The organism is Mucilaginibacter gossypiicola, from assembly GCF_900110105.1.
Classification (GTDB): domain Bacteria; phylum Bacteroidota; class Bacteroidia; order Sphingobacteriales; family Sphingobacteriaceae; genus Mucilaginibacter; species Mucilaginibacter gossypiicola.
Genome location: NZ_FOCL01000002.1, coordinates 694,667 through 752,337 on the forward strand (window position 1 = coordinate 694,667; position 57,671 = coordinate 752,337).

Below are 57,671 nucleotides of genomic sequence, written 5' to 3' on the forward strand. Positions count from 1 at the left end.
ACATGTCATTGCGAGAAACAGCAGGGGAATGAGTAATGGGGTGACGCGGCAATCCCGTAGCCAATCCATAGCGGCTTTGCATATCCGATAGAATAGCTACGAAACTGTCAAGCTGCACTTACAATGGCGGTTTTATTTTAAAAGCGTTTCACCGCCTTCTAAACATCTACCAGGATATTCAACGTGGCGTATACATCAGGGTACTCTTCGAGTTTAAGTTAACCCACAAAATTCACCAACCTGAAAGTTCAATAGGAGGCACCTACGGAGCCAAAAAAAGCCTTCTTTTAATGCTATAAACACGTGGCCCCGCTGGGGCCGGCAAGGTTTTGTAAGATAATCAGTTATTAATTGGGATGTTTAAGGACAGATGCACCAGAGGTGCAAAAGGTTTGTAGCATAAAAATTATAGAAATACCCTTTGCCCCAGAGGGGCAAAACAGAATGCCTTGCTGATTAAACGGCAAAACAATTTTGTGGGTTAACTTAAACTCGCAGAGGACCCTGATGGGACGTTAAATAAATTCGGGGACGGTTACCCATTATTTTCCTTCTTCTTCACCTCCTTAGTCATCTTCAAAGTCAAAAATAAGAGCAACCCTAACGAAACGACGATCGCAACCCAAATCAATATGGTATAATCTTTTCCGGCCGGTTTGGCAGTTACGGCATAGTCAGTGTTTTTAATAACAGCTTCATGTTTTATAACCGGAGTGTTCTCCCTGATGCTATCGGCAAAAAATTTAAGATCATACTCGGGAGCTTGCGCCAGGGAATCTCCAACCATGAACCGGTAGCTTTGCTTAGCCTCCAAATAACTGATCAGATATTCATCAGATTGATATGCTTTGATCTCTCCGATGCTCAGCGGCTGGCTATCGCCATTGCTTATCTCTATCAGCAAGTGATTGGTTTTAGCGGCGATCAGCAGATCGGGTGATTTATCGGAGGATAATTCAGCTTCGCTCAGCAATTCTTTGCCCTTGTTCACAAACTGGTAAACCGCAACGCCACGTTTATAATACCTCGGCGCACTGATGCTGAGGTGCAGTTTGTTTACCTGGTAATTATCATTCAGCTTAATGTCAATAAAGGTTGTTTTATTACTATCGGCACGGATAATATTTACAGGTGTGATAGCTGTATAGCCTTGCGCTGCCGATGCATACTCGGTATAAATGCCGGCTTGTAAAAACTTAACCGGGCTCTTATTTTTATCGTTTACCTGGATTTTTAAATAACGATAGTTACTTGCCGGGAAGGATAAGGATTGCAGGTAAGTGCCCTCACTGTTTTGTACTGCTTCCTGTAGCGGGATATCTTCCTGAATGGCGAACCACTGATTGAGATCATCGCTACCCAGCAGGTTTACTTTGCGTTTTACGGCGGTATTTTGCAACCTGATCCAAAGGCGGTCGAGCACCAGTCCGGTTTTATTTTCGACAATGAAAACAGTACTGGTATCAGTTTTAGGGGTATTGCTTATCTCCGGGAAAACAACAAAGCTTTTCTGGCTTTTTTGTGGGAGACTGCCTGCCTGGATGTAAGGCACAAAATTACCTTTCGCATCTGCAATGCGAATATCCGACAGATCGGGTCTGGCTTTTGCCACCAAACCGGGTTGTAAGCCAATACGGTAAAAGCCGGTGCTGTCAATTTGTTGCAGCGCGGCTTTATATTTAAAGTTTTTTTGTGCCGATGCCGGTAATATCGCCCCGCAAAGCAGCAGTATAAAAAGTGTTAGCCTATTCATTTTTCTTAGCTTCATCATCGGCAATGGATTTTTTTGCTGTTCGCTGGTACATAAATGCCACAATGAGGAGCAATACCCCCAAACAAAAGAAAGCAGCTATTTTACCCCAAACCGGGATGTTTTTAATATCGAACAAAAATAGTTTTACTAAGGTAAGGGAGAACAGCGTCAACGAGGCCACCCGCATTACCCGCAGCTTGTACCTCATGCCCAGCCACATCAGCGCAAAGGAGAGCAGTCCCCATAATACCGGCAAACCTGTTTTTACATATACAGTTTCTATTTGATCGATAGAATTTGCTTTACTGTAGAATAGCAGGTTGCTCATCAAGCTTACCTCAAAGCTTAAAAATAAAACAACGCCGGCGCTCAATAACCAGGTGAACACTTTTTTTAGGCCTTCGTCCATTGTTTGCTGACACAGGCGGATCACCCTGTAAAACAGCAAGCCCGTAAATACAGCCCCGATCCAATGTGCCATGAAATGGCTTGTTGATGGCTTGCCGCCTTCAAGCATTAAATGCTGCAATGAATAATATTGCGGTGTAAGCACCAGGTAAACTGTTACGCAGATGAGCAGAATGGTAAGCTTCACGCCACCGGCAAAATTGATGACCTCTACTTTAGGTGATATCGTGTAATAGATAAATACAAACACCGGCGTATAAACCATCATATATAAAATATTAACGTTGGTATCCGGGTAATGGTTCAGGAATTGGTGGTTGATCTCCAGCAGGCCACTTAAAAACAAGAGTACAAGTGCTGCTACCCCAAAAAGCTGCTCGGTGAAAACTTCGGTATGCACTTGTTTAGTAGCGTCTCTTTTAACCAATACCGAAAGTAAAAATGAACTGATAGCAGCAAATGCCGTAGTAATGAATCCTTTATTAGCTATTATGGTAAGGCTTTGGCTATAATTACCATAAGTTTGATACAGGTCCATAACCAGGCTTAACAACATGGCTATCCATAAAAAAACGGATGTATATTTCATGAGCTGGATTCCCGAGCGCAGGTACAGCCAGTAAAGCAGCACCGTTTCCGAAGCCCAGAAAATGGTAATGTTATTGCCGTGCAACTGAATAGGCGCAGCCAATGAAATAAATGTCAGCGTAATGCCTATAAGCAGGTACAGGATATTGGTATCCACCTTACGGTTGCGGAACAGGATGTATGACAGCACCAGGTTCACTACCGCCAAACTCACGCAAAATAAACCACGGTACTGCTCATCATGCATCATGGTTAACAGGTACAGGCCGGCAGCAAAATACAGCCCGGTATTGATAAGCAGGATACTGAAATCGGATGCGATGAATTTTTTGTTCTCCCGCACATTGTTAGCAATGTTGATGGCAAAGTAAAGTGCGTAAAAAATGCTGGCGTAAATGAAACCGAAATGATAGGTAGCCGGGGTAAGCGTGTACAGCACCGTCGAAAAAACAATTACCGTAAACCCAAACGAAACGATATTAAGTATCCGCCATGCTTTGTAATAGGCGATAATGAGCAGCCCGGTATTTAATATCAACAGGTAAATGAACAGGCCGTTGTAATTAGCGCTCCCATTACTCACCATAAACGGACTGGCAAAGCCGCCAACCAGGGCAATTACCGCCAGCTCCTGCTTATCATATAATAAAGAAAGCAGCACCGCAAAAATGGTGATCACAATTAAAATGATGAACGCCGTTGTTTGGTTAAACAAATGAAACTGCTGAAATGCCAGCGTTATGGTAAAGTAAAATACAGCCAAACCGCCGCCTACCAGCACCGAACTGAATGCCTTATAACTGTTACGGAGCGCATGCGCAACACCAATTAAAATACCACCGCAAACAATGCCAATGCCTACGCGGCCAACTAAGCCTATCCAGTCGTTATCAATAGCGTATTTTACAAAGAAACCAATAGCCAGTACCAGTATGGCTATACCTATTTTATTGATCAGGTTTTCGCCAATGAATTTCTCCAGATCGGGATGGCGCTCAAAGAATGATAGTTTGGGCTCAACCTGCTTTGCCGGCTCAAAATCGCGTGTTTTTATAGGGCGATTGATAATTGACCGGCTATCTTCAATAACTTCGGGCTGCCTTTCAATTTTTGGCGGTGTGGTTGGTGCTGGTTTTATTTCGGCCTCAACCGGAGGTTGCGGTTCAACAACAGGTGGTTCAGCAATGACAGGTATAGCCGGCGTTACAGGCGGAATCGGGGTGATAACCGGTGTTGGGCTTTCGGTCTTTTTAATATCTTCGGTAGCAGGGGGCCGGGTTATTTTCAGTTGTTCAATAATACCTCTTAGTTCGAATATTCTAAATTCCAGTTCCTTGATCTTATTGTTTAAACTGCCCTTGTGGTTCAGCATCATAATAATGATAACCACTAATAAAAAGACGGCTAATACATCCATAGTTTTAGGTTTGTAAAAAATAAAGATAACGGAATTATAAGATAATCCACTATCGGGCCTGTTTTGGGTCGCTTTTAAACAGGAGGCACCTATGGAGCCATACATATACATCTTGCTTTCTACAAACATGCTACTCCTGCGGAGTTATAGTCGTATACTTTTTAAACTCCGCAGGAGTAGCATGTTTGTAGAAATTAAAATCAAAGAGAATTGGCTCCGTAGGTGCCTCCTATTACAACAGCTTTTAAAACCGATATCCTTGCTCTTAATCATTAAGCATATTGCATATAAATTAGTGTTGCTTTAATTGTAATTTAGCTGTGCAGCCAATTACCTACAAACCGCACTATTCATGAAAGCATTTTTCAAGCACAGCTTTATTGCCGTTTTTCTTTTTACCACATCATTCGTCTATGCGCAATCCATCAATCCCGCGCTTTTAAAACACCAATGGAAAGCCTTCTGGATCACAGCTCCTAACGAGTCGCTAAAAGATTACGGGGTTTATTATTTCAGAAAAAGTGTTGAGCTCGCCGCTAAACCGGCTTCCTTTGTTGTTCATGTATCTGCCGATAACCGCTATAAGCTTTATGTTAACCAAACGCTTGTTTCATTAGGCCCGGCACGTGGCGATACCTATTATTGGAACTATGAAACGGTTGATCTGTCCCCATACCTTCAGCCGGGCAAAAACCTCATTGCGGCTGTGGTTTGGAACGATGGCGATTACCGCCCGGAAGCGCAAATCTCCTTACAAACGGGATTTATTATGCAGGGAGATAGCCCGAACGAGGAGCTTATTAACACTAACAAAACCTGGAAGTGTATCCGCGATAAATCATTTCAACCCATTATAGGCATCGGCTGGTACACTTATTATGTTGCCGGGCCCGGCGAACGGGTAGATCTGAATCAATCCATTAAAGATTGGAATGCCACGGGGCTTGATGACAGCAGTTGGAGAAACGCTATCCATATTGATAATGGAAATCCCAAAGGTGTAACCAATGCCTTTGGATGGATGCTGGTACCATCGTCAATACCTGCCATGGAAATGACGAATCAGAGGATCCCGGTTTTACGAAAGGCCGATGGTGTAACAATCCCAGCTTCGTTCCCTGCAAACAAAACTGCGATCACTATTCCGGCCAATACATTGGCTACTTTACTGCTCGATCAAACCTATTTAACCAACGCTTTTTTAACGCTTAATTTCAGTAAGGGAAAAAATGCAGGGATCGGCATAAGTTATACCGAATCATTATTCAAAACTTTGACCAGCTCCGACGGCCCCGTAAAAGGTAACCGGAATGATGTGGATGGGAAGATTTTTGTTGGTCGTCGGGATAGCATCATCTCAGATGGTGCTTCCGGTAATTCATTCACTACTTTAACCTGGCGCACATTCAGGTATATCGAGGTAAAAATAACAACCAAAGACGAGCCATTAATTATTGATGATATTTACGGAACGTTTACCGGGTATCCGTTTAAAATGAATGCCAAACTGGAAACGCCAAACCCCGAATTACAGCAAATGCTGGATATAGGCTGGCGCACCGCCCGTCTTTGCGCTGGTGAAACCTATACCGATTGCCCGTACTATGAGCAATTACAATATGTAGGCGATACCCGCATACAGGCGCTGGTATCTTTTTATAACAGTGGCGATGACAGGTTGGTGCGCAATGCCATCAACCAAATGGATCATTCGCGTTTGGCCGAGGGGATTACACTGAGCCGTCACCCTTCATTCTCGCCTCAAATTATTTCGACCTTTTCTTTATGGTATATAGGTATGCTGCATGATTACTGGATGTACCGGCCCGACAGCTCGTTTATAAAAAATAAGCTGTCCGGCATGCGCGATGTGCTTAACTTTTTCAGCAAATACCAACAGGCTGATGGCTCATTGAAAGATACCCCTTACTGGACATTTGTTGACTGGGTGAGCGATAAAGGTTGGGATTTTGGCCAGGCACCCAAAAGCGCCAAAGGCACATCGGCTATATTGGATATGCAATTAATGTGGGCCTACCAGCAAGCTGCCGAAATGGAAGCAAAAATGGGCATGCCTGCATTTGCAGCAATGTATAAAGCCAAAGCAGCACAGTTAAAAATCGCCATCCAAAACAAATACTGGGATGCAGGCAAAAAGCTTTATGCCGATACCGAGGATAAGCAATTGTTCTCTCAGCATACCAATTCTATAGCGGTACTTGCTGGCATGGTAAACAACCTAACAGCTCATGATATCAGCTTAAAGCTATTAAATGATAGTACGCTCACCAAATGCACCATCTATTTTAAATATTACCTGCACCAGGCTATGGTAAAAGGAGGATTGGGCGATGAATATTTAAATTGGCTAAATATATGGCGTGATAATATCAAAATGGGCTTAACTACCTGGGCCGAGATCTCCGATCTTGACCATAACCGTTCTGACTGTCATGCCTGGGGCGCAAGTCCTAATATTGAGTTTTACCGTACTGTTTTAGGAGTTGATAGTTATGCACCCGGCTTCAGCAAAATAAAAATTGAACCGCATTTGGGGCAGATCAAAAACATTAGCGGCGAGGTACCACATCCAAACGGAAAAATTCTCGCTAAATATCTGTTCAACAAGGGAAAATGGAACATCAGCATAACCTTACCAGGCAACACATCGGGCATTTTTGTATGGAAAGGGAAAACTTTTACGCTAAAAACAGGTAATAACAGTTTAATCATCTGAAAAAACTAACGGGGTTATTAACATTTTACCTTAATTACATTGTTTTTGCCACGCATAAGTAAAATACTTTTAAAAATTAAATTGGTAAATAAAAGCAACGCTAACTTTACCTTTGTTGCTCATAGAGGGATAAATTGATTTTATCGCATTATTTAACAATTTGATATTATTAAAATGTGATATTTATGCGCTGGGGACTAAGGGTTTCACCAAATTGCTAACCAGCTAAATAAATTACGCTAAATGAAAAAAACACCATCCCAATTAAGGGTTCTCTCAATCGATATCGGTGGTTCACACATTAAAGCCACTATCCTGAATAAAAAAGGGGATTTAAAAATGGAGTATGACAAAATTGCGACTCCCGCTCCTGCAAATCCCGAAAACGTTATAAAAGCTATCAACACCCTTGTAAAGGATTTTCCGGCATATGATAAAATATCGGTTGGCTTTCCGGGTTATGTAAAAAACGGGGTTGTTAAAACTGCGCCTAACCTGGGTACCGATTATTGGGCAGATGTTGACCTGAGCAAAAAGCTGGAAAAAGCATTGGGTAAACCTACACAGGTAGTAAACGACGCCGATATGCAGGGCCTTGGCGTAGTTGCCGGTAAAGGCCTTGAAATGGTGATAACCCTGGGCACCGGTTTTGGTACTGCTTTGTTAATGGACGGTCATTTATTGCCACACTTTGAGCTGGCCCACCTGCCGATAAAGGAGGGCATTACCTATGATAACTATATAGGCGAGAAGGCTTTGGAGAAAGAAGGCAAAGAAAAATGGAATAAGCGTATGAAAAAGGTTTTCAAAATACTGAAAACTGTATTCAATTACGATACTTTATACATTGGCGGCGGCAATTCAGACGAGCTTACTTTTAAGCTTGATAAAAACATGAAAATAGTTACCAATGCCGATGGTATCAAAGGCGGCGCAAGGCTTTGGGTTAGCGAAGACGAAAGCAAAACCAAGCGCAAAATTGCAACGCCTACCGAATAAATTAAAAACTAACACTAACTACAATACCTGACAAATAAAATGGAAAGCAAACAAGACATAGAAAAATTGGCGATAGATACCGTAAGGGTATTAGCTGCCGATGCCGTGCAAAAAGCAAATTCGGGCCACCCTGGTACAGCCATGGCACTTGCGCCGATGGGCCACGTTTTATGGACAAAGTTTTTGAACTATAACCCTAAAAACCCTGATTGGGCAAACCGCGACAGGTTTATCCTTTCGGCTGGGCACGCTTGTATTTTACAGTACAACTTTTTGTATTTAACCGGCTATGATCTTTCTTTAGATGATATCAAACAATTCCGCCAGCTAAACAGTAAAACTGCCGGTCACCCGGAATATGGTTTGGCTCCGGGTGTTGAAGTAACTACCGGTCCGCTGGGACAGGGTTTTGCCAATGCTGTAGGTTTTGCCATCGCACAAAAACACTTGGCGGCACGTTACAACAAGCCAGGTTTTGAGCTGTTTAACTACAATATTTACACCATCTGCAGCGATGGCGATTTGATGGAAGGCGTAACTTCTGAAGCTGCATCGTTAGCCGGTCACCTGCAATTGGGCAACCTCATTTATTTATATGATGATAACCACATCTCCATTGAAGGCAGTACCGATATTGCATTTACTGAGGATGTAAGCGCCCGTTTCCGTTCATACGGATGGCATGTACAGGACATCGCCGATGTTAATGATACCCATGCGCTTGAGCTGGCTTTGATCAACGCCAAATCTGAAACCCAGAAACCATCATTTATCCGCGTTCGTTCGCTGATAGCTTATGGTAGCCCTAACAAATCGGGTACCGCAGGCTCGCATGGTTCACCGCTTGGTGCCGATGAAATTAAATTGGTAAAACAGTTCTTCGGTTTTGATCCTGATAAATCATTCAACGTGTCTGACGAAGTATTGGATTACTACCATACCAAAGGTGCAAGAGGTGCTGCTGTTGAAGAAAAATGGAACAAATTATTTGCCGATTATAAAGCAAAATTCCCTGAATTAGCTGCCGAATATGAAGCTGCCGCGAAAGGCGAACTACCAGCCGGATGGAAAGATAAACTACCGGTATTTAAAGGTTCAGATCCTAAAATGGCAACCCGCCAGGCATCGGGCAAAGTGTTGAACGCTATCGCTCCGGCATTGCCAAACCTGATTGGCGGTGCGGCCGATCTTGCCCCATCAACAGAAACCAACCTGAAAGAGTACGATTCATTTACATCAGAAAACCGTGCAGGCCGTAATTTCCACTTTGGTATCCGTGAGCATGCCATGGGTTCGGCTTTAAATGGTATGGCTTTAACTAAAGGCCTGCTTCCTTTTGGTGCTACCTTCCTGATGTTCTCAGAATATATGCGCCCGCCAATCCGTTTGGCAGCCATCATGAAAATCAACCCGATCTTCGTTTATACCCATGACAGTATTGGTTTAGGCGAGGACGGTACTACCCACCAGCCTGTTGAGCAATTAGCTTCTTTACGCTCGATACCAAACTTAACCGTGATCCGCCCGGCTGATGCCAACGAAAGTGCACATGCATGGCGTGTTGCTATCGAGAAAAAAGGCGGCCCAACCGTATTGATTTTTACCCGCCAGGGCTTACCTATCCTTGACCAGGATAAATATGGCAAAGCCGAAAACCTGGAGAAAGGCGCTTATGTACTTTCTGAAGGCAGCAAAGGACCAGATCTGATCCTGATCGCTACCGGTTCGGAGGTAGCACTAATCATGCAGGCTCAGGAAAAACTGGAAGCCGAGGGCATCTCAACCCGCGTGGTAAGTATGCCATCATGGGAGCTGTTTGAAAAACAGGATGCGGCTTACAAAGAGTCGGTATTCCCGAAAGCAAGCAGAAAACGTTTGGCTGTTGAAATGGCATCACCAATGGGCTGGCATAAATACATCACCGACGAAGGCGATATGCTTGGCATGACCACCTTTGGCGAATCAGCCCCTGCCGAAGACCTGTACAAACACTTCGGCTTTACTGTTGATAACGTTGTTAAAAAAGCAAAAGCCCTTTTATAGAGGCAAGAAATCAAGAGTCAGGAATCAAGAATTTTCCTGGCTCTTGATTTTAAAAAATATACAAGTAAGAGTCAAACAGTAAGGAGATAAGTTTTTCTTCTTATCTCTTGGTTCTTGACTTCCTGATTCTAAAGAAATGAACTGGAACAGCAACCTGATAAATAACCTGGAGTGGGCCGATAAGATCATCAACATCGAAGGCAAACAAAAGGTAGCTGCCGAAATTGCAGCAAAAGTTAAGGATGGCGATATTATAGGTGTTGGCTCAGGCTCAACATCATACCTGGCCCTGGTGGCTATTGCCCAAAGGGTAAAAGATGAAAAACTGAATGTAAAGGCTATCCCTACTTCGGTGGAGCTTTCTATGTTTTGCGCCAAATTAGGGTTACCTGTAACAACGCTGTATGAATATAAGCCCGACTGGCTGTTTGACGGTGCCGACGAGGTTGACCCTGACAAAAGCCTGATCAAAGGGCGGGGAGGGGCCATGTTCAAAGAAAAGTTGCTCATCAGCTCAAGCGCGGTTAGCTATATTATAGTCGATGAGTCGAAGATGGTTGATAAGTTAGGTTCCAAATTTCCGGTACCTATTGAGGTTTTCCCTCAAGCGCTGCCTTATGTGGAAAAAGAACTGAAAAGCCTGGGAGCTACCGAATTAACCATCCGCCCTGCAAAAGGTAAAGACGGCCCGATAATTTCAGAAAACGGCAACCTGGTACTGGATGCCAAGTTTGCTGAGATCGGTAAAAGTTTTGAAAGAGATATTAAATCGATAACAGGAGTAATTGAAAGCGGACTTTTTATCGGCTTTGATGTGAACATTATCATGGCATCGAATAATTAGCTTTAGCCTTAAGTTAAAGTCTTTAGCCCGAAATCATAAAGAAAATGGGACTTTTGACCTACTAATTATGATTTAAGACTAAAAACTGGCATTTACGGCTAAAAACCGGGGGACTTAACCAGGATATGTTAACAAAGTATGATATAAATCTTACAATTACCGGCATTCTTATTAAGAACTTTACATAACAGACCGATTTGGTAGCAATTTTTACTACCTTCATCGCGCTTTTAACAAAATAATTAACAAACACAAAAACAAACCCTATTATGGCAACTAATAACGTAGCGCAGATACATGGTTTTGGTCAGAGTATCTGGCTTGATTTTATTGACCGTGAGATCATTTCTTCAGGAAAACTTAAAGAATTAATTGACGTTGACGGCGTACGCGGCGTTACTTCAAACCCTGCAATTTTTGAAAAGGCTATCAGTAGCAGTTCTGATTATGATGCTGATATCGCTGCACTTAAATCTGAAAGCGACAACGAAAAGCTGTTTTTTGAAATAGCTGTTAAAGATATCCAGGCCGCTGCCGACCTGTTTAAAGGTGTTTACGAAGAATCAAACAAAGTTGATGGTTACGTAAGCCTTGAAGTTTCTCCGTTTTTGGCTTTAGATACCGAAGGTACTGCTAAACAAGCCGAAGAACTTTGGAAAAAAGTTGACCGTGAAAACGTAATGATCAAAATCCCTGGCACTAAACCAGGTTTGGCTGCTATTCAGCAATCAATTGCAAAAGGTATCAACATTAACGTTACCCTGCTGTTTGGTTTAGAGCGTTACGAAGAAGTAACCGAAGCTTACATCGCAGGTTTGGAAGAGCATTTAGCTGCAGGTCATAAAATTGCCCACATTTCATCAGTAGCCAGCTTCTTCCTGAGCCGTATTGATGTTGTTGTGGATCCTATTATCGAAGCAAAAGGCGAAAAAGAGCTGTATGGTGAGGTCGCAATCGCATCAGCTAAAAAAGCTTACGAAATTTACAAAAGGGTATTCAGTGGCGAAAGGTGGCAAAAACTTGCCGACCAGGGCGCACAACCACAGCGTTTGCTATGGGCAAGTACCGGCAGCAAAAACCCTGCATTTAAAGATACCAAATATGTTGAGGCATTAATTGGCCCGGATACTGTTGATACCGTTCCGTTGGAAACTGTTGATGCTTTCCGTGATCACGGTATTGCCGCCAATACATTAGAAGCCGGCTTGGATAAAGCTACCGAGATCTTAGCTAAACTGCCGTCTTTAGGTATCGACCTTGCTGCTGTAACCCAGCAATTAGAGGATGAAGGTATCGAGAAATTCAACAAGCCGTTTGAAAAGCTGTTGAACGCTATCGAAGCACAAAAAAACAAATAATTAAGTTCTGAGTCTTAAGTCAAAAGTCTTGAGTTCGAAGTCGAAATAACTATTTTAACTTTGAACTTAAGACTAAAGGCTTCCGGCTAAAAAAATACTACATCTATGGAAGTTGCTGATCTGAAGATCCTTTTTTTTGACGTGGGCGGCATTCTGCTGTCGAACGGTTGGGGACACGAAGCCCGCGAAGAAGCGGCTAAAAGGTTTAACCTTGACTATGATGAGGTTAACGCCCTGCACAATTTCATTTTCAACGTATATGAAATTGGCAGCATCACGCTTGATGAATACCTTGATACGGTGATATTTAACCACCCAAGGGATTTTGTACGCGAAGATTTTAAGGATTTTATCTATTCTACCTCTGTTGAATTGCCTATGCTGCAATTTTTGAAGGAGTGGAAAAAAGATTGCGGCTTCCGTATTATATCAGTGAACAACGAAGGCAAGGAACTGAACGATTACCGGGTACGCAAGTTTAAGCTGCATGAATGTTTTGATGCCTTTGTATCATCATGCGAAGTAAAAATGCGTAAACCCGATCCGGGTATCTGGCAGTTAGCCATGGGCATAGCCCAGGCGTCACCGCAGCAATGCGTTTATTTCGACGACAGGAAAATGTTTGTTGATACTGCACAAAAACTGGGTATCCGCTCGTTCCAGCATACCAGCCTCGAAAGCACTAAGAAAATTTTAGAAACTCTTAAAAAAGAAAACCTCAAAAAATGAGCGCAACAGAAAACAAATACGCTTTTGGCATGATAGGCCTGGGTGTTATGGGTCGCAGCCTGCTGCTGAACATGGCCGATCATGGCTTCGCGGTTGCCGGACACGATAAAGATACCGGTAAAGTAGATTCATTGAACCAGGAAGCTGGTGACAGGGAAGCCAAAGGCTTTTCAGACGTTAAGGAATTTATTCAAAGCTTAACCACGCCAAGGGCTATCATGATGTTAGTGCCGGCCGGTAAAATTGTTGACGCCGTAATTGAGGAATTAACCCCGTTATTGGAAAAAGGCGATATCCTGATTGATGGCGGTAACTCGCACTTTACTGATACCAACCGTCGTGTTGAAGAGCTGGAAGCTAAAGGCCTTCACTTCTTTGGTATGGGTGTATCAGGAGGTGAAGAGGGAGCCCGTCGTGGCCCAAGCATGATGCCGGGTGGCGATAAGGATGCTTACGCTGTAATGAAACCTATTTTTGAAGCTATTGCTGCTAAAGTTAACGGCGAGCCTTGTGTTACCTACATTGGCCCCGGCGCATCAGGTCACTTTGTTAAAATGGTACACAACGGCATCGAGTATGGCATTATGCAGGTAATTGCCGAAACTTATGAGATCCTGAAAAAAGGCTTAAAGTTAGGTAATGATGAAATAGGCGATTTGTTCACAAAATGGAACGAGGGCCGTTTACAGTCATTCCTGTTAGATATCACCAAAGATATTTTCAAATACAAAGCTCCGGGTACCGATCATTTATTGTTAGATGATATTAAAGACGAAGCTAAGGCCAAAGGTACCGGTAAATGGACATCGCAAGTGGCTATGGATTTGGTGACCCCAATCCCAACCATCGATACATCAGTATCTATGCGCGATCTGTCAAAATATAAATCACTTCGCGAAAAAGCGTCAACGCTATATAATGATCCTATCGACCTGAAAGGAGATAAAGAAGAGTTATTAGTTGCTTTAGAGCAGGCTTTCTATTTCACCAGCATCGTTACTTACGCTCAGGGTATGCACCTGCTTACCAAAGCATCTGAAGAGTATAAATATGACCTTCATTTAGGCGAAATTGCCAAAATCTGGAGAGGCGGCTGTATCATCCGTTCAGAGTTTTTGAATGATATTTACAACGCTTACAGCAAAGATCAGCAATTACCTCACCTGTTGCTTGACAGCGATATCCAGGCATTGGTTGCCGGCACTTTGCCGGGCATCAGGAAAGTATTATCGGCTACTATTGCTGCCGGTGTTGCTGCTCCGGGTTATGCTTCGGCATTAAGCTACTTCGATGCTTTCCGCAGCGAAAGGATGCCTTCAAACCTTACCCAGGCTCAACGCGACTATTTTGGTGCGCATACTTACGAGCTTATTGGCAAAGAAGGTACTTTCCATACACAATGGGCTCCTGCAAACGATTAATTAACGCTATTAATTAAAACACAACAATGAGCACAACAGTTAAATCAGAGCCTACCATATTTATCATTTTTGGTGGAACGGGAGATTTAAACTCCCGGAAAATTGCTCCGGCCCTATATAATCTATTTTTAGATGGATGGATGCCTAAACAATTTTCCATTATAGGTACCGGTCGTACCAAGCTTACTGATGAACAATTCAGAGAAAACCTGTATAAGGATATCAACCAGTTTTCGCGCAGCGGTAAAACGGATGATAAACAATGGGCCGAATTTGTAAAGAACGTTTATTACCAGGTATCTGACGCTACCGATTTTGAAACATACAAAGAGTTTGGCAAACGCATTGAAAAACACAACGCCGAGTGGAAAACCAAGGCTAACGTGTTGTTTTACCTTGCGGTAGCGCCTAATTTCTTCCCGATCATTGCATCAAACATATCAAAAGCTAAACTGGCCGATGATAAAAAACGAGTAAGGATCATCATCGAGAAACCATTTGGTCATGACCTGGAAACAGCAAAAGACTTGAATGCTTTGTTAAAAAGCATTTTCGACGAGTGCCAGATCTACCGCATTGACCACTACCTGGGTAAAGAAACTGTTCAAAACATCATGGCTTTCCGTTTCGCCAACTCCATTATGGAGCCGCTATGGAACCGTAACCATATTGAACACGTACAAATTTCAGTTACCGAGCAATTAGGTGTAGAAGAGCGCGGTGATTACTACGATGGCTCAGGCGCTATGCGTGATATGATCCAGAACCACCTGTTGCAATTGCTTTGCCACATTGCTATGGAACCGCCTATCAGCTTTAGTGCCGATGAAGTGCGCGACCGTAAGGTTGACGTGCTGAAAGCCATGCGCAAGTTTACTGCCGAGGATGTTCGTAATTCGACCGTTAGGGGCCAATACGGCAGCGGATGGATGAAAGGTAAAGAAGTACCGGGGTACCGCGAAGAACCAAAAGTTAATCCCGAATCAAATACTGAAACTTTTGCCGCCATTAAGTTCTTCATTGATAACTGGCGCTGGCAGGGTGTTCCTTTTTACCTGCGTACAGGCAAAAGGCTGCACCAGTCGTCATCGGTTATCACCATCCAGTTTAAGGATGTTCCGCACCAGATTTTCCCTGCCGAAGCAACCGAAAGCTGGCAGCAAAACAGGTTGATCATCAGTATTCAGCCCGAAATGAGCATTCGTTTGCAGGTTCAGGCTAAACGCCCGGGTATTGATATGGTATTAAACGCCGTTGATATGGTGTTTGACTATAAAGGTACTTATACCAACCAGGCTCCTGAGGCTTACGAAACACTGATATTGGATACCATGATGGGCGATCAGACCTTGTTTATGCGTGGCGACCAGGTGGAAGCTGCGTGGGAACTGGTAATGCCTATCCTGAACACATGGCAAAGCAAAAAGAGCCTCAATTTCCCTAATTATTCGGCCGATTCATGGGGACCTGAGGCTGCTGAAGCTTTAATTGCCCGTGATGGCTATAATTGGTTTACTTTACCTGTAAACGGTAAAAAATAAAAAACTGATGACACTGAATATCTATAACACAGAAGGCGAAGTACTAACCGGACTGGCAGATCATTTTGTTACCCTGGCTACCGAAGCTATTAACAAAAACGGCAAGTTCAGTGTTGCGCTTTCGGGCGGCAGTTCGCCTAAAAAGTTGTATGAGCTGCTGGCTTCAACAACTTATGCCGACCAGGTAAACTGGGAAAAGGTTTTCTTCTTTTTTGGCGATGAGCGCAACGTACCTCAAGACCATAAGGATAGCAACTACCTAATGGCTAAAAAAGCTTTGTTTGAGCCCCTGCTGATAAGCCCGGCACAGATTTTCCCGGTTGAAACATCATTTGGCCCGGCCGAAGCTGCCGCCAAATACTGGGAAGTGATCTCGGCGTTTTTTGATGATGGCGAAGCAAGCTTTGACCTGGTACTATTAGGCTTAGGTGATAACTCACATACAGCGTCACTATTCCCTTATACACCGGTGCTGCATGATCGTGTGCCCGGCGTAAAAGAAGTATGGCTGGAAGATCAGCAGGTATGGCGTATTACCCTCAATGCGCCGCTTATTAATGACGCTGCCCAAATTGCGTTCTTAGTTTACGGCGCAGGTAAAGCCGAGGCTGTAAAACACATACTGGAAGATGACGAGGATATTGAATTGTATCCCGCACAACTCATCGATTCCATCTCCGGCGAAGTAGAATGGTTCCTTGATGAACCGGCTGCTGCAGCATTGGAGACTAAAGAATAATATACTTTATTATTTGACAATAAAAGGGCCTGAGCGTTTGCTTAGGCCCTTTTTTGATTTTAAAGTGGATTAAACTTACACTCGTTTGCAACTTCAAGTGTAGGGAAGATGAGGGATCGTTGGGAATGTTAGTATAAAAAGCCATGTCATTGCGAGGAGGAACGACGAAGCAATCTCGTAGCTATGCAATTCGGCCATGCATTGGCTACGAGATTGCCACGCTGCGCTCGCAATGACATGATTTTTGTTTGTTTTTCCAGGAAACTTTCATCTTCCCAACACTTGAAGTTGCGACGAGTGCTTAATATGGTTTGGCGATTGTATAGCCAGTCGCGTTATAAACGCTAATCCACGTTAAGTGCTCGTTACAAACGAGCGCAAGAAGGTCAATAAAAGGGATTAAGCGCTTGCTTAGGCCCCTTTTGTTTGGCAGGAAGAAATCTATCACTCTTTAGCCTGAATGCGCTACAGCGGCTAAATTAGGCTCGATATATTTAAACTTGGGCTTGTTGAAACGAGCGCAAGAAATGAAAGAAACGAAGTTGCGTGGAAAAATAAACAACCACCGTTCAACCATCCATCTCAACTCCATTTTTAAAAGGTCTTTCGCCATTTTCTGCAATTTCACGCAGAATTCATCATTTTTCGGATCAAAAATCCATGTTAAGACAATGTTAATTTTGACAGAAAAACAGCAATTACTAACCCATTTTACACTCTCCTGACTAAATTACCCATAGGGTCAAAAAATAAATTACTATCAATCAATTGATTAAATACTCATGACTTTTGGATGAAAAATCGCATCTGATTTCTGTTGTTAATTTGCTGTGTGTTTAAAACAACATATATAAAAAACACAACAATAGTTATGAAAAATTTATTCAAAGTTTCAGCATTAGCCATTGCATTCGCAGGCTTAGCATTTGGTGCAAAAGCACAAACATCTACACCTACTACCCCTTCTACAACATCAACTACAACCAAAAGTGGCATCCGTTATAGCATAGGCGTTGAAGCAGGTTTACCTGTTGGCAATTTCAAAGACAATTACAAATGGAACTTAGGCGGTTCGGTACAGGCAGATATTCCGGTTATTTCAAACCAGTTATTTGTTACTGTTAACGCAGGTTACAACAACGTATTTGGTAAAAACAACATCGGTGGTGTACAAGGCCTTGACGCAACTGATTTTCACCTGATCCCGGTTAAAGCAGGTTTGAAATATTTCCCAATCAGCAACTTCTATGTACAAGGTGAAGCAGGTGCAGCATTTTTGTTAAACAAATCTGATGTTAACGCCAATAAATCAACTGCATTTGTTTATGCTCCGCAAATTGGTGTTCAGTTCCCTGTAAGTGCAAGCAGCTTTATTGATGCAGGTATCCGTTATGAAGCAACTACCAAATATGCAACTGGTGTTGATGCAAGCAAAGTGAACTTTATAGGTTTACGTGTAGCGTACGGCTTTTAATATATGGCCCTACAAATACCTTAACATAAAAAAGGGGAGCTCATTCGGGCTCCCCTTTTTTATTATGTTTTTTTAGTTGATATGAACCTTAATAATTAAATAAATCGTATAAATTAGCACATTGTTTGTATTTTGACACTTAATAAGACATTTACCGCACAATAATTGCTGAATATGAAGAGGATCCTCATCATTGATGATGAAGTTAATGTTGCGTTATTGCTATCAAAGTTTTTAACGCGAAATGGGTTTGACGTTAGTACCGCATCAAGTGGTATGGGGGGTATGGAGGCGTTGAAAAACGGTGAATATCAACTTGTACTTTGCGATTTCAGGCTCGAAGATACCGACGGCCGCGAAATGCTCCGTAACATTAAAATCCAGTATCCTAAAACAGGGGTTATCATCATCACCGGCTATTCAGACATTAAAATGGCTGTTGAGCTTATTAAAATGGGGGCCTATGATTATATCACCAAGCCGCTATATCCGGATGAGATATTAAATACTATTAATAAGGCCTTTGAAACCCACCATGCCCTGGTTGAGATAGACGAAGAGCCGCAGGCCGCTATTATACCCGAAAAAGCAAAGACTAATACCGTTAAAAAAACTGTTTTTGCAGCCGAGTTTGTTACCGGAACCAGTCGCGCGTCAAAGGAACTTGCGCGCCAGATTGAACTGGTAGCACCAACAAATTACAGCGTTATTATTTTAGGCGAAAGCGGAACCGGTAAAGAATCGGTTGCAAAAAGTATCCACCTTAATAGTCCGCGCCATAACCAGCCGTTCATAGCTATGGATTGTGGTTCGTTAACCAAGGAGCTTGCGGCAAGTGAGTTTTTCGGTCACGAAAAAGGTTCGTTCACCGGTGCTTTATATACCAAAATTGGCCATTTTGAAATGGCTAACGGCGGTACTTTGTTTTTAGATGAAGTAGGTAACCTTTCGTACGAGATCCAGGCAGCATTGCTTCGTACCGTACAGGAACGTAAGGTTAAAAGAATAGGCAGCACCAAGGAGATTGACCTTGACGTGCGCATTATCATAGCGACCAACGAAAACCTGCAGGAGGGCATCCAAAAAGGCCGTTTCCGCGAGGATCTTTATCACCGCTTTAATGAGTTCAGTATTTACATGCCGCCACTGCGCGAGCGCGGGCACGACATCATTTTACTGGCCGAGCACTTTTTAAAAATAGCCAACCAGGAACTGGGGCGCAGCGTTGAATCGTTTTCGCAGGAGGTTGTGGACTGCTTTATGAATTACCGCTGGCAGGGCAACATCCGCGAGCTTAAAAACGTGATCCGCCGTGCTGCACTTTTGGCCGAAGGAAATGAGATCACCCTTAAAGCATTGCCGCTTGAAATGTCGACCTATAAATTATCGTACGAGGCACCAAATCATTACGCACAGCATCAACATCAGCACCATCAACCCACGCCGCACGCGGCAGATATACCAGAGGTTAAAGAGCCCCGTCACGATCTTAAAAACGCCGCTCTGGAGGCCGAATATGAAACAATTATACGGGTACTAAGGGAAGTTAACTTCAATAAAACCAAGGCTGCCGAAATCCTGAATATCGACCGCAAAACCCTCTATAATAAAATGAAGGCCATTAACCTTAAGTAATATGGGGGCTGATGAAGAGAAAAACGATGCCGAAGCCCTGCGTAAATTAAGGCACGATATAAAAAACCAACTATCAAACATTCACCTGGCGCTTGAACAATTACGGTACGAAATACCCAACCCTTCGTCAGATTGTTTGTTTTATATGGATACCATAGAAATAAGTTCAACCCGGATCAATAAACTGCTTAACGATACCCAATAAAAGGCGTTGCAATTAATACTTGAAACGCCAAAACTTTTTGGCGTTTTTTTGTTTTAAGCAAGTATTAATCAACAGTCTACATGTCAGTTTTCAATTACAAGCAGCGCAATAACGTTATCCTGGTAAGCATCATTATACTGGGCTGCTTTTTGCTTTATGCACTCAGCGGTTTGTTCAGTTCTATCCTTGGCGCGGTGGTATTATTCACTATTTTCAGGCCGCTGTTTGTAAACCTGGTCGAAAAACGCAACTGGAACAAAACACTGGTAGCGCTGCTCATTATTTTCAGCTCGCTTATTGTTATTGTGATTCCTTTCCTTACGTTGAGTATCATGATTGTGGGTAAAATATCGAGCATCAATATAAAAGATCTGCCTATTGACCAATGGACATCAAAAATTGATGCTTTTGCCGCAGCCAACCTCAACCAGCCACACTTTGCCGAGGATACGCTGCAAAAGCTGGGTACTTTTGGTACAGGTTTGTTCCCGTCCATACTAAGCAGTGCTGCCAATATCATCATTACCTTGCTGGTATTGTATTTTCTTTTGTATTTTATGCTTACGCAAATGCGTGAGTTTGAGGCAGGCCTTTTAAAATATGCCCCTTTCCGCGAGCAGCATGCATTAAAATTCGCCAACGCCTTACGCGATTCTACCTATTCTAACGTTTTAGGACAAGGGATAATAGCAGCCACTCAGGGATTTTTACTTGCGCTGGGCTTTTATGCGCTAAGCATTCCGGATGCTGTATTTTGGGGAGTGATCGGTGCTTTTATATCTTTTTTACCTGTTGTGGGAGCGCCAACCTTGTGTATTCCGGCAAGTATTATATTATTTGCACAGGGGCATAACTGGCAGGGGGTGGTAATACTTGTTTACGGCCTGTTGGTTATCGGCAATATTGATAATGTGCTACGCATGATCATTAACAAGCGCATAGCCAATACGCACCCTATAATTTCTATAATTGGTGTATTTATAGGCTTACCTTTGTTTGGCATCCTGGGTTTGGTATTTGGCCCGGTGCTGTTATCATACTTCCTGCTGTTGCTGGAGATCTATGAAACAAACCGCATGGCAGCCGACAGGCTTGAGCGGATAAACAGTGTTTAATTATACCGTACAGCCCTGAACAGTTTTGTGAACACAGGGTAAAATTTATTTACCGAATAAAAGTTAATTTATACTTAAATAAAAATAAATACGCCAAATGCACATATTTGGCAGGATATTTACGAGTAACTAATCAAATGTTCAACTTAAAATTATATTACAATGAATGATAACTCAAAAGTAGTTGTTGCATTGCTTGCCGGTTTAGCAGCAGGGGCAGCGTTAGGCATTTTATTTGCACCTGATAAAGGAAATGAAACCCGCGATAAGCTTACCGAGTCGTTAAAAAATCTTGGCGAATCAATAAAAGATACTGCAGCAGCCGAAATTGACAACCTGGTTGGTTTAAAAGACAAAGTTGTTGAAAACATCAAGTCGAAGATCAAAGGCGCCGAAGAAGAGTACCAGGACGATCTTGAACACGCATAAGCATTTATAACATTCACCATCCCGGCAGCAGCTGCCGGGATATATAACCTTACCCTATGGAAGAGAAAAAAGAAACTCAACCGCCATTACCACCCATTATTGACCAATTAAAAGAGTACGCCGAAACGAGGTTTAAGCTTTTAAAATATGAAGCAATTGAAGGCGGAACATCCATATTAGCCAGTATCATTGCCGATGTGGTAGTTGTGATCAGTATGGTATTGGCCTTTCTTTTTGCAAGTGTTACCTTAGGTTTTTTCCTTGCTGATGTTTTCCATTCATACTGGGAAGGATTTGGATGTGTTGCCGTACTTTACTTTTTGATAGCCATGTTTATCAAGATATTTAAACGCCACCTTGAAAGGCCGCTTATCAACATCTTTATTCAAAAAATATTTAAACGATAAACCATGGATCTTCATATCACAAACGTCAGTGACCTGCAGGCCGAAATATTCAGGTTAAAAGCGCTCGAAAAACAGCAGGCAGTAGCGGTGAAAGCCCGATTCAATAGTCCGTCGGCCTTATTTTCAACCGTACTTACACTGTTCCCGCGTTCAAACGATACCGACGGCATAAAGAATACCAGTTTCTTTCATCCCGATATCCTTAACCTGATATCAAGATTTGTGATTCCGCTTACGCTGAACAAAACGCTTTTCAGACATTCAAACTTTTTGGTTAAAACATTGGTTGGCCTTGTTTCCCAAAAGGCATCAAACTATGTTAATGAAGATACCGTTGGTGGTATTTGGGATAAAGCCAAGGCGCTTTTCGCCAAATTCACTAAAAAGAAAGATGATGCCGCATACAAACCTGCGCCATATGTTAAGCCGGTGGGTGGGGCAGCGGTATAAACCCTTATTTTTCCTATCCAGAGAGGCCATTCATTGGCAGTTAGGTTTTAATTCGTGAAATTGGTGGCTATTAGATATTTTTGCGCTTTATTTTAAAAATTAAAGTGGGAAAAGATAAGTTAAGACGCTTTGCCGAGGTTGAAACCTTTAGTAACGTACTGCAATTAGATGCAGGCAAACCTTTTAAAGGCCAGTGGAGCCCTGAGTTTTTCAAAAATGATAATCCTGTAGTGCTTGAGCTGGCCTGCGGTAAAGGTGAATATACCGTGAACCTTGCGCGCATGTTCCCCAATAAAAACTTTATAGGTATCGACTATAAGGGCAACCGCATCTGGCGCGGTGCCAAAACCGCTATTGAAGATGGAGTGCCTAACGTAGCTTTCTTACGCATCCAGATTGAAAACCTGCTCGATTATTTTGCCCCCGGCGAGGTTGACGAAATCTGGATCACTTTTCCTGATCCGCAGCCTCAGTTAAGCCGCGAAAAAAAGCGATTGACATCACCCCGCTTTTTAGATAAATACATTATTACTTTAAAACCGGGCGGCTGTGTTAATCTCAAAACAGATAACGACGGTTTACACGCCTATACCGCCGAAAAAATTGATGAATTAAAGTTAAACCTTCACGCCAAAACCGAAGACCTTTATAATTCGGAACACGCAGATGAAGTACTTTCTATCAAAACTTACTACGAGAAAAAATATTTAAAGGATAACAAAAACATTAACTACCTTAAGTTTTCATTTCCGGAAAACGCCTAATGGAGGACATTAATTTTTTTGAAAAAGTATACCAGGTAGCCCGCCTCATTCCACCGGGACGGGTAACCTCTTATGGGGCTATTGCAGCTTATCTTGGCACAAAAGGCTCATCGCGCATGGTAGGCTGGGCCATGCAGGCAGCCGGAAATGTAAAGCCTCCTGTGCCGGCACACAGGGTAGTAAACCGACAGGGCTTGCTAACGGCAAAAGCCCATTTTGGCGGTAACCGCATGGCCGAGATGCTTGAAAGTGAAGGTGTAAAAGTAATTGACGATCAGATCCAGGATTTCAAATCTCATTTTTGGGACCCGATGACTGAGCTGGCGCTGTGATCAATCGACTACTTTGTCGCACTTAATTATGTTCCCACCATCCTGAATGGAAACTGAAGTTATTTTCCCATTCTGATCTCTCGTAAAAAACACTTTCGCGTCTAAATCTAATAGATAAAATTTATCTTCAGATTCAGGGACGAGATACAGATCCGGGATCCCAGACATTCTTAATATTAATTGGCTATCTTTCAAAGTAACCGTCACCATTGCCCCATCCGCTCTTTTAAAAGTCCCTATGCGGGAACTTAAGACTTCGTTAGGCAAACGAACACTTTTGGGCTGTTCACTAATTGGAGCGCTTTTATATGCTTTGTAAATTATTTGTGCCCCCTCCGGAAAAGCGGCTCTCACAATATTATTACACATAATAAGTCCATTATCTGCGTTGGTCATCACCACTACTCCCCGTTTTGATTTGGGCAATAACACCATAATTGAAGCAACTCCGGGATCATTGCCGGCATGCTGCAACGCGTACTCATTGTCAGGCAATCCATTAATGACACGCCAGCCCAAACCCTGGTTGATATTGGGGTTAATATATGCCTGTTTGCTAATCATCTCTTTATACAATTTGTTGGAGAGATGCCCACCGTTCAATACCTCGAAAGCAAATTTCGACATGTCATTTACGGCAGTTGTTAAACCCGCGGCCGCGCTGCTTTGAACAGAATAATCATTCTTTACAATTTCTTTACCCTCGGCATCGTACATACCACTATACAGCGCAAAATCTTTTTTCCCATCCCATTCATGGCTGGTGTTGTTCATGTGCAATGGCTTAAACAATAATGAATCGGAGAGTTTAGCCAATGATGTATGGAATTTATGTTCGATTGCCAATCTCAGATATTCGAAACCCTCACCGGAATAATTAAATTTCGTTCCGGGTTCAAAATTGTAAGTTAATTTTCCAGAAGCATTCATCCATCTCCAGTTATCAAATCCCGACTGATGGCTTAGCACATGCCGGGTTGTTAATTTTTTAGAATATGCGTTCGAGGCAACTTCAGGATCAATATAATAATGGCAAAGGGGTTCGTCTAAATTCCATTTACCGTCCTGAACGAGCCTAAGCACTAAGGTGGTAAATACTACCTTAGTAACAGATGCCACCTCAAATAACATCTCTTGCGGAGCGGGTTGTCCATTGCGGGCATTCCCATATACACGTGCTTTTACTAATTTATTTTTATCAATTATAACAACCCCAACATCAGGAATATGGAGGTCCTTTTGCCATTGCTGTATTTTAGAATCAAGGCTGTTATAGTCAACGGAAGCCGTTTCCTCGTTTGGTGAACTATTTTTAATAGCCTGTTGAGCTTCAGATAAAGTACAGGAAAAACTCAACAGAAAAATTGCGATAACAATTACAGGTAAAGGTTTTTTAGAATATATCATTAATAATTGGTTTTTAATTAACCAGGCAACAGAGCATAAGCACCATGCCATTACAACACTTATTTGGTAGTCAGGCAATTATTTACGTCTCTCCATTTAAGATTGTTTGATATCAGACATTCATTGTTCGGTTCTGATACATTTAACGGTTGGGATCAGGCAATGCACATAGCCAAGTAATTCCCCCGGAGAAAGAAATTCGTTCCATGTTCAATAATTCTCTCATCGTCCGCAGACCACAGCCGGATACCGGCAGCAGTTTTTAGCTTACTTCGTAAACTGCAGCAATTCCATTCTGTTCCCAAACGGATCAATAAACGAAAAACGGGTACGCCCCGGAATAACAGGCTCCTCCCAAAACTCGACGCCTAAACTTTCTAAATGACGGCGGGCTTCGGCAATATCGGCAACTTCAAAAGCAGTATGCCGCGATGTGCGTGGCAACGCATCCTCCGTGCTTAAATGCAGTTGAATATCAGCCACCTGAAACCAGTAACCTTTTGAATTAAAGGCTGGCCGTTCTATTCGTTGCAAGCCAACAACGTCAGTATAAAAAATCCTTGCTTCCTCCAGTCGTTCCAGCGGAACACAAACCTGGATGTGGTCGGCGCGTTTAAAGTTGATCATAAGCCCCTCTAAATCTCCCCTGAAGGGGAGACTTTTAATAACACCTTTAATTAAATTGTTAATTTTTATGAACCTTGGTTATTCATGCTCGGCAAAAGTAAGCACATAACCGTTATTATCTTTTACTGAAAATTCAGTAGCACCATAAAAGGTTACTTCAAGTCCCTTTAATACGGTTACCTTATTCTTTATCTCTTCAAAAAAGGCCCGGATGTTTTTAAGGTTGATGTACAACAGCAATGAACCGCCATCGGTACGATGTATCTCGGGCAAATCATCAGCTAAGCTGCTAAAGGTCTGAAACATCATGGTAACACTGCCATTGGTCATCATGGCCCAAACCAAATCGCGCCCGGTTTCGGGTACGCTCATAGTTACTTTAAAACCCAACAGTTCATAAAAGCCGATGGTTTCATTAATATCATTTACAAAAATATTGGGCGATAAACTTTCCATAATCAGCGCGTAAAAAATTTGGTTAACGGCTATAAAAATAACGATCCATTCTTTTAAATGCTAAATATTTTAGCTTAATTAGCTTAAATTTTTATTAACAAACTCAACATCCCGTGGGAAAACTTGTAGAAGAATTTGATGCTTATCGCTCTAAAATGAACGACAGGATCATGGAAACCGCCAATACCAACATCAAACGCTTTTTTGCGCTCGATACAACCAGCTATGCCGAAGGTGCACTTGATGTGAAAACCAAAGAAATGCTTGGCCTGGTAGCCAGCATGGTTTTACGCTGCGACGACTGCATCAAATACCACTTGGGCAAATGCCACGAAGCCGGCGTTAACCATGATGAAATGAACGAGATCTTTATGATAGCCAATTTGGTAGGCGGTTCGATTGTTATTCCGCATTACAGACGCGCCGTTGAATACTGGGACGAACTAAATGATGTGAAATAAGTACACAACAACGTCGTTATAAGGAGTGAAGCAAATTCCTGTTTAGCATTATAGGATTCGCTCCTTGTAATACCGTTGTTTAATCCTTTACTTAACCTTTTCACGCCATGTACAGACCTGAATTCCGCAGAAAGCATTTTGATGTAGACATGTTTCCGATGTTCAATTTATTATTGATCGTGTTATCATTTCTCATGCTGAATGGTCGTCCCGCAATACGTTATCCTATTTTGATCAATTTGCCAGCAGGGTCTTCTTTTAATACCGCCGATCCTGATAGCTACTTCACCCTCACCACCATACTTATCGGGCAAAAAAAGTTGATGCTAAAGCTTGATGCTCCCGATATACGCGAAGCAGCACTCAAACAAATAGGAGATAAATACAACGTTGGTTTTACACCAGATGAGATCAATAAATTTGGCAAAACGGATGTGATTGGAACACCACTGGCTCAAATCAAAAAATATATTTCGGGTTATTACAACGCTACAGACTATTACAATCAACCGGGATTAAGACTCGATGAATTAGCCGAATGGATAAAAGAATCGCGCAAAGCTACATTCGAAAAACATAACAGTTCAACACGTATTTTTATTATGGCCGATGGAGAAACCCCATACCCCGTGATCAAAGATGTAATAGACATGTTAGCTCAACAAAAAATCACCAAATTTTCAATCATTTATTCCTACCTAAGACAAATATAATGCGCAATCAAACCAACAATCCAACCCGCTGTTCATGGGCCGGTACCGACGAACTATACATCAAATATCACGACGAAGAATGGGGCAAAGAGGTTCATGACGATCACACCTTCTTTGAATTCATGATCCTTGAATCGGCACAAGCCGGGCTTAGCTGGATCACTATCTTACGCCGCCGAGAAGGCTATCGTAAAGCATTCGCAAATTTTGACGTACAGAAAGTTGCTGCATTTAACGATGATGATGTTGAACGCCTGATGCAGGACGAAAGTATCATCCGCAATCGTCTTAAAATAAAAACGTCTATCAGTAATGCTCAGTTGTTTATCGGCATTCAAAAAGAGTTCGGATCGTTTGATAAATACCTGTACAGTTTTATGCCGGATGGTAAAGCGATCATGAACCATTCCAACTCAACGCCTGCCACAAGTCCGGAATCTGACGCTATTGCCAAAGACATGAAAAAACGTGGCTTTAAGTTTTTTGGCACCACCATTTGTTACGCTTTTATGCAGGCTACCGGTATGGTTAATGATCATATTCCTAACTGCAGCTTCAAATAAAACAAACACGAATTTTCACGAATGCGATCTAATTGCACAAATTGATAATGAAATTAAACCATGCAATTCATTAAAAATCGTGTTCTTTGCATAAACACCGGCATTAAAAAAATTCGAGCCAATTAGCTTAAATTCGTGCAATTAGTGTCAATGATATTATGAAAAAACTATTTCTTTTGGATGGCATGGCCCTTATTTACCGGGCGCATTTTGCTTTAAGTAAAACACCCCGCTTTACATCAAATGGGTTAAACACCTCGGCAATGATGGGTTTTACCAATACCCTGCTTGATGTTTTGAAAAAAGAGGCCCCCACCCACATGGCCGTGGTTTTTGATACCGAAGCACCAACCGAACGCCATACCGATTTTGAAGGCTACAAAGCGCACCGCGAAGCCATGCCCGAAGATTTGGCAAAGGCCTTGCCCTATGTTATAAAAATCATATTGGGGTTTAACATTCCAGTTATTACATCAGATGGTTACGAGGCCGACGATATCATCGGTACCCTCGCCAAAAAAGCCGAGCAAAAAGGTTACACCGTTTATTGTATGACACCCGATAAGGATTTTGGTCAGCTGGTATCAGATAATATTTTCATTTACAAACCAGCCCGCATGGGTAACGAAATGGAAATACAGGGTGTTAAAGAAATATTGGCCAAATGGGAAATTGAGCGTGTTGACCAGGTGATTGATATCCTCGGTTTATGGGGCGATGCTGTAGATGGCATCCCCGGCATTCCGGGCATTGGCGAAAAAACAGCCAAAACACTCATTAAGCAATATGGCTCAATGGAAAACATCTTTGAGCATAGCCACGAGCTTAAAGGTAAACAGCGCGAAAACGTTGAACAGTTTAAAGAGCAGGGCTTGATGTCCAAAAAACTGGCTACGATATTATTAAATGTCCCGGTTGAATTAGATGAGGAAGGTTTGGAAGTATGCGCCCCAAGCAAAGAATTACTGGAGCCGCTTTTTGCCGAATTAGAGTTCCGTACTTTAGGCAGGCGTGTGTTTGGCGACGACTTCAGCATTACCGAACTGAAGCCAGCCGGCACTCAGATCGATCTTTTTGGCAACCCGGTAGCAACTGCTCGTACCACAATGACAGTTGATGTGGAAGACATTCATGAAGAGCTTACCCTTGCTGCCAAAAACATCAACAATACACCGCATGAGTATCACCTGGCTGACACCGCTGAAAAACGAGCCGAACTCATCAAAATATTAGCCGGGCAACCAACATTTTGCTTCGATACAGAAACTACCGGCACCGATCCTAATTATTGCGAACTGGTTGGCCTTTCATTCTCAGTTAAACCGGGAGAGGGTTGGTATGTGCCGGTTCCTGCTGATCAGGTTGCTGCACAAAGCATAGTTACCGAGTTTAAGGAGATCCTCGAAAACGAGAACATCGGCAAAATAGGGCAGAACATTAAGTTTGATATCCTGATGCTGAAATGGTATAACATTGAAGTAAAGGGCACCCTGTTTGATACCATGCTGGCCCACTATATCATCGATCCGGATACCCGCCATAATATGGATATCCTGTCTGAAAATTACCTGGGCTACAAGCCTGTTTCTATCACCGAGCTTATTGGTGCCAAAGGCAAAAACCAGGGCAACATGCGCGATGTGGAGTTTGAAAAAATAAAAGAATATGCTGCTGAGGATGCCGATATCACCCTTCAACTTAAAAATGTTTTCGAACCCAAACTAAAAGAAGTTGAAGGCGAAAAACTCGTGAACGAGATAGAACATCCGCTCATCTACGTACTGGCTGACATGGAGTACGAGGGTGTAAAAATAGACCACGATACCCTGCGCGATTTCAGCAAAACACTGGAAACGGACATTGCCCAGTACGAGAAAACGGTTTATGAAAAAGCAGGCGTAAAATTCAACATAGCATCGCCAAAGCAATTAGGCGAAGTGTTGTTTGAGAAACTGATGCTCGACCCTAAAGCAAAAAAAACCAAAACAGGCCAGTATCAAACAGGAGAGGACGTGTTGCTTTCATTAGCCGCCAAAAGCGATATTGTACGCGATATCCTGGATTTCCGCCAGCTTCAAAAATTAAAGTCGACTTACGTAGATGCGCTGCCGCAGATGGTAAACCCTAAAACCGGGCGCGTACACACTTCATACAATCAGGCTGTTGCTGCAACAGGTCGGTTAAGCAGCGTTAACCCTAACCTGCAAAACATCCCAATCCGCACCGAGCGCGGTCGTGAGGTAAGGAAGGCTTTTATCCCAAGGGATAGCGGCCACACCATAGTATCTGCGGATTATTCGCAGATCGAACTTCGCATTATTGCCGAAATCAGCAAGGACCCTAACATGATGCAGGCTTTTATCAATAACCATGACATCCATACGGCAACAGCCGCCAACGTTTACGGCATCGGGTTAGATGAAGTAACCAGCGATCAGCGCCGCAATGCAAAAGCAGTTAACTTCGGTATTATTTACGGTCAATCGGCCTTTGGTTTATCGCAAAGCCTGGGCATTCCACGTAAGGAAGCCGCCGAAATTATTGAGCAATACTTTATCCAGTTTGCCGGTATTAAGCAATACATGAGCGACACTATGAACTTCGCCCGCGAAAACGGTTATGTATGCACACTGATGGGCCGTCGCCGCTACTTGCGCGATATCAATTCGGCCAACGCAACTGTTCGTGGTTTTGCTGAGCGAAATGCCATCAATGCGCCTATACAGGGTTCGGCAGCCGATATGATCAAAATAGCCATGATCAACATCCACCGCGAACTGAAAGCCCAAAAGTTGGATACCCGCATGACCATGCAGGTACATGACGAGTTGGTGTTTGACGTACCGCATCATGAAGTGGAAATTGTAAAACCCATCATTATGCACAACATGAAAACCGCCATCAAAACCGAGGTACCTATCATGGTGGAGATCGGCACAGGTTTAAACTGGTTGGAGGCGCATTAAGCCCCTTGCCCCCTGAAGGGGGAGTTTCATAAAGATATCCTTGCGCTCGTTTGTAACGAGCGCTTAATATGGGTTTGCGTTTTAAACGCAACTGGCGATACAATCGCCCAACCACGTTAAGCACTCGTTACAAACGAGCGCAAGTTAAATCTTTATTTCCATCGTCATTGCGAGGCACGAAGCAATCCCAAACTGTACAGAGAAACTTGCATAGCTGCTCTGTAAACAGGGGATTATTAATAATTATAATTTGATTTTATAGGCATTAATGAGCTCCCTTGGGTCGGTTGTCGTCGTGCCTCGCAATGAAGCGGGGAGATAATGGGATTCTCAATCCCCCCTTTTCCCTATCATTTTTACAACTATAACATCTTAACGATAATAAAATTTCAGTGCTTTTTATCTAATTTTTCCAAAACTATATTAATTCTCATAGGTTTCTCTTTTGGTAATCTTTGCTTAAATTGAGCCAATAAAACCTGAATGAAAATATACCATTTGAGTGCCGAGTGCTATCCCGTTGCTAAAGTTGGCGGGCTTGCCGATGTTGTTGGCGCATTGCCTAAGTACCAGAATCTTGCAGGTTTGCAGGCTGCAGTTGTTATGCCTTTTTACGACCGTAAGTTTACCCAGGAAAACGACTTTGAAATTGTTTTTGCTGCGGCAACCCTGCTTGGTAACCGCCGCCTTTTCTTCGAGATATTAAAAGAGAAAACAAATAAACTTGGTTTTGAGCTTTATTTAGTAAAAATCCCGGGCTTGCTCGACAGGGAAAATATCTACAGCTACCCGGATGAACGCGATCAGTTCATGGCCTTTCAACTGGCATTTTTAGATTGGATCAGCTATTCGCAGCAAACACCCGATCTGATCCATTGCCACGATCACCATGCCGGTTTAGTCCCGTTTTTGCTTTATCATTCAAAACTATATACAAGGCTGGCTAATACACCAACCATATTTACCATACACAATGGTCAGTACCACGGTGCTTTCGGCTGGGACAGGCTGTCCTTATTACCGGAGATCGATCTGACCAAAACAGGCCTGCTCGACTGGGCAGGAGGCATCAATCCACTGGCAGCTGCAGTTAAATGCAGCTGGCGTTATACAACGGTGTCGCCAACTTATCTGGAGGAGCTTACCTACAACTCGAACGGATTAGAATACCTGTTTTATATTGAACGGGCAAAGGGCTACGGTATCATGAACGGTATCGACACCGAGGTTTGGAATCCGCAAACCGACCCCATGATCCCGAACAAGTTTTCGGTTAAAACATTGGCAAAAGGCAAAAAAGCTAATAAAGAGGCTATCTGCAAACGCTTTGAGCTTGACCCCGAAAAACCGTTGTTCACCTTTATCGGTCGCCTTGTCGTTGAAAAAGGTGCCGACCTGTTGCCTGCCGCCATCGAGCGCAGTCTGCTCGAAAACGAAGGTGAAGTAAACTTTGTAATATTGGGTGCAGGCGATAAAGAAAACGAACTGGCCCTGCTTCAGCTTAAAAATAAATATCCCGAACACTGCAATGTATTTATAGGCTATGATGAGTCATTGGCGCACCTGATCTATGCCGGGGCCGATTTCCTCTTGATGCCATCACGCGTAGAACCCTGCGGCCTTAACCAGCTGTATGCACTGCGGTACGGCACCATGCCAATTGTGCGCACTACCGGAGGATTGAAAGACTCCGTTATTGACTTTGGCGATGAGGGGGGCTATGGTATCCGCTTTATACAAGCCAGCGTACAGGATATCTGCCACTCGGTTTTCAGGGCAAAACAACTTTACCAGGATACTGCTAAAATGCAGCAGCTCCGCAAGCAAATGATGGCACTTGATTTTTCATGGGCACGCTCAACACAACAATACACTGAACTATACGAAAGCTTAAAACTAACTTTATGACATCCAAAGTAATCTCCATTGTGCTCGGTGGCGGCCAGGGCAGCCGTTTATCACCGCTTACCGCAACGCGGTCAAAGCCGGCAGTTCCAATTGCGGGTAAATATCGTTTGGTAGATATTCCCATTTCAAACTGTCTGCACTCGGGCATTACGCGTATTTATGTGTTAACGCAGTTTAACTCGGCCTCGTTGAACAAGCACATCAAAAACACATACCACTTCAGCAGTTTTAGTGATGCTTTTGTTGATATCCTTGCAGCAGAGCAAACACCATCAAGCGTAGCCTGGTTCCAGGGTACGGCCGATGCTGTTAGGCAAAGTTTACACCACCTGGCAGTGCATGAATTTGAGTATGTACTGATCCTTTCGGGCGATCAGTTGTACCAGATGGATTTTGAAGATATGATTAACCACCATATCGAAACCAATGCCGAAATTTCAATTGCCACCATCCCGGTTGATGCAGCTGATGTTCCTGGCTTTGGGATCCTGAAAACGGACGAAAACAACATGATCACCTCGTTTATCGAAAAGCCAAAAAGCAATTTCGAAAGCTGGGCATCAGAAGTTAGTCCGGAGATGCAGGCAGAAGGCCGTGTATACCTGGCGTCGATGGGTATTTACATCTTTAACCGCAAGCTGCTGTATGAGTTGCTTGAAGGTAATGAGCGTACCGACTTTGGTAAAGAGATCATCCCACAATCAATTGAAGGCCACCGTGTGGCCAGTTATCAATACGAAGGCTACTGGACAGATATCGGTACAATTCCATCATTCTTTGAGGCTAACCTGGGGCTAACCGACAATATCCCTAAGTTTAACCTGTTTGATAAAAACCCGATCTACACCCGCGCACGTATGTTGCCGCCGTCAAAAATATCAGGCACACTGATGGAGAAATCCATAGTTGCGGATGGTTGTATCATCAATGCTAAACAGATCATACATTCCATAATCGGCATTCGTACCCGTATCGGTGTAAATACCATTATCGAAAACTGTTACGTGATGGGCAGCGACAATTATCAAACCCTCGAGGAGATAGCTGAATGTAAGGAAAGCGGTTCGCCAATTATGGGCATTGGTGATAATTGCCATATCCAAAACGCCATCATTGATAAAAATACGTACATCGGTAACAATGTAATCATTAATTGTGGCGAGAAACTTGAAGACGGCGACTACGGCACCCATACCGTGCAGGACGGCATTGTTGTAGTTAAGAAACGGGCTATAATACCAAGCGGCACAGTTATTTAATTAAAAAATAAAAAAAACAAACCATAGTTAATTTGTTATAGATAGTACTAACCATCTAAAACATAATCAACTATGAAAAAGGCACTATGTTTGATCGCTTTAGCAGCGATCTCTTTCGGCAGCGTTTTCGCTCACGGTACAGTAGTTCGCCCGTCAAAAGGCATTATGCAAACTGATACTACCAAGAAGAAAAACAAGCCTAAAAAAATGAAAAAAGATACCACCATGAAAAAAGACACCATGAAAATGAAGAGGAAATAAGTCTTTAAGTCTGAAGCCGGAAGTTTTAATTTCGGTGGTATCAAAACGCGAACAGCCCCGGCATTTTGCTGGGGCTGTTCGCGTTTGAAAAAATCATGTCATTGCGAGCGTAGCGCGGCAATCGCATGCTATACAGGGTGGCCATGCTTCCGTGCGATTGCCTCGTACAGCAATGACGTTATAGCGAAAACTACAACTCAATAGTCTCACCAATAGCAGGCAACTTCAAATTCAAACCCGCTTTGATAAACTTCTCAACTACCTCGTCTTTATCAATTTTAATAACCGGGAACGAATCATAATGAACACCGATAATATTTTTGCAGTTTATAAATGCCGCTGCTTTAATAGCATCATCAGCACCCATAGTATAATTATCGCCGATAGGCAGGAATGCCCAGTCGAGGTTGTCATCTTCCAGCAACTTCATATCATAAGTAAGTGCAGTATCGCCGGCAAAGTAAACCGCTTTTCCTTCAGCGTAAATAACGAAGCCTGCAGGATTACCACCAGGCGAACCATCAGGCAAAGTGCTTGAATGTACAGCATTCACCATTTTAACCCGGCCAAAATCGAAGTTAAAGCCGCCGCCAATATTCATTCCGTGTACATTTTCAATACCTTTGGTACCAAGCCATCCGGCAATTTCAGCAATGCAAATTACTTTCGCACCACTGCTCTTAGCAATTTCCAGCAGATCGGCCACATGGTCGCCATGGCCATGCGATACCAGGATATAATCGGGTTTTAAGCTGTGAATGTCAATATCCTTTGCCAACGGGTTAGGGCTTATAAACGGATCGAAAAGTAATTTCTTTCCGCCAGTTACAATCTCAAGTGCCGATTGGCCATAATAAGTAGTTTTCATAGAATGTTATTTTATGATCTGATCAAAAGTAAAACACTTATACCAGCGATTTGATTTAGTGGCAGAAAAGTTACAAATAGATGTTTGAACAGGCAGTTCTATAATCGTCAAAGGGTAAAAATTCGTTCACAAAAAAAGCGTCATTGCGAGGCACGAAGCAATCCCAAACTATACAGAGCGGCTCTGCTTATCGGGGATTGCTTCGTGCCTCGCAATGACGCTTTAATATCTTTAAAAAAAGGAGCGTTAGAATTGGTTATTTACCAAACATATTACCCAGGCCGCCCAAGCCGCCAAACATACTTTGGGTCATGGCTGCCATTTCGCTCTGGTTAATGTTTTCGGCTTGCTCAATCGCTTTATTGATAGCCACAACAAGCAGTTCTTCCAGTTCTTCTTTATCAGCACCTGCTAAAAAATCGGGATCGATCTGTACCGACTGGATCACTTTGCTGGCGTTGGCATTCACAACTATTTTGCCACCCTCGGCCGAACCTGATACACTGATGGCATCAAGGCGTTTTTTCATTTCACCAGCCTTTTGCTGGGCTTCCATTAATTTATCAAACATAGTTTTAGTTTTTAGTGAGTGGTTGATTGGATGAGTGGTTTGGAAGGCGAGCAGAAAAGGTGATCAATCATTATCCGATTAAAACCACTCACCTAATCAACCCAATAAACCATTCTCCAACCCCATTAATCATCACTGGTATCACCATTTCCGTTATATGCACTTTTACGCACAACAGGCATGCCAACTGTGTTAAACAGGTCATCGAGTTTGAGCAGACTGCCATTGGCCAGATTGGTGAGCAATACCACGGTAATATCGTTCTTCATATCGCGCAGGTAAATGTGCCTGAAACCATGCCACCAGCCGGTGTGATAGATCACTTCTTGCCCGGGCGCGGTAAATGTGCGCCAGCCATAGCCATAACTAAAGTGCCCGTGAACCATCGGGTTGCGCGGCACATAGGCCGAATCAAGTGTGGCCGGTTTTAACAACAATCCTGCACGTAAGGCACGGTCAAACAAAAACAGGTCGCCAACGGTGCTGTAGATGCCTTTATCGCCCACCGGGCCGTCCAAAAAGTTCTGTACTACCGAGTAGCGCCACTGGCCGCGATCATGCCCAACAACATCAACAGGTATTTTATCATATACCGCTTTTGAATAAACATGGGTATGCGCCATACTGGCCGGCTTAAACACATTTTCCTGCATAAACTGGGCATAGCTCATTCCGCTCACTTTTTCAATGATGGAACCAAGCACCATAAAGTTGGAGTTGTTATACAGGAAGCGTTTATTCGGCTCATTGAAACGTGTCGGCTTATTATCGGCAATCATTTTCATGGCCTCGGCATTGGTAAGGCCTTTGCGCTGGTTCAAATGATTTTTGCGATAGATATCGTCGACAAAATACACATAGTTCATCATGCCCGAACGGTGGGTGAGCAACAGGCGAATGGTTACGCCATCGTACGGAAAATCGGGGAAAAACTTTTTAACATCATCATCAAGCTTCAGTTTACCGCGTTCCATAAGCTGCAAAATAGCGGTTGATGTCATGGTTTTGGTAACCGACGCCAACTCAAACTGCGAGCCTATTTTCAGGCTGTCGCGGTGCAGGTAGTCGGCCCAGCCAATGGCTTTTTCGTAAACTATTTTACCTTTTTTTGCCACCAGCACATTGCCGTTAAAGCCCCGCGTGCGATGCAGCTCCTGCATTACGGCATCTATCTTTTTATCGGCGTTTTTAGGATTATAGGCAAGCAGCGCCGCGGTATCAAGCGGCTTGGCAGCAATCTGCGATTGCGCTTGATCTTTGTTTTTATTTTTTGATGAACAGGCTAACAGTAACAGGGGGGCAGCAAACACTACCAGGCTTTTGTACACTAATCTCATAAAGCAATTTATCTCACACTAAACGAATGCGAAAATTAGAAATTATACAGCAGGTATTAATTAAAGTTTTAAAATTTTCTGTTAGTTAGCACAATTAGTATGTTTAAGCATGATTTTGTTTAAAAAAGGCTTGTTCATTATGGCTTTAGTGCTCGTTGCAGGATTGGCACAGGCTCAAACTGTTGATGTTAGCAGCACGATAAAGGAAGGTATCAGGCTTAACAGTGAAAAAAATTACGCCGCGGCTATTGAAAAATATAAAGAGGCGCTGGCTGCCGAGCCCGATAACGCACAGGCCAACTACCAGCTGGCTTTCAGCCTCAATGCTTCGGGCAAGGGAACTGAAGCGATACCCTATCTTAACAAAGTAATTAAAACAGGAAGCGACCTTACCGGGCCGGCTTATGAACTCATGGGCAGTATTTATGATACCGCACATCAGCCGCAACAAGCTATTGATGCTTATAAAGAAGGCATAAAATTAAAGCCCGATTATCAGCCATTGTATTTTAATCTGGGGATAGCTTATTTCCGGGCGCAAAAATATGCCGAGGCTGAGCTGGCCGCCATTGAAGCTATTAACCTCGACCCCAAACATGCCAACAGCCAGCGCTTATACGGATTGGTAACTTTCCATCAAAACAAGAGGGTACCGGCATTGATGGGCCTGTGCAGCTTCCTGCTGCTCGACCCGGAAGGCCCCCGTGCTGATGAAGCTTACACCAACCTGCAAAGCTTACTGAAAGGCGGCGATCTGAAAGCAGCAAAAGCAGATCCCGAAACCCTGATGCTTAATAAAACTTTAGGAACCTCGGTTGCGGCATCAGGCAGCCAGCTGGATTCCCAGTTAAAAAATATTTTTACTGCTGTTGGTAAACTTGGCGAAAAAACCGGCAAGCAATCTTTCTTTTGGAATTATTACGCGGCTTTTTTTTACAAGCTGTCACAATCCCCACATTTTCCAACAGCGGTTAAATTGATTGGTTTAAGTGCGGATAAAACCGGAGGTGCTGCCTGGCTACAAAGCAATGCAGATAAGCGCAAAGCACTGGATGAGTGGATAGCATCTGCCGAAAGAAAATTTTAATGCAAATTAATCGCCGATAAATCATTGCTATGCCATATAGAAAATGATGATTGCATAATTTACATATCCATAATTGCGAAAGCCAAAGTTTTACTATTTTTGAACACACAAAATTTAACGACATGAATTTTCCGGCTGAATTAAAATACACTAAAGACCACGAGTGGATAAAGGTTGAAGGCAATGTAGCTACCGTAGGCATCACTGAGTTTGCTCAAAGTGAGCTGGGCGATATTGTTTATGTTGACGTTACTTCATTAGGTAAAGAAGTTGCTAAAGACGAGGTTTTTGGTACTGTTGAGGCAGTTAAAACTGTATCTGACCTGTTTATGCCCGTTACCGGTACTGTAACTGAAGTTAACCCGGCCCTAAACAGCGAACCTGAGCTGGTTAACACTGATCCATATGGCGAAGGCTGGATGGTAAAGATCACCGTAGCTGATGCTGCTGATGTTGATTCTCTTTTATCTGCCGACGATTACAAAACGGTTATCGGCGTATAAATGAAGCTGCTTTTAAAATATCACGGGCCCGCTATTTTGTGGGCCTTATTTGTTTTAGTTATTTGCTCGGTACACCTTGACTCGGTTGATAAATCGCCGTTATTTTTTGAAGGCTTTGACAAGCTTACACACTGCGGTTTATTTTTCACCCTGATTGTGCTGGTTAGTTTTGGTGTTATCAGGCAACAAAAGCCCCGGCGGCTTACGTATACAGGTATGTTTGTCATTTGGATTGTCAGCGTATTTTTCGGGGGATTAATCGAAGTGCTGCAGGCATCCGTTTTCACCTGGCGCACCGGCGATTGGAATGATCTTTTTTGTGATGTATTAGGTGCCTGCATGGGTGTTTTTAGCGTTATGCTGACTATTGAGGCGATTGGAAAAAAATGAAAAAAAACAAACTGATTATATTATTGGGAGCACTGCTGTTAACAGGGGCTTCATCATGCGGAATTTTCCACAAAGGTTGTGGCTGTCCGCATTTTGGAAAAGTTAAAGCAACAGGCTCAAATGTGCAAATGATAAGTTAGATGTGCAGATGATGATAGATGTGCGGATTTTAAATGTGCAGATGTGCAAATGATGGTTTAGCGAGTAAGATTATTTCAGGCAAAGCACAATTTACTAATCAATTTGTGGGTGTTCAACTTTTTAAAGTGTAAACACTTGCGATTTTTTTCAAAACAAACACTACTGATAATCAGCGCCTTAATTTTAGTAGCTATCGGCAAATTATCAAGCATGAACAAATCACTACTGATAATCAAAGACTTGTATTTTTTAGAAATTAAAAGCTGAACACCCGTTTTTTAAAAACTGAACACTGACAGGATCGCGTCAGTAAAAGCAGAATCAATGGCATCAAAAAGTCATTTGCACATTTGAAATCTGCACATTTGGAACCCCTCGCATTTCCATCCAAATTTCACATTAAAGTCATTTGCACATCTGCACATTTAAAATCTGCACATCACGGCGCATCTTATTTGGATTTAATATAAATAAGCTTACATTTGCTACGTTTTATATTATAAATGATGAGGCTATCACAACTGGAAGTAGGCGAAACAGGTATTGTAAAGGAATTTACCGACCTTGAAATGTCGGTAAAACTCATGGAGATGGGTTGTTTACCCGGCGAAGAAGTCCGCATTTCGCGTATTGCCCCTCTTGGCGATCCTATTGCCATCAGCGTATCCGGCTATCAGCTTAGCTTACGCAGGTTTGAAGCGTCCACCATCATTTTGCAGTAGTTTGTAAGCATTGAAAAACAATATAAGAGTTGCTCTTGTAGGAAATCCAAATACCGGTAAATCAACTCTATTTAATATACTAACCGGGCTAAATCAAAAAATCGGAAACTTTCCGGGGGTTACTGTTGATAAAAAAACAGGCTTTTGTACCCTGCCCGATGGCCGCACGGCCGAAATAATTGACCTTCCGGGCACTTATAGCATCTACCCAAAAAGTAAAGACGAATCTATTGTATTTTCGGTACTGGCCGATAAATCAAAAGGCATGGTGCCCGATTTGGTTGTGGTGATCTTGGATGCATCCAACTTAAAACGCAACCTGCTGCTTTATACCCAGATTGCCGACCTGAAGATTCCCGTAGTGGTGGCGCTTAATATGATCGATGTATCGGAGAAAGCAGGCATCAAAATAAACATCGATCTTTTTGCCAAAAAGCTGGGCGTACCGGTTGTACCTATCTCTGCCAGGAAAAATACCGGCATCGATAAGCTTAAAAGCGCCATTGCCTTTGCCAACAGCGTGCCGTTGCAGCAGGATACCATTGATATTGAAAGCATCGCCCCGGGCATTATAGCCCAGATAAAAGGGGAGATGCAGGTTGAAAATCCCTATGTGGCGCTTCAGCTCGCCCATCAGCATGAAACGCTGAGCTATCTTTCGGCAACCGAAAGCGACCGCATTGAACAGCTGGAGCAGGAGCACGCTTTCCACTCGCAAAAAGCACAGGCTACAGAAACCGTTGCCCGCTATAATTTCATCAACGATCTGCTTTACGATACCGTTACCAAGCCCGAAACGGCACATGACGAAACTGTAAGCAACAAGATAGATAAGATCCTTACCCACAAAGTATTTGGCTTTGTGATCTTCTTCGCCATTTTGCTGTTCATATTCCAGGCCATTTTTTCATGGTCGGCATATCCGATGTCGCTCATTGAAGACCTGTTTATCTGGCTGCAAGCCGGTGCTGCTAAAGTATTGCCTGCCGGTCCTCTGAGTAGTTTGATCATTGATGGTGTACTCGCCGGCCTGAGTGGGGTGCTGGTGTTTATTCCTCAAATTGCTATCCTCTTTGCGCTGATCTCTATTTTGGAAGATACGGGCTACATGTCGCGCGTTACCTTCATGATGGATAAAGTAATGCGTAAGGTAGGGCTCAACGGTAAATCGGTAGTGCCGCTTATCGGCGGTTTTGCATGCGCAGTGCCATCTATCATGAGTACCCGCACTATCGAAAACTGGAAAGACAGGATGATCACCATCATGGTAACGCCACTGGTGGCTTGCTCGGCCCGTTTACCCGTTTATACCTTATTGATTGCATTGGTTGTTCCTAACCGAAACGTGTGGTGGATCTTTAACCTGCAAGGCCTCGCGCTTACGGCCATGTATGTGCTCAGCATTTTTTCGGCTGTTATTGTGGCTTTTGTGATGAAGTTTATATTGAAAGCCCGCGAACGTGGCTACTTTATCATGGAACTGCCCGTTTACCGCATGCCAAGATGGAAGAATGTGATATTTACCATGTATGACCGTTCAAAAACCTTTGTGCTGCAAGCCGGCAAGGTGATCATTGCGGTATCGGTAATACTATGGGTATTGAAATCATACGGTCCGGGCGACAGGTTTGCACAAATAGATAAACAATACGCCCAGCCGCAATACACCAAAACCATGACACCGGACAGCCTGACCAAAGTTATCGCTTCCGAAAAACTGGAAAACTCTTATGCCGGCGTATTCGGTCATGTTATTGAGCCCGTTATTAAACCGCTTGGCTTTGATTGGAAGATAGGCATAGCGCTCATCAGTTCATTTGCTGCCCGCGAAGTATTTGTGGGCACCATGGCCACCATTTACAGCGTGGAGGGCGATGCCGACAAGCTGCAATCGGTACAGGAAAAAATGCATGAAGCTAAAAATCCAGAAACCGGTGAACCAGTATTTACGCTGGCGGTAGCTTTCTCGCTCATGATGTTTTATGCCTTTGCTATGCAATGCGCCAGCACCGTGGCTGTAGTGTACCGCGAAACTAAAGACTGGCGATGGCCGGCCGCTCAGTTTGCCTATATGACTATGTTGGCGTATACGGCATCATTTATTGTGTATCACTGGTTGAAGTAGTTTTTTTAGTTTAATTCATGGATCATAATTGATGGTTCATGGTAAAAAAGCTGAGCAATGCACCTTATTTTAACTTTACTTAGAGCTGTTTAAAAATGAGTGAAAATTTCTTTTGCGTAGAGACGCATAATTGCATCTCCCGTAGGACAAGTCTTTTTGAAGGTTATCTTGCCATCGTAAATTGTATGCGGGAGACGCAATTATGCGTCTCTACAATTAAAAACAATAAATTTAAACAGCTTCTTAGTCATAGAACAATAACAAAAAAAGCGATGAACCATGATCTATGAACTATAAGCCGCAAAATTCTTATCTTTGATTTGAGGTAAAAATTGGATAAAGTAAAAGTTTTAGAGAAATATTTACCGGCAGAAGCGGCCCCGCTTATTGCCCGGTGGATCGACTACTTCAAATGCGAATTTAAAATTTCGCGCAACCGCAACAGTAAATTTGGCGATTATCGTTCACCTTACGGAGGCAAAGGTCATCGGATCTCAGTTAATTATGATCTTAACCCCTATGCTTTTTTGGTAACAACCGTACATGAGTTTGCGCACCTGCATACCTGGAACGAGCATAAGCAAAAAGCCAAACCCCACGGAACAGAGTGGAAAAACAATTTCAAAAAAATGATGCAGCCATTTTTTGAAAAGGAAATTTTTCCGGCCGATGTTAAAAAAGCTATCATAAACTATCTGGATAATCCAGCTGCTTCAAGCTGCTCGGATCTTAACCTGTACCGCTCGCTGCGCAAATACGACCCGCCAAAAGAGTCGGAAGCAATTTTAACGGTTGAAAAGATTCCGCTTAAGGCATTATTCAAGCTGAAGGACGGCAGGGTATTCCGCAAGGATGAAAAGCTGCGTAAACGGTTTAAATGTACTGAAGTGGCTACCAAACGCATTTATTTGTTTAGCCCGGTAGCCGAGGTGGAGTTGATTGAGGGAGCTACAGCGGCTTAGATTAAAGAAAGAAATTTATACACGAATGCCTTTCAAGTAGGTTACAATTAATCGAATTACACGAATCTTGATTGACCTGCAATTTAAAATTCGTGTAATTCGATCAATTCGTAAAAATTTTTCAAACTTAAATGGGGTTTCCTTACCGCGCAGCAGGGAAATCACTTTTGGAACACGAGGCACCTACGGAGCCTTGAAACTCGTTTAATTTTCCCTATAAACACGCTACCCCTCGGGGGTGGTCATTAAGTTAAGGGATTGACAGGTTGCACCAGAGGTGCAAAAGGTTTGTAGAAATTAAAGATTTGTTTGTCTTGGTGTGCCAGAGGTACACAACTCCGAGTGTTCCGTACCTCTGGCACGGTTATTTTCGGTATATGATATTACTACAAACCTGTTCCCCCTCTGGGGAATTTCCCCTTAACTTAATGACATTGCCCTCCGGGGTTGTCACCGTTAAATCTTATAACTCCGTTAGGAGTATCGTGTTTATAGCAACATATTACTTTTGCAACAGGCTCCATAGGTGCCCCGTGTCGCCTGTTTGTTTTAAAAGCGATTCCCTGAACCGTGCAGGCGCAAACTTTTTTATTTAAGCTGTTTTAGCTAAATTAGCATAAAAGTATTTACAACATGAGTACTACCATCCCTGCAACTGCTGTCGATATCTACCGGATGCTGCCCGAGGGTACCAGGTGCGAAGTGCTGTACAACCAACTCATCATGACGCCGGCACCCAACACCGATCATCAATTTATTTCCGTAAAACTTTCGGCCCTGCTGTATAATTTTTTAGAAGAAACAGGAAAAGGTGTAATTCTGCATGCCCCTGCTGATGTCTATTTTGAACAGGAACAATCCGTTTTACAGCCAGATGTACTGGTGATCCTCAATGAAAATAAATCCATCATCCAAAAAGATGGCATTCATGGTGCGCCAGATGTTGTTTTTGAAATATTGTCAGGCAACCGCATCCATGACACTTTAAAAAAGAAAAGCCTGTATGAAAAGGCTGGTGTGAAAGAATATTTCATTATTGATCCTGAGGACAAGAAGGTGATCATGTTTGCTTTTAATGAAATCAATCAGTACGAGCTGGCTTATGAACTCACCGGTAAAATCACCTCTGCGGTTTTGGGGTGCAGCTTTAATTTGTAAAAAACATGAGTTATATCTGCAGCCATTGCGGCAAAGAACACGAAGAATGGCCAGCCCTTACTTTCAATGCACCGTATGCATATTACAGACTTAGCAACGAAGATAAAAATAACATAGCCGAGCTTGGGTCGGATCATTGCATCATCAATTATAAAAATCAAACAGATTTATTCATTAGAGCTACTCTAATTCAAAAAGTTAACAGCCATTGTAATAATTTAGACTATGGCATATGGGTTTCACTAAGCGAAAAAAGTTATAATGACTATGCTGATAACTTCGATAACGAGAATCACATAACATCATATTTTGGATACCTAAGCAATAATATACCAGGATATGAAGATACATTCATTATCCACACCACCGTTAATACCCGTGCTGGTAATGAGCGGCCCGAGGTTGTACCTCATGAAGGTTTTGAGCATCCATTTGTAACTGATTACTATAATGGCATTGAGAAAGATGAAGCTGAACGCAGAATAGCGGACATGTCAAAAAGCCAATAGCTTTTCCTATTTTCCTGATCCCAAATCACCCAATCAATTTATTCCGTACTTTTACCGCATGGCAAAAGTTACATCATTTGTAAATAACCCTTACCAGGAAAATACCTATATTTTGCACGATGAAACCGGCGAATGCGTGATCATTGACCCGGGCATGTATACCGCACCCGAGCAAAACGCTGTTGTTAATTTCATCAAAAGCAATAACCTGAAGCCTGTTATGCTGCTTAATACCCATTGCCATGTTGACCATGTATTAGGTAACAAATTTGTGTTTGACCAATACGGCCTTAAACCCCGTTTCCACATTGGCGAATCAGAAGTACTGGCAGCCGTGGTAGCTTATGCCCCATCTATGGGTTTTCAATATGAGGTATCACCTATGCCCGATGAGTTTTTGCCCGAAACAGGTACCATCCATTTTGGCAATACCACTCTGCATTTGATTTTTGCGCCGGGACATTCGCCTGCACATTTGTGTTTTTATGATAAAGAGGCAAAAATCCTGATAGGGGGAGATGTACTGTTCAGGAATAGTATCGGTCGTACGGATTTACCCGGCGGTAACTTTACCCAGCTGATAGACAATATCGAGACCAAACTGTTCACCCTGCCCGATGATGTTACCGTTTATCCCGGCCACGGCCCCGAAACAACCATCGGCTATGAAAAACAAAACAATCCGTTTTTAACTTAGTTAACATCATAGTAACGTTTTACTGAGCACAAGCAAAACCTGAACGCATAATCCCCACACAATTTGAACACGTCCATTTACATAGCAAAGCGTTACCTGTTTTCGGGTAAAAAAATGCATGCTATCAATATCATTTCGGGCATTTCTATGCTGGGGGTACTCATTGGCAGTGCGGCTTTGCTCATTATCCTTTCGGTGTTCAATGGCTTTGAAAAAGTTATCCTGTCGTTATACAGCAATTTTACGCCCGAAATAAAGATAGAAGCCAAACTGGGCAAAACTTTTAACCCCAACACGCCTTACTTTGCTTCCCTGCATAAAGATGCCCGTGTGTTTTCTTTTACCGAGGTGCTTCAGGAAAAAGCCCTGATCAAATATGCCGACAATCCCTTTTTGGGCACGGTAATGGGTGTGAGCGATGATTTTTTGAAAAACAGCCAGCTTGATAGTACCATAGCCATAGGCTCGTTCACGCTTAAAAGCGGCAATCAAAACTTTGCGGTGATCGGCTCTACAATACAACGTACTTTGGGCATTAACGTACATGATCAGCTTTCGCCAATACAGATTTTTTCGCCGCGGCGCGATGCGGAAAACTCGGCCAACCCCTTAAACGAATTTGTTGTTCGCAGTATCAATCCGTCGGGCGTATTTGCCATACAGCAGGAGTTTGATGATATAACTGTAACCCCAATTGAGTTTGCCCGCGACCTGCTCGATCAACCGGTGAACGTATCTTCACTGCAGCTCAATTTTAAACGCGGTACTAATCTCGATGCCGTGCAAAATGACATTCAGGATAAAATAGGAAAAGATTTTACCGTAAAAAACCGGAAAGAACAAAACAGTGAGCTTTATAAAACGCTTAATTATGAAAGCTGGGCGGTTTATATGATCCTTACCTTTGTGCTAATTATCGCAATATTTAATATCATTGGCTCGTTAACCATGCTGGTTATTGATAAGCGGAAGGATATAGCCATTTTAAGCGGATTAGGCGCCAACAAAAGCATGATCCAGGGCATTTTCTTTTTTGAAGGGATGATGATCACTGCTGTTGGTTGTATCATCGGCATAGTGCTCGGCACCATCTTTTGCCTGCTGCAGCAGCATTACGGCTGGATAAAAATGGGGGCTAAAATGACGGTACTTGACGCTTATCCCATCGACTTGAAAGTTAAGGATTTTGGCCTGGTGCTGTTAACCGTTGGCGGTATTTCGGTAATTGCGGCCGGCATCAGCGCCCGTTTAAGTATTAAAGGATTGGATGAAATCAAACAGGATTTGTAAATTTGTTAAATGGGTATGAGGTATATCAGAGTTTTTATTTTGCTGCTTGTTGTTACTGCTGTTTACGCATGTAATAACGATACCCATAAAAAGGATGAGGTTACGCTTTACAAAGGCTTGTACAGTGCCGGCCCCGAAATAAAATCATTTAAAGATTGCGACAGTGGCCAGGAATTTTGGGCTGTTGACAGTTCGGCCCAGCTTGAATTGCAGTACTCGCAGCTCAATTTCGAAAAACCTTACGAGCCCGTTTATGTAGAGGTTGAAGGCATCAAATCAAAATCGGGCAAAGCGGGGATGGGGTCGGAATATGACAGTACCCTTGTTGTAAAAAAAGTAATAAAAATAACCAAAGAGATCCCGCAGGACGTTTGTAATTAACACCCTGCCGTCATTGTTAATAAAAGCCTAAAACAATAACTTAGGCTTTTGCATTAAGCATTAAATACTCATCTGCCTTATCGGCGTTAACTAATAACCAATGGAATCAAAACGTCAGCAAAAATTTGCCGGAGTAATACAGGAAGACCTTGCAACAATTTTTCAGCGCGAGGGTATGAATTATTTGCCCAATACCCTTATCACTATCACCAAGGTACGCGTAACACCCGATTTGGCCATAGCCCGTATATTTTTAAGCTTTTTAGGCAACCCTAATGTGCAAACCGCTTTGCATACCATCAAATCGCACGCCTCGGAGATCAGGTATAAACTTGGCGCACGCATTAAAGACCAGGTAAGGATTATCCCCCAACTGGAGTTTTTTGTTGATGATACCAGCGAATACGTTGAACGCATGGACAAGATCTTTGATAAGATCAGCAAAGAAGAGCGCCAACCGGATACCGAAGAAAACTAACCGCTTTTTAATGGACCGGCATAAGCTGTTTGCTGATTACATTAACAATCATCCTGAAGCCATTGGCAAAGTGGTTGATTTTGATGCAGATCATGACCGCCTTTATCATTTTGACCTTACTGCCGCCAACAAAGAGCTGACGGCAGAGGTTATTAACAAGCCCTGGCTGTTTAGTCAGCTGGTTAGCGATAAGCTGCATGATAATAATTGCCGTTACGGCATTGGCGGCTATATGGAACACCGCACCATCTATGCCTTCAGCAGCCATTTTGATACTGATGACGAGCCCCGCCGCTTACACCTGGGTGTTGATATCTGGAGCGATGCCGGAACGCCTGTATACGCTCCGCTCGATGGCATTGTACACAGCTTCCAGGATAACAATAACATTGGCGATTACGGTCCGACGATTATTTTACAGCATGACCTTGACGGGCTCCCCCTTTACAGCTTGTACGGGCATTTAAGCCGTAAAAGTTTAGAGGGCCTTTCTGTCGGTAAGCCGGTATTTAAAAACCAGCAAATAGCAACTTTTGGCAATGCCGATGAAAACGGCCAATGGCCGCCGCACCTGCATTTCCAGCTGATGTTTGATATGGAAGGCAGGCAAGGCGACTATCCCGGCGTAAGCAGGTTTTCTGAAAAAGAAACCTGGCAAAAGAATATCCCCGATCCGGGATTGATACTGAGGTTTCCGGATGCGGTGAATGTGGGGTAGTCCACTTTCAAAGGCGCAATTTCTCTCACTATGTTGGTTAAAAAAGCCATGTCATTGCGAGGAGGAACGACGAAGCAATCGCATGCTATACAGAGCGGCCACGCTTCCGTGCGGTTGCCACGCTGCGCTCGCAATGACATGTTTTTTGAAAGAAATTATTTCATCTTCTGAACATCTACAGGACAACACCCAATAAAATTCCCAAACATAATCCCCAATTTATTGTCGATATTTATACTATGCTTAAAGCACTGTATTTCAATATCGCATTGCTGTTGTTTACGGCCGGCTATTCGTTTGCCCAGCAGCCTGCATTTAAAGGCGGCACGCAAGCGTTAAATGATTTCCTGAAGGCTAAGATCATCTACCCCGAATACTCGCGGCAAAACTGTATTTCGGGCACTATCAATGTTTCGTTCATGGTTGATAAAGATGGTGTGGTACACGATGCCAAAGTGCAGGATGGCCCCGGCATTGACCTGGACGATGAAGCTTTGAGGGTCATTAAACTTACCTCGGGCCAATGGACAGTGCCGGCGGGGTACAATCTTAAAACCACGATTGTTCAACCCATCCGCTTTGACCCTGATCCGGCCCGTTGCGGACCTGCCAATATTCGTGATATACAGAGCGCCATAGCCAGTTACAAAGCCCAGCAGGAGCTGGAAAATGCAGTTACCAACTACTACAGCAACAAATACAAAGGCAAAGCTGATACTACCAAAGAGGCCATCATCATCAACCTCAAAAAGCAACTTGGCTATGATGATGATTTTATAAACGATGTGCTAAGCCAGGCGAATGAGAAATTTAAGCAGGGCGATAAAGAAGGCGCCTGCCACGACTGGAATTTCATCCGCAACATAGGCAGCGATAAAGCCGATAATTTTATCAGGAAGTATTGCGCAGCACGCTAATTGGGTAGGTGAACAATATGTCATTGCGAGGAGCAGCATGGGCAAAAGCCCTTGGGGCGACGTGGCAATCTCGTAGCCATACAGATCGAACATGCATTGGCTACGAGATTGCTACGCTCGCAATGACATGTTTTTGTTTGCTCTTCCCTCGCATTAACCTTGCGCTCGTTTGCAACGGGCGCTTAATATGGATTGGCGATTGCATCGCCATTGCGTTACAAACGCAAACCCAGGTTACGCACTCGTTAAAAACGAGCGCGAGTTAAAATTAAAGAAACAAAATCTTTGCACCTTAGCGCCTTTGCAAGCCTTTCGCAAACCATAAATTACTTACCTTGCCCCGGTTATGAAAACCAAACCTGAACTTCGCAAAAAAATAAAAACCTGGATAATTGTATTCATTATTGGCCTCGTATTAAGTGGGGTAACAGCATTCCCCATCGAAACTGAACTTGCTTTCTTTGCAAATCATTCAGCCATATTTCCCGCCTTTATGCAGAGCTGGATAACCAACGTTTATCTCGCTGTAAAAACCACTAATCAAAACTATCCTTACCTGGCCTACGGAACCGACTGGCTGGCTTTCGGTCACCTGGTTATTGCTATGGCATTTGTTGGCCCGCTGAAAGATCCGGTTAAAAACATTTGGATAATTGAGTTCGGGATGATTGCCTGCGTAATGGTGTTCCCGCTGGCTTTTATTGCAGGTCCTATCCGTGGCATCCCTGTTTACTGGCGATTTGTTGATTGCTGTTTCGGCATTTTCGGGATTATGCCCTTGTATATCGTTTATCGGGATATCAAAAAATTAGAAGCTATGCACGGGTAATGATCAGGTCCGCTTGCTTTTTTTAGCTTGCTCTGTTTCAACAATATTGGTATTGAGCTGCTTTTTTGGGGCTGCTGCTTCTTTCCCTAAAATATATTCCACTATCACTTTACCCATTTTTTGTTTGCCAACCGTTGAAAGGTGGCCGGTATTACGGTACAAAATCTTATGTTTTTCATAGTCATCGCACACTAAATTAAAAGGTACAATAATGGTCGAATCTTTCAGATGGGTGTCTTTCAACATTTCGTTTGCCTGCTTTCGATAACCATCCAGGCTCCGGGTACTTCCATTATCAATCAACAGGGATGAAACCTCATTACGTACTTTTTTCAGGATATCAAGGCTGTCTGTTTCCTCTTTAAAACCAAACTCAGGCATGGTTACAAAAACAGGCCCAATGTTGTTTCGCGCCAGATCGCTGATAATGAGCGAACAGTAGTAGGCATAAAACCTGGCGCCCATTTCGCCTTCGGCATCGCTGGTACCGGCCAGAATAATGCAGTAATCAAGGTTATGGTGTAGTATTTCGTAACTTGAATAAGGCTGCCCTGGCTTGGCATACAGGTTATCGTAAATCTCCTTTGTTTTTGCTTCAGGCTGGCCAAAGGCTATTACCTCTGTGTTTATCCCGCGTTTTTTAAATTCATCTCTGATAATGGTATCTATAGTAATGCCGGTTGCCCAGCTATCGCCAATGATCCCTACTCTTAAGGTATCATTTCTGTGTTTCTTTTCGGGCACAAAAGCATGCCTTTTTTCAAGAGAATAACGCTGGTACAGGTAAAAACCAAAACCGGTTGTTACTATCAATAACAATAGCAGCAATAGCCTTAATTTTAATTTCATTCAGATATAAATTTCAATTACGGGGGTAATAATTTGAAACCATTTTCAAGCCGTATTGATATAAATCTACGGCTTAAACACCACTTTTTACGATAAAAAAACCTAAATGTTAGTGTGCCCGGCTAAATTATTCTTTTTATCCGATTTCTTACTTTTCTGGTGTCAGGAAAAGCATTATGTTAAAACATTTGTACAAAATGTATGAACATATCATTTTTCATACTATATTGCCCCCGTTAAATCAATTTGGAGCACAAATATGTATTTGCAAATTGTAGCATAAATTATCTAACTTTAATCTCTGTTTAACCAATTTTAAACCCATGTACCGGAAGTTGTATTATGTGTGGCTTACGATAGCCATCTGCATGCTGTACACGTTTTATTCCTGCCATTCATCTGGCGGGGCGGCCGACGAGCAGGTGCCCGATACCATCAGTTACAACTTTAATATCCGGCCTATCCTTTCAGACAAATGTTTTAAATGTCATGGTCCCGATGCCTCCCATCGCGAAGCAGACTTACGACTGGATATTGCCGAAAGCGCCTATAAAGCCTTAAAGGATAATCCGTCGTCACATGCCCTTGTTCCCGGCGAACCGATGCAATCTGAGGTTTATCGACGCATCTCCACTAAAGATACTACCGAGCAGATGCCACCTGCGTCATCCAACCTGAAAAGGTTATCGCCTTATGAGGTTGAGCTCATTCACAAATGGATAAAACAGGGTGCCAAATATGAAAAACATTGGGCTTTCGTTGCCCCGCGTAATTACCCTGTTCCGGCAGTGAAAAATACGGCATGGCCTAAAAACGCCATCGATAATTTTGTGCTGCAAAAAATGGAGCAGACAACCCTTGAACCCAATCCCGAAGCCGATAAAGAACGCCTGTTAAAACGCATTTCGCTCGATTTGACCGGTCTGCCGCCTTCCCTTGCATTAATGGATGAGTTTTTGGCCGACAAAAGCGCCAATGCTTACGAAAAAATGGTAGATAAGCTGATGGCCACACCACAATACGGTGAAAAAATGGCGCTGCACTGGTTGGATGTTGCGCGTTATGCAGATTCGCACGGTTACCAGGATGATAATTACCGTACCCAATGGCCATGGCGAGATTGGGTGATCCATGCCTATAATGAGAACCTGCCATACGATAAATTTATCACCTGGCAATTAGCCGGCGATCAATTGCCTAATGCTACTAAAGAACAGCTGTTAGCCACCGGCTTTAACCGTAACCATAAAATAACCGAAGAGGGCGGTGTAATTGACGAGGAATACCGTGTAAGCTATGTGACCGACCGTACCAATACCTTCGGCAAGGCCATGTTAGGTGTTACATTGGAATGTGCCCACTGTCACGATCATAAATACGATCCTTTTTCGCAAAAGGAATATTACCAGGTTTATGCCTTTTTTAACAATGTGAAAGAAGTAGGCCTGCAATCAACCGTTGGCGGGCCCGAAACCTATGCCAAAAACCCCATGATGCAGATCAGCAATGAGGATGTTAAAAAGATTCTAACATTTGTAAACAAGCGCGATACCGATAAGCTCATTGTATCTATCATGACGGATAGCGACAAGGTAAGGCCTACTTATATTCTTAAACGAGGCAACTATGATGCCCATGGCGATGAGGTGCAAGCCGGTACGCCAAAGTCGATATTACCATTCACCAATAATTACCCTAAAAACCGCTTAGGCCTGGCCGAATGGCTGTTCAACAAAAACAACCCGCTTACCGCCCGCGTGTTTGTAAACCAGATGTGGCAGGAGTTTTTTGGCAAGGGGATAGTAAAAAGTTCGGGCGATTTCGGTATGCAGGGCGATCTGCCATCGCACCCCGAGCTTCTGGACTGGCTCGCAGTTGATTTCCGTGATCATGGCTGGAACATCAAGCGATTGGTAAAACAGATCGTGATGTCGGCCACTTATAGGCAATCCGCCGCAGTAACGCCCGAAAAACAGAAAGAAGATCCGGATAATACTTTATTAGCCCGGGGCCCGCGAGGCCGTTTACCGGCCGAATTTGTGCGCGATTTGGTATTGGCCAGTAGCGGATTGCTTAACCCAACCATCGGCGGACCAAGTGTTAACCCTTACCAGCCGCCGGGCCTTTGGGAAAATGCAACATCGGGCAGAGGGATTTTAGCTAATTACAAACAAGTACATGGCCCTAACTTGTATCGACGCGGTATGTACACATTGATTAAGCGTACGGTTCCACCGGCATCGCTGGGCATTTTTGACGCCAGTAACCGCGACCAGTGCGAGGTGAAGCGCCTACGTACCAATACGCCATTGCAGGCTTTAGTAATGCTTAACGATCCAACCGTGTTGGAAAGTGCGAGAGTTTTAGCCGCCAAACTTTTGCAGGATAAAAGCACATCGACAGAGAAGATCACCAAGGCGTTTCGGCTGATCCTGTGCCGGCATCCACAACAAAAAGAACTGTCTATTTTAACATCGTACTATGCCGATGAGTTAAAAACGATGAAAAAGGCCGATGCCGAAAAACTACTAACTGTAGGTGAATACCCGGTACCAGCCAATTTGGATAAAGTAACACTGGCAGCCATGATGAAAGTGGTTGATACCATGTATAATTTGGAAGAAGCAATAACAAAAACCTGAGCACATGGAAAAAGATTTTTTAGAAAACAGGCTTAACATCAACCGGCGCAGGTTTCTTTCAAGGCTCAGTTTGGGCATTGGCAGCGTAGCGCTGGGCTCGTTGCTTATCCCCGACCTGTTTAGCGGCAAAGGTGATGAAGCCGAGGCGGATTTTATTCCCGGCATACCCAACTTTGCGCCTAAAGCCAAACGGGTAATTTACCTGTTTCAGGATGGAGCACCTTCACAACTCGAATCATTTGATTATAAGCCCAAGCTGCGCGAAATGATGGGGCAGGAGCTGCCTGCATCTGTTCGCGGCAACCAGATCTTAACAGGGATGACCGCCAAACAGGCTTCGTTCCCGCTGGTGGGTTCATTTTATGATTTTAAGCAATATGGCGAATCGCGGGCCTGGATCAGCGATATGTTCCCGCACATTGGCAAAATAGCCGATGACATCTGCATTATTAAATCGCTTAACACCGATGCTATTAACCACGATCCGGCACTTACCTTTTTCCAAACCGGGGCACAGCAGGGCAACCGCCCAAGCATGGGTTCGTGGGTAAGCTACGGCCTCGGCAGCGAAAACAAAAACCTTCCGGCATTTACAGTACTCCTCTCAAAGGGAAAAGGAAACGGGCAGGGCGTTTACTCCAAACTGTGGAGTAATGGTTTCCTGGATTCCATTCACCAGGGCGTGCAGTTCAGCAGCGGCGAAGACCCTATCCTGTACTTAAATGACCCCGAAGGTCTGAACCGTCATGAGCGCCGTAAAATGCTGGATAAACTGGCCGAGCTCAATGACATGAACTATAAAGAGTTTGGCGACCCGGAGATAAATACCAAAGTGCAACAGTATGAAATGGCCTATCGCATGCAAACCGCGGTACCCGAAATTATGGACGTAAGCAAAGAGTCGGATGATATTGTAAAGATGTACGGGCCCGAATGCCTTATTCCCGGCACCTATGCTGCCAACTGTTTACTGGCCCGTAAACTTTCAGAAAATGGGGTTCGCTTTGTACAGCTCTATCACCAGGGCTGGGACCAGCACAGCAACCTGCCCCAGGAAATGGCCGGGCAAGCCAAAGATGTCGACCAGGCATCTGCAGCATTGGTTACCGATCTCAAACAACGCGGCCTGTTGGATGAAACACTGGTGATCTGGGGCGGCGAGTTCGGTCGCACCAATTACAGCCAGGGCAAACTGGAAAAAGCCAATTACGGCCGCGATCATCATCCGCGCTGTTTCAGTATCTGGATGGCCGGCGGCGGCATCAAACCCGGCATAGTTTACGGCGAAACTGATGAGTTTGGCTATAACATTGTAAGGGATCCGGTGCATGTGCATGATTTTCATGCCACCATTTTAAATCAATTAGGCATCGACCATAAAAAACTAACTTATAAAAGCCAGGGCCGCAGGTACAGGTTAACGGATGTTGCCGGCAATGTGGTGAAGGGGATAATAGCGTAAACAACTGCCGCGGGATTAGCGCAGCGTATCCCGTGGTAAACCAAAATGTAAGCTTTCAGCTTACAAAGTTCAGCTGAAAGCTGAAACCATGCGACACCACGGGGCACAGCCCCGCGGCAGCTATGGAAATAGAATAAATCAACAAAAAATATCAGCGAAATCAACGCAATCATAAAAAATCAACGGTATGGAAAGAAGAGAATTTATCAAGCACACTTCAGTTTTATCAGCAGGCTTTTTTATAGCTAAGGACATGTTAGCCAAAGATAACGGGCCAATTTACGGCCATGGCAATATGCGCTACCGCATGGATAAAAACTGGAGCAAGGCCGATTCGCAGAAGAACCCGGTGAACGATTGCCATGAGATGGTGCAGGACTCGAAAGGCCGCATTTTGCTGCTTACCAACGAAACCAAAAACAATGTGCTTATCTATAATAAATCGGGCAAGCTGCTAAGCACCTGGGGACATGATTTCCCCGGCGCACATGGCCTAACCCTGTTTAATGAAAACGGTACAGAAGTATTGTTCATAACCGATACTGTAAAACACCAGGTTTATAAAACTACATTAGATGGCCGCATTTTAATGACCATTGATGTGCCGCTGGAAACCGGCGTTTACAAAAAGGCCGAAGAATTTGTCCCTACCGAAACTACGATCGACAGCAATGGCGACATTTTTATTGCTGATGGCTACGGTGCGCAATATGTTACCCATTATGATAAGGATGGCAAACTGAAAGGTTTCTTCGGCGGCAAGGGCGAGGGCGACGAACACCTGGATAATGCCCACGGCATCGTGATCGACAGAAGATACGACACACCTACCTTGCTGGTTACCGACCGTACCCGCAACTGCTTTAAACGCTTCAGCATGGACGGAAAACTGCAGGAAGTGATCAAGCTGCCCGGCGCATGTGTTTGCCGCCCGGTAATTAAGGGAGATCATTTGTATGCCGCCGTACTTCGTTCGCCCGATCTGAGCAAGGAAAATACCGGCTTCACTACCATATTGGATAAGAACAATAAAGTAGTATCAAACCTCGGCGGCACCGAGCCTGTATATACCGATGGCGTATTGCAACCTATGGCCCAGGCCGAAAAGATTTTCCTGAACCCGCATGATGTGTGTGTGGATAACGATGAGAATTTGTACGTAGCGCAATGGGCATCGGGCAAGGTATATCCTTATAAATTCACAAGGGTTTAATCAATTACACATACAGCCCGGCGTATATGAAAAGCAGCCATAAAGGTATTGCAGAGGGGGCATTGTTTGCCCTCAATATTTTCATTATTGTATTACTCATAGCAGGCGATAGCCTGGTTGTGCCCCGCTGGCTGCAACCGGTTGGCCGCATGCACCCGCTCATCCTGCATTTCCCAATCGTAATACTGATGCTGGCTATGGTGATGGAGTTTTTCCGTTACCGGGAAGAGTTTATTAATGAAAAACTGTATCAAACTTTTACAAGCTACCTGTTGCTGCTGGGAGCTTTGCTCTCGTCAATAACGGTGATCATGGGCTTGTTCCTGTCGAGGGAACCGGGATACGAGGGCGATACTTTACAGTGGCATAAATGGTTTGGCGTAAGTGTGGCCTTTACTGGCTACGGCGTTTACCTTATCCGTCATACCTCAAAATATACCGTAAGGCTGGCTAAGGCAGGGGCAGTGATAACTGTTTTCTGTTTGATTGTTGCCGGCCATCTGGGCGGCAACCTTACCCACGGCAATGATTTTGTTTTGGGCCCGGTGATGGATCAAAGCAAAAATGCGGTACCTATAGACCAGGCGCTGGTTTACAATGATGTGATCCGTCCCATATTCGAGGTAAAATGCCAGAGCTGTCACAATCCCGATAAAATGAAGGGAGGCTTGATGCTCACCGATTCGGCAGCAATAATGAAAGGCGGTAAAAACGGCAAGCTATTTATAGCCGGCGACCCAGCCATGAGCCTGCTCCTGCAACGCGTGCACCTGCCCGAAACCGAAAAGAAACACATGCCGCCAACCGGCAAAACCCAGCTTACTGATGATGAAAAAATGCTGCTTTACCTTTGGATAAAAAGCAAAGCCGGCTTCAGCAAAAAAGTGACAGACCTGCCTGCCAACGATTCATTACGGATGATAGCCGCAACTCATCTAAAACCAGCCGAAAGCGAAGAAGAGGTCTATGACTTTTCGGCCGCTAATGAAAAGGATATTCAAAAACTCAATAATAATTACCGGGCGGTTTACCCGCTGGCTAATGAGTCGCCTGCATTGGCGGTTAACATCTACAATAAAAGCACTTACAATGTTAAGGTACTGGATGAGCTAAGCGCTATCAGGAAGCAAGTCGTTTCACTCGATCTGAACAAGATGCCGGTAAAGGATGCCGACCTGAAAACCATTGCCAAATTTGAAAACCTGCACAGGCTAAACCTCAACTTCAGCGATGTTACCGGGAAAGGATTAAAAGAATTAGCAGGTTTAAAATATCTCAAAAGCGTTTCGCTGGCGGGGGTTAAACTAACTACAGCAGATGTAAAACAACTCATTGCCATAAAAAGTATTAATGAACTTGCGGTATGGGATAGCGGACTGAACCCTGCCGATCTGCAATCGCTTCAAAAACAGAATCCTAAGCTAAGCCTGTTAACCGGCTTTAAAGATGATGGCAAAGTAATGAAGCTTACCAGTCCGCAGTTAAAAAACACGGCGGTTATATTTAAACAGAATTACGCACTGCAGCTTAGCAATCCTATTAAAGGGGCCGATATCCGTTATACTACCGATGGTTCGGCACCCGACAGCATTAAAGCAGCATCGTTTAAACCCGGCGTTGTTTTTACGCAAAGTACGGTGATAAAAGCAAGGGCATTTAAAGCCGGCTGGTTGGGTAGCGATACCGTACAGTTTAATGTTTACAAATGTGCCTACACGCCCGATAGCATCAGCTTTATTACATATCCGGATAATAAGTACAAAGGCGATGGCGCAAAAACAATCATCGATAAAGAATTAGGCGGCGGCAATTT

Annotated in this window: 53 protein-coding genes (1 of these 53 cut by a window edge); 44 read left to right on the top strand and 9 right to left on the bottom strand. The window is 43.4% G+C overall.

The genetic code is table 11. The features are described from left to right. Positions 1-535: 535 nt before the first annotated feature. Both BMX50_RS08305 and BMX50_RS08310 read right to left on the bottom strand, forming a co-directional pair. Entirely contained in the window at positions 536-1,753 is a 1,218-nt protein-coding gene (locus tag BMX50_RS08305) for a DUF3999 family protein (protein ID WP_091210028.1), read from the bottom strand. Next, positions 1,746-4,166, bottom strand: coding sequence for a DUF2339 domain-containing protein (locus BMX50_RS08310; protein WP_244280901.1), 2,421 nt, complete (start codon positions 4,164-4,166; stop codon positions 1,746-1,748). Before BMX50_RS08310 ends, BMX50_RS08305 begins: the two co-directional genes overlap by 8 nt. Before the next feature lie 352 nt (positions 4,167-4,518). On the opposite strand from BMX50_RS08310, the gene BMX50_RS08315 reads away from it, so the two are divergent. The 18 genes from BMX50_RS08315 to BMX50_RS08400 all read left to right on the top strand — a co-directional run bounded on the left by BMX50_RS08315 (position 4,519) and on the right by BMX50_RS08400 (position 23,388). After that, positions 4,519-6,903 (top strand): alpha-L-rhamnosidase-related protein, encoded by a 2,385-nt coding sequence (locus BMX50_RS08315; protein ID WP_091210029.1) that lies wholly within the window; start codon positions 4,519-4,521, stop codon positions 6,901-6,903. Positions 6,904-7,146: 243 nt separating this feature from the next. Next, positions 7,147-7,902 carry an ROK family protein gene (locus BMX50_RS08320; RefSeq protein WP_091210030.1) on the top strand — a complete coding sequence of 252 codons (756 nt, stop codon included), beginning with the start codon at positions 7,147-7,149 and terminating at the stop codon, positions 7,900-7,902. A gap of 39 nt (positions 7,903-7,941) precedes the next feature. Then, positions 7,942-9,945 (top strand): transketolase, encoded by a 2,004-nt coding sequence (gene tkt, locus BMX50_RS08325; protein WP_091210031.1) that lies wholly within the window; start codon positions 7,942-7,944, stop codon positions 9,943-9,945. Between the two features lie 136 nt (positions 9,946-10,081). Next, positions 10,082-10,789, top strand: a complete 708-nt coding sequence (gene rpiA / locus BMX50_RS08330; RefSeq protein WP_091210032.1) for a ribose 5-phosphate isomerase A — start codon at positions 10,082-10,084, stop codon at positions 10,787-10,789. Positions 10,790-11,058: 269 nt separating this feature from the next. Next, complete coding sequence (gene tal / locus BMX50_RS08335) at positions 11,059-12,147, top strand: transaldolase (protein ID WP_091210033.1); 1,089 nt, start codon at positions 11,059-11,061, stop codon at positions 12,145-12,147. Positions 12,148-12,252: 105 nt separating this feature from the next. Continuing rightward, on the top strand, positions 12,253-12,876 hold the full coding sequence (locus BMX50_RS08340) for an HAD family hydrolase (protein ID WP_091210034.1): 624 nt from the start codon (positions 12,253-12,255) through the stop codon (positions 12,874-12,876). Next, positions 12,873-14,297: an NADP-dependent phosphogluconate dehydrogenase gene (gene gndA / locus BMX50_RS08345; protein ID WP_091210035.1), complete on the top strand. Its 1,425-nt coding sequence runs from the start codon at positions 12,873-12,875 to the stop codon at positions 14,295-14,297. Before BMX50_RS08340 ends, gndA begins: the two co-directional genes overlap by 4 nt. A gap of 26 nt (positions 14,298-14,323) precedes the next feature. Continuing rightward, positions 14,324-15,838: a glucose-6-phosphate dehydrogenase gene (gene zwf, locus BMX50_RS08350; RefSeq protein ID WP_091210036.1), complete on the top strand. Its 1,515-nt coding sequence runs from the start codon at positions 14,324-14,326 to the stop codon at positions 15,836-15,838. A 7-nt stretch (positions 15,839-15,845) separates the two neighbouring features. Further along, positions 15,846-16,577: a 6-phosphogluconolactonase gene (gene pgl, locus BMX50_RS08355; RefSeq protein ID WP_091210037.1), complete on the top strand. Its 732-nt coding sequence runs from the start codon at positions 15,846-15,848 to the stop codon at positions 16,575-16,577. An 871-nt stretch (positions 16,578-17,448) separates the two neighbouring features. Next, positions 17,449-18,051, top strand: coding sequence for an outer membrane beta-barrel protein (locus tag BMX50_RS08360; RefSeq protein ID WP_091210356.1), 603 nt, complete (start codon positions 17,449-17,451; stop codon positions 18,049-18,051). A gap of 174 nt (positions 18,052-18,225) precedes the next feature. Then, a complete protein-coding gene (locus BMX50_RS08365; protein ID WP_091210038.1) occupies positions 18,226-19,686 on the top strand; it encodes a sigma-54-dependent transcriptional regulator in 1,461 nt (486 codons plus the stop codon). A gap of 1 nt (position 19,687) precedes the next feature. Further along, a complete protein-coding gene (locus BMX50_RS08370) occupies positions 19,688-19,891 on the top strand; it encodes a hypothetical protein (RefSeq protein ID WP_091210039.1) in 204 nt (67 codons plus the stop codon). 80 nt (positions 19,892-19,971) lie between these two features. After that, the gene (locus tag BMX50_RS08375; RefSeq protein ID WP_091210040.1) at positions 19,972-21,006 is read left to right on the top strand and encodes an AI-2E family transporter; all 1,035 of its coding nucleotides are present in this window, start codon (positions 19,972-19,974) and stop codon (positions 21,004-21,006) included. Between the two features lie 162 nt (positions 21,007-21,168). Then, the gene (locus BMX50_RS08380) at positions 21,169-21,435 is read left to right on the top strand and encodes a YtxH domain-containing protein (RefSeq protein WP_090532345.1); all 267 of its coding nucleotides are present in this window, start codon (positions 21,169-21,171) and stop codon (positions 21,433-21,435) included. Positions 21,436-21,491: 56 nt separating this feature from the next. After that, positions 21,492-21,842, top strand: coding sequence for a phage holin family protein (locus BMX50_RS08385; protein WP_091210041.1), 351 nt, complete (start codon positions 21,492-21,494; stop codon positions 21,840-21,842). 3 nt (positions 21,843-21,845) lie between these two features. Next, positions 21,846-22,292 (top strand): hypothetical protein, encoded by a 447-nt coding sequence (locus tag BMX50_RS08390; protein ID WP_091210042.1) that lies wholly within the window; start codon positions 21,846-21,848, stop codon positions 22,290-22,292. Between the two features lie 104 nt (positions 22,293-22,396). After that, entirely contained in the window at positions 22,397-23,056 is a 660-nt protein-coding gene (gene trmB / locus BMX50_RS08395) for a tRNA (guanosine(46)-N7)-methyltransferase TrmB (RefSeq protein WP_091210357.1), read from the top strand. Continuing rightward, on the top strand, positions 23,056-23,388 hold the full coding sequence (locus tag BMX50_RS08400) for an MGMT family protein (protein ID WP_091210043.1): 333 nt from the start codon (positions 23,056-23,058) through the stop codon (positions 23,386-23,388). The genes trmB and BMX50_RS08400 overlap by 1 nt, the downstream gene beginning before the upstream one ends. Here the strand turns inward: BMX50_RS08400 and BMX50_RS08405 are convergent, their stop codons facing one another. The 3 genes from BMX50_RS08405 to BMX50_RS08415 all read right to left on the bottom strand — a co-directional run bounded on the left by BMX50_RS08405 (position 23,389) and on the right by BMX50_RS08415 (position 25,878). Next, the gene (locus tag BMX50_RS08405; protein ID WP_167667844.1) at positions 23,389-24,795 is read right to left on the bottom strand and encodes a serine hydrolase; all 1,407 of its coding nucleotides are present in this window, start codon (positions 24,793-24,795) and stop codon (positions 23,389-23,391) included. 267 nt (positions 24,796-25,062) lie between these two features. Beyond that, a complete protein-coding gene (locus BMX50_RS08410; RefSeq protein ID WP_091210045.1) occupies positions 25,063-25,422 on the bottom strand; it encodes a VOC family protein in 360 nt (119 codons plus the stop codon). A 78-nt stretch (positions 25,423-25,500) separates the two neighbouring features. Then, complete coding sequence (locus BMX50_RS08415) at positions 25,501-25,878, bottom strand: VOC family protein (protein ID WP_091210046.1); 378 nt, start codon at positions 25,876-25,878, stop codon at positions 25,501-25,503. A gap of 113 nt (positions 25,879-25,991) precedes the next feature. On the opposite strand from BMX50_RS08415, the gene BMX50_RS08420 reads away from it, so the two are divergent. The 7 genes from BMX50_RS08420 to BMX50_RS08450 all read left to right on the top strand — a co-directional run bounded on the left by BMX50_RS08420 (position 25,992) and on the right by BMX50_RS08450 (position 34,009). Then, positions 25,992-26,339: a carboxymuconolactone decarboxylase family protein gene (locus BMX50_RS08420; RefSeq protein WP_091210047.1), complete on the top strand. Its 348-nt coding sequence runs from the start codon at positions 25,992-25,994 to the stop codon at positions 26,337-26,339. A 107-nt stretch (positions 26,340-26,446) separates the two neighbouring features. Continuing rightward, complete coding sequence (locus BMX50_RS08425; protein WP_091210048.1) at positions 26,447-27,052, top strand: ExbD/TolR family protein; 606 nt, start codon at positions 26,447-26,449, stop codon at positions 27,050-27,052. Further along, positions 27,052-27,615 (top strand): DNA-3-methyladenine glycosylase I, encoded by a 564-nt coding sequence (locus BMX50_RS08430; protein ID WP_091210049.1) that lies wholly within the window; start codon positions 27,052-27,054, stop codon positions 27,613-27,615. The genes BMX50_RS08425 and BMX50_RS08430 overlap by 1 nt, the downstream gene beginning before the upstream one ends. 158 nt (positions 27,616-27,773) lie before the next feature. Next, positions 27,774-30,581, top strand: coding sequence for a DNA polymerase I (gene polA / locus BMX50_RS08435; RefSeq protein WP_091210050.1), 2,808 nt, complete (start codon positions 27,774-27,776; stop codon positions 30,579-30,581). A 483-nt stretch (positions 30,582-31,064) separates the two neighbouring features. Then, a complete protein-coding gene (locus BMX50_RS08440) occupies positions 31,065-32,489 on the top strand; it encodes a glycogen synthase (protein ID WP_091210051.1) in 1,425 nt (474 codons plus the stop codon). Continuing rightward, positions 32,486-33,748 (top strand): glucose-1-phosphate adenylyltransferase, encoded by a 1,263-nt coding sequence (locus BMX50_RS08445; RefSeq protein ID WP_091210052.1) that lies wholly within the window; start codon positions 32,486-32,488, stop codon positions 33,746-33,748. The genes BMX50_RS08440 and BMX50_RS08445 overlap by 4 nt, the downstream gene beginning before the upstream one ends. A gap of 72 nt (positions 33,749-33,820) precedes the next feature. Then, positions 33,821-34,009 carry a hypothetical protein gene (locus BMX50_RS08450; RefSeq protein WP_091210053.1) on the top strand — a complete coding sequence of 63 codons (189 nt, stop codon included), beginning with the start codon at positions 33,821-33,823 and terminating at the stop codon, positions 34,007-34,009. A gap of 190 nt (positions 34,010-34,199) precedes the next feature. Here the strand turns inward: BMX50_RS08450 and BMX50_RS08455 are convergent, their stop codons facing one another. The 3 genes from BMX50_RS08455 to BMX50_RS08465 form a co-directional block, all read right to left on the bottom strand. Further along, entirely contained in the window at positions 34,200-34,877 is a 678-nt protein-coding gene (locus BMX50_RS08455) for a metal-dependent hydrolase (protein WP_091210054.1), read from the bottom strand. Positions 34,878-35,133: 256 nt separating this feature from the next. Further along, complete coding sequence (locus BMX50_RS08460; RefSeq protein ID WP_091210055.1) at positions 35,134-35,448, bottom strand: YbaB/EbfC family nucleoid-associated protein; 315 nt, start codon at positions 35,446-35,448, stop codon at positions 35,134-35,136. A gap of 125 nt (positions 35,449-35,573) precedes the next feature. Further along, the gene (locus BMX50_RS08465) at positions 35,574-36,785 is read right to left on the bottom strand and encodes a serine hydrolase domain-containing protein (RefSeq protein WP_091210056.1); all 1,212 of its coding nucleotides are present in this window, start codon (positions 36,783-36,785) and stop codon (positions 35,574-35,576) included. 139 nt (positions 36,786-36,924) lie between these two features. Here BMX50_RS08465 and BMX50_RS08470 point away from each other — a divergent pair, with 139 nt between their 5' ends. The 15 genes from BMX50_RS08470 (at position 36,925) to BMX50_RS08540 (ending at position 49,692) form a co-directional block, all read left to right on the top strand. Next, positions 36,925-37,872 carry a tetratricopeptide repeat protein gene (locus BMX50_RS08470; protein WP_167667845.1) on the top strand — a complete coding sequence of 316 codons (948 nt, stop codon included), beginning with the start codon at positions 36,925-36,927 and terminating at the stop codon, positions 37,870-37,872. 122 nt (positions 37,873-37,994) lie between these two features. Further along, positions 37,995-38,375, top strand: coding sequence for a glycine cleavage system protein GcvH (gene gcvH, locus BMX50_RS08475; RefSeq protein ID WP_091210058.1), 381 nt, complete (start codon positions 37,995-37,997; stop codon positions 38,373-38,375). Next, positions 38,376-38,765, top strand: coding sequence for a VanZ family protein (locus tag BMX50_RS08480; protein WP_091210059.1), 390 nt, complete (start codon positions 38,376-38,378; stop codon positions 38,763-38,765). Positions 38,766-39,412: 647 nt separating this feature from the next. Beyond that, a complete protein-coding gene (locus tag BMX50_RS08485; protein ID WP_091210060.1) occupies positions 39,413-39,628 on the top strand; it encodes a FeoA family protein in 216 nt (71 codons plus the stop codon). A gap of 10 nt (positions 39,629-39,638) precedes the next feature. After that, positions 39,639-41,753, top strand: coding sequence for a ferrous iron transport protein B (gene feoB / locus BMX50_RS08490; RefSeq protein WP_091210061.1), 2,115 nt, complete (start codon positions 39,639-39,641; stop codon positions 41,751-41,753). Positions 41,754-42,085: 332 nt separating this feature from the next. Continuing rightward, positions 42,086-42,715, top strand: a complete 630-nt coding sequence (locus BMX50_RS08495) for a SprT-like domain-containing protein (RefSeq protein WP_091210062.1) — start codon at positions 42,086-42,088, stop codon at positions 42,713-42,715. Positions 42,716-43,348: 633 nt separating this feature from the next. Next, positions 43,349-43,873: a Uma2 family endonuclease gene (locus BMX50_RS08500; RefSeq protein ID WP_091210063.1), complete on the top strand. Its 525-nt coding sequence runs from the start codon at positions 43,349-43,351 to the stop codon at positions 43,871-43,873. A 5-nt stretch (positions 43,874-43,878) separates the two neighbouring features. After that, the gene (locus tag BMX50_RS08505; RefSeq protein WP_091210064.1) at positions 43,879-44,382 is read left to right on the top strand and encodes a DUF2199 domain-containing protein; all 504 of its coding nucleotides are present in this window, start codon (positions 43,879-43,881) and stop codon (positions 44,380-44,382) included. A 58-nt stretch (positions 44,383-44,440) separates the two neighbouring features. After that, positions 44,441-45,079, top strand: a complete 639-nt coding sequence (locus tag BMX50_RS08510) for an MBL fold metallo-hydrolase (protein ID WP_091210065.1) — start codon at positions 44,441-44,443, stop codon at positions 45,077-45,079. Between the two features lie 63 nt (positions 45,080-45,142). Then, entirely contained in the window at positions 45,143-46,369 is a 1,227-nt protein-coding gene (locus BMX50_RS08515) for an FtsX-like permease family protein (RefSeq protein WP_091210066.1), read from the top strand. 15 nt (positions 46,370-46,384) lie between these two features. Beyond that, complete coding sequence (locus tag BMX50_RS08520; protein ID WP_091210358.1) at positions 46,385-46,750, top strand: hypothetical protein; 366 nt, start codon at positions 46,385-46,387, stop codon at positions 46,748-46,750. A gap of 100 nt (positions 46,751-46,850) precedes the next feature. Then, a complete protein-coding gene (rbfA, locus tag BMX50_RS08525; protein WP_091210067.1) occupies positions 46,851-47,228 on the top strand; it encodes a 30S ribosome-binding factor RbfA in 378 nt (125 codons plus the stop codon). 10 nt (positions 47,229-47,238) lie between these two features. Then, positions 47,239-47,946 (top strand): peptidoglycan DD-metalloendopeptidase family protein, encoded by a 708-nt coding sequence (locus BMX50_RS08530; protein WP_091210068.1) that lies wholly within the window; start codon positions 47,239-47,241, stop codon positions 47,944-47,946. Positions 47,947-48,185: 239 nt separating this feature from the next. After that, positions 48,186-48,863, top strand: coding sequence for an energy transducer TonB (locus tag BMX50_RS08535; protein ID WP_091210069.1), 678 nt, complete (start codon positions 48,186-48,188; stop codon positions 48,861-48,863). Between the two features lie 346 nt (positions 48,864-49,209). Beyond that, positions 49,210-49,692 (top strand): hypothetical protein, encoded by a 483-nt coding sequence (locus BMX50_RS08540; protein WP_091210070.1) that lies wholly within the window; start codon positions 49,210-49,212, stop codon positions 49,690-49,692. A 3-nt stretch (positions 49,693-49,695) separates the two neighbouring features. On the opposite strand, the gene BMX50_RS08545 is transcribed toward BMX50_RS08540, so the two are convergent. Further along, complete coding sequence (locus BMX50_RS08545) at positions 49,696-50,541, bottom strand: hypothetical protein (protein ID WP_091210071.1); 846 nt, start codon at positions 50,539-50,541, stop codon at positions 49,696-49,698. Positions 50,542-50,864: 323 nt separating this feature from the next. Here BMX50_RS08545 and BMX50_RS08550 point away from each other — a divergent pair, with 323 nt between their 5' ends. The 4 genes from BMX50_RS08550 to BMX50_RS08565 form a co-directional block, all read left to right on the top strand. Then, the gene (locus BMX50_RS08550) at positions 50,865-53,183 is read left to right on the top strand and encodes a PSD1 and planctomycete cytochrome C domain-containing protein (RefSeq protein ID WP_091210072.1); all 2,319 of its coding nucleotides are present in this window, start codon (positions 50,865-50,867) and stop codon (positions 53,181-53,183) included. 4 nt (positions 53,184-53,187) lie between these two features. Continuing rightward, positions 53,188-54,645: a DUF1501 domain-containing protein gene (locus BMX50_RS08555; RefSeq protein ID WP_091210073.1), complete on the top strand. Its 1,458-nt coding sequence runs from the start codon at positions 53,188-53,190 to the stop codon at positions 54,643-54,645. Positions 54,646-54,832: 187 nt separating this feature from the next. Continuing rightward, the gene (locus BMX50_RS08560) at positions 54,833-55,858 is read left to right on the top strand and encodes an NHL repeat-containing protein (protein WP_091210074.1); all 1,026 of its coding nucleotides are present in this window, start codon (positions 54,833-54,835) and stop codon (positions 55,856-55,858) included. A gap of 26 nt (positions 55,859-55,884) precedes the next feature. Beyond that, a protein-coding gene (locus BMX50_RS08565) for a c-type cytochrome domain-containing protein (protein ID WP_091210075.1) crosses the window boundary here: on the top strand, positions 55,885-57,671 show its 5' portion. 370 nt of this gene lie beyond the right edge of the window; only the first 1,787 of its 2,157 coding nucleotides appear in the window; it begins with the start codon at positions 55,885-55,887; its stop codon lies off the right edge, out of view.

What these genes read in the sequence shown, in the direction of transcription:
- tal (WP_091210033.1), top strand. Translation starts at nt 11,059, where the DNA reads ATGGCAACTAATAACGTAGCGCAGATACATGGTTTTGGTCAGAGTATC.
- BMX50_RS08465 (WP_091210056.1), bottom strand. Translation starts at nt 36,785, where the DNA reads ATGAGATTAGTGTACAAAAGCCTGGTAGTGTTTGCTGCCCCCCTGTTA.
- BMX50_RS08425 (WP_091210048.1), top strand. Translation starts at nt 26,447, where the DNA reads ATGTACAGACCTGAATTCCGCAGAAAGCATTTTGATGTAGACATGTTT.
- BMX50_RS08545 (WP_091210071.1), bottom strand. Translation starts at nt 50,541, where the DNA reads ATGAAATTAAAATTAAGGCTATTGCTGCTATTGTTATTGATAGTAACA.
- BMX50_RS08310 (WP_244280901.1), bottom strand. Translation starts at nt 4,166, where the DNA reads ATGGATGTATTAGCCGTCTTTTTATTAGTGGTTATCATTATTATGATG.
- BMX50_RS08550 (WP_091210072.1), top strand. Translation starts at nt 50,865, where the DNA reads ATGTACCGGAAGTTGTATTATGTGTGGCTTACGATAGCCATCTGCATG.
- BMX50_RS08485 (WP_091210060.1), top strand. Translation starts at nt 39,413, where the DNA reads ATGAGGCTATCACAACTGGAAGTAGGCGAAACAGGTATTGTAAAGGAA.
- BMX50_RS08480 (WP_091210059.1), top strand. Translation starts at nt 38,376, where the DNA reads ATGAAGCTGCTTTTAAAATATCACGGGCCCGCTATTTTGTGGGCCTTA.
- BMX50_RS08520 (WP_091210358.1), top strand. Translation starts at nt 46,385, where the DNA reads ATGAGGTATATCAGAGTTTTTATTTTGCTGCTTGTTGTTACTGCTGTT.
- BMX50_RS08415 (WP_091210046.1), bottom strand. Translation starts at nt 25,878, where the DNA reads ATGGAAAGTTTATCGCCCAATATTTTTGTAAATGATATTAATGAAACC.
- BMX50_RS08560 (WP_091210074.1), top strand. Translation starts at nt 54,833, where the DNA reads ATGGAAAGAAGAGAATTTATCAAGCACACTTCAGTTTTATCAGCAGGC.
- rbfA (WP_091210067.1), top strand. Translation starts at nt 46,851, where the DNA reads ATGGAATCAAAACGTCAGCAAAAATTTGCCGGAGTAATACAGGAAGAC.
- gndA (WP_091210035.1), top strand. Translation starts at nt 12,873, where the DNA reads ATGAGCGCAACAGAAAACAAATACGCTTTTGGCATGATAGGCCTGGGT.
- BMX50_RS08430 (WP_091210049.1), top strand. Translation starts at nt 27,052, where the DNA reads ATGCGCAATCAAACCAACAATCCAACCCGCTGTTCATGGGCCGGTACC.
- BMX50_RS08510 (WP_091210065.1), top strand. Translation starts at nt 44,441, where the DNA reads ATGGCAAAAGTTACATCATTTGTAAATAACCCTTACCAGGAAAATACC.
- BMX50_RS08470 (WP_167667845.1), top strand. Translation starts at nt 36,925, where the DNA reads ATGGCTTTAGTGCTCGTTGCAGGATTGGCACAGGCTCAAACTGTTGAT.
- BMX50_RS08405 (WP_167667844.1), bottom strand. Translation starts at nt 24,795, where the DNA reads ATGATATATTCTAAAAAACCTTTACCTGTAATTGTTATCGCAATTTTT.
- BMX50_RS08530 (WP_091210068.1), top strand. Translation starts at nt 47,239, where the DNA reads ATGGACCGGCATAAGCTGTTTGCTGATTACATTAACAATCATCCTGAA.
- BMX50_RS08320 (WP_091210030.1), top strand. Translation starts at nt 7,147, where the DNA reads ATGAAAAAAACACCATCCCAATTAAGGGTTCTCTCAATCGATATCGGT.
- gcvH (WP_091210058.1), top strand. Translation starts at nt 37,995, where the DNA reads ATGAATTTTCCGGCTGAATTAAAATACACTAAAGACCACGAGTGGATA.
- BMX50_RS08400 (WP_091210043.1), top strand. Translation starts at nt 23,056, where the DNA reads ATGGAGGACATTAATTTTTTTGAAAAAGTATACCAGGTAGCCCGCCTC.
- BMX50_RS08305 (WP_091210028.1), bottom strand. Translation starts at nt 1,753, where the DNA reads ATGAATAGGCTAACACTTTTTATACTGCTGCTTTGCGGGGCGATATTA.
- BMX50_RS08360 (WP_091210356.1), top strand. Translation starts at nt 17,449, where the DNA reads ATGAAAAATTTATTCAAAGTTTCAGCATTAGCCATTGCATTCGCAGGC.
- BMX50_RS08390 (WP_091210042.1), top strand. Translation starts at nt 21,846, where the DNA reads ATGGATCTTCATATCACAAACGTCAGTGACCTGCAGGCCGAAATATTC.
- BMX50_RS08410 (WP_091210045.1), bottom strand. Translation starts at nt 25,422, where the DNA reads ATGATCAACTTTAAACGCGCCGACCACATCCAGGTTTGTGTTCCGCTG.
- BMX50_RS08370 (WP_091210039.1), top strand. Translation starts at nt 19,688, where the DNA reads ATGGGGGCTGATGAAGAGAAAAACGATGCCGAAGCCCTGCGTAAATTA.
- BMX50_RS08445 (WP_091210052.1), top strand. Translation starts at nt 32,486, where the DNA reads ATGACATCCAAAGTAATCTCCATTGTGCTCGGTGGCGGCCAGGGCAGC.
- BMX50_RS08460 (WP_091210055.1), bottom strand. Translation starts at nt 35,448, where the DNA reads ATGTTTGATAAATTAATGGAAGCCCAGCAAAAGGCTGGTGAAATGAAA.
- zwf (WP_091210036.1), top strand. Translation starts at nt 14,324, where the DNA reads ATGAGCACAACAGTTAAATCAGAGCCTACCATATTTATCATTTTTGGT.
- BMX50_RS08375 (WP_091210040.1), top strand. Translation starts at nt 19,972, where the DNA reads ATGTCAGTTTTCAATTACAAGCAGCGCAATAACGTTATCCTGGTAAGC.
- BMX50_RS08455 (WP_091210054.1), bottom strand. Translation starts at nt 34,877, where the DNA reads ATGAAAACTACTTATTATGGCCAATCGGCACTTGAGATTGTAACTGGC.
- BMX50_RS08505 (WP_091210064.1), top strand. Translation starts at nt 43,879, where the DNA reads ATGAGTTATATCTGCAGCCATTGCGGCAAAGAACACGAAGAATGGCCA.
- rpiA (WP_091210032.1), top strand. Translation starts at nt 10,082, where the DNA reads ATGAACTGGAACAGCAACCTGATAAATAACCTGGAGTGGGCCGATAAG.
- BMX50_RS08365 (WP_091210038.1), top strand. Translation starts at nt 18,226, where the DNA reads ATGAAGAGGATCCTCATCATTGATGATGAAGTTAATGTTGCGTTATTG.
- BMX50_RS08440 (WP_091210051.1), top strand. Translation starts at nt 31,065, where the DNA reads ATGAAAATATACCATTTGAGTGCCGAGTGCTATCCCGTTGCTAAAGTT.
- BMX50_RS08315 (WP_091210029.1), top strand. Translation starts at nt 4,519, where the DNA reads ATGAAAGCATTTTTCAAGCACAGCTTTATTGCCGTTTTTCTTTTTACC.
- tkt (WP_091210031.1), top strand. Translation starts at nt 7,942, where the DNA reads ATGGAAAGCAAACAAGACATAGAAAAATTGGCGATAGATACCGTAAGG.
- BMX50_RS08340 (WP_091210034.1), top strand. Translation starts at nt 12,253, where the DNA reads ATGGAAGTTGCTGATCTGAAGATCCTTTTTTTTGACGTGGGCGGCATT.
- BMX50_RS08450 (WP_091210053.1), top strand. Translation starts at nt 33,821, where the DNA reads ATGAAAAAGGCACTATGTTTGATCGCTTTAGCAGCGATCTCTTTCGGC.
- polA (WP_091210050.1), top strand. Translation starts at nt 27,774, where the DNA reads ATGAAAAAACTATTTCTTTTGGATGGCATGGCCCTTATTTACCGGGCG.
- BMX50_RS08540 (WP_091210070.1), top strand. Translation starts at nt 49,210, where the DNA reads ATGAAAACCAAACCTGAACTTCGCAAAAAAATAAAAACCTGGATAATT.
- BMX50_RS08385 (WP_091210041.1), top strand. Translation starts at nt 21,492, where the DNA reads ATGGAAGAGAAAAAAGAAACTCAACCGCCATTACCACCCATTATTGAC.
- BMX50_RS08500 (WP_091210063.1), top strand. Translation starts at nt 43,349, where the DNA reads ATGAGTACTACCATCCCTGCAACTGCTGTCGATATCTACCGGATGCTG.
- pgl (WP_091210037.1), top strand. Translation starts at nt 15,846, where the DNA reads ATGACACTGAATATCTATAACACAGAAGGCGAAGTACTAACCGGACTG.
- BMX50_RS08555 (WP_091210073.1), top strand. Translation starts at nt 53,188, where the DNA reads ATGGAAAAAGATTTTTTAGAAAACAGGCTTAACATCAACCGGCGCAGG.
- BMX50_RS08535 (WP_091210069.1), top strand. Translation starts at nt 48,186, where the DNA reads ATGCTTAAAGCACTGTATTTCAATATCGCATTGCTGTTGTTTACGGCC.
- BMX50_RS08380 (WP_090532345.1), top strand. Translation starts at nt 21,169, where the DNA reads ATGAATGATAACTCAAAAGTAGTTGTTGCATTGCTTGCCGGTTTAGCA.